Source organism: Pseudomonas fluorescens, assembly GCF_001307155.1.
GTDB classification, from domain to species: Bacteria; Pseudomonadota; Gammaproteobacteria; order Pseudomonadales; family Pseudomonadaceae; genus Aquipseudomonas; species Aquipseudomonas helvetica.
Genome location: NZ_CP012830.1, coordinates 1311860 through 1352500, shown reverse-complemented (window position 1 = coordinate 1352500; position 40641 = coordinate 1311860). Strand labels below are relative to the sequence as shown.

The 40641-nt window shown below is 58.3% G+C and carries 31 protein-coding genes and 2 rRNA genes (2 of these 33 only partly in view); 19 read left to right on the top strand and 14 right to left on the bottom strand.

All coding sequences use genetic code 11. The features are described from left to right. From AO353_RS06060 to recD, 5 genes are all read left to right on the top strand, one after another. Window positions 1–2235, top strand: a 23S ribosomal RNA gene (locus AO353_RS06060) (it extends 657 nt beyond the left edge of the window). A 160-nt stretch (window positions 2236–2395) separates the two neighbouring features. Further along, window positions 2396–2511 (top strand): 5S ribosomal RNA (gene rrf / locus AO353_RS06055). Between the two features lie 154 nt (window positions 2512–2665). Further along, window positions 2666–6118, top strand: a complete 3453-nt coding sequence (recC, locus tag AO353_RS06050) for an exodeoxyribonuclease V subunit gamma (RefSeq protein WP_054594140.1) — start codon at window positions 2666–2668, stop codon at window positions 6116–6118. Continuing rightward, window positions 6115–9804: an exodeoxyribonuclease V subunit beta gene (recB, locus tag AO353_RS06045; protein ID WP_054594139.1), complete on the top strand. Its 3690-nt coding sequence runs from the start codon at window positions 6115–6117 to the stop codon at window positions 9802–9804. The genes recC and recB overlap by 4 nt, the downstream gene beginning before the upstream one ends. Further along, a complete protein-coding gene (gene recD / locus AO353_RS06040; protein ID WP_054594138.1) occupies window positions 9801–11888 on the top strand; it encodes an exodeoxyribonuclease V subunit alpha in 2088 nt (695 codons plus the stop codon). Before recB ends, recD begins: the two co-directional genes overlap by 4 nt. A 65-nt stretch (window positions 11889–11953) precedes the next feature. On the opposite strand, the gene AO353_RS06035 is transcribed toward recD, so the two are convergent. From AO353_RS06035 to AO353_RS06020, 4 genes are all read right to left on the bottom strand, one after another. Further along, window positions 11954–13492, bottom strand: a complete 1539-nt coding sequence (locus AO353_RS06035) for an amino acid ABC transporter permease/ATP-binding protein (protein WP_054594137.1) — start codon at window positions 13490–13492, stop codon at window positions 11954–11956. Between the two features lie 99 nt (window positions 13493–13591). Continuing rightward, window positions 13592–14392, bottom strand: a complete 801-nt coding sequence (locus AO353_RS06030; RefSeq protein WP_054594136.1) for an ABC transporter substrate-binding protein — start codon at window positions 14390–14392, stop codon at window positions 13592–13594. Between the two features lie 42 nt (window positions 14393–14434). Beyond that, window positions 14435–15493, bottom strand: a complete 1059-nt coding sequence (locus AO353_RS06025; RefSeq protein ID WP_054594135.1) for an isopenicillin N synthase family dioxygenase — start codon at window positions 15491–15493, stop codon at window positions 14435–14437. Window positions 15494–15505: 12 nt separating this feature from the next. After that, window positions 15506–16357, bottom strand: coding sequence for a sugar phosphate isomerase/epimerase family protein (locus AO353_RS06020; protein ID WP_054594134.1), 852 nt, complete (start codon window positions 16355–16357; stop codon window positions 15506–15508). Window positions 16358–16707: 350 nt separating this feature from the next. Between AO353_RS06020 and AO353_RS06015 the strand changes: the two genes are divergently transcribed. The 3 genes from AO353_RS06015 (at window position 16708) to AO353_RS06005 (ending at window position 19063) form a co-directional block, all read left to right on the top strand. Further along, on the top strand, window positions 16708–17283 hold the full coding sequence (locus AO353_RS06015) for a YfiR family protein (RefSeq protein WP_054594133.1): 576 nt from the start codon (window positions 16708–16710) through the stop codon (window positions 17281–17283). Next, window positions 17280–18548, top strand: coding sequence for a diguanylate cyclase domain-containing protein (locus AO353_RS06010; protein ID WP_054594132.1), 1269 nt, complete (start codon window positions 17280–17282; stop codon window positions 18546–18548). Before AO353_RS06015 ends, AO353_RS06010 begins: the two co-directional genes overlap by 4 nt. Before the next feature lie 62 nt (window positions 18549–18610). Then, window positions 18611–19063: an OmpA family protein gene (locus AO353_RS06005; RefSeq protein ID WP_081013854.1), complete on the top strand. Its 453-nt coding sequence runs from the start codon at window positions 18611–18613 to the stop codon at window positions 19061–19063. A gap of 117 nt (window positions 19064–19180) precedes the next feature. Here the strand turns inward: AO353_RS06005 and AO353_RS06000 are convergent, their stop codons facing one another. Continuing rightward, a complete protein-coding gene (locus AO353_RS06000) occupies window positions 19181–19744 on the bottom strand; it encodes a histidine phosphatase family protein (protein WP_054594130.1) in 564 nt (187 codons plus the stop codon). A gap of 290 nt (window positions 19745–20034) precedes the next feature. After that, window positions 20035–20982 (bottom strand): LysR family transcriptional regulator, encoded by a 948-nt coding sequence (locus AO353_RS05995; protein WP_054594129.1) that lies wholly within the window; start codon window positions 20980–20982, stop codon window positions 20035–20037. Window positions 20983–21132: 150 nt separating this feature from the next. Here AO353_RS05995 and AO353_RS05990 point away from each other — a divergent pair, with 150 nt between their 5' ends. Together AO353_RS05990 and mmsB are read left to right on the top strand one after the other, a co-directional pair. After that, on the top strand, window positions 21133–22656 hold the full coding sequence (locus tag AO353_RS05990; protein ID WP_054594128.1) for a CoA-acylating methylmalonate-semialdehyde dehydrogenase: 1524 nt from the start codon (window positions 21133–21135) through the stop codon (window positions 22654–22656). 10 nt (window positions 22657–22666) lie between these two features. Further along, window positions 22667–23551 carry a 3-hydroxyisobutyrate dehydrogenase gene (gene mmsB, locus AO353_RS05985; RefSeq protein ID WP_054594127.1) on the top strand — a complete coding sequence of 295 codons (885 nt, stop codon included), beginning with the start codon at window positions 22667–22669 and terminating at the stop codon, window positions 23549–23551. Between the two features lie 249 nt (window positions 23552–23800). On the opposite strand, the gene AO353_RS05980 is transcribed toward mmsB, so the two are convergent. Next, window positions 23801–24145, bottom strand: a complete 345-nt coding sequence (locus AO353_RS05980) for a cupin domain-containing protein (RefSeq protein WP_019691702.1) — start codon at window positions 24143–24145, stop codon at window positions 23801–23803. 280 nt (window positions 24146–24425) lie between these two features. Between AO353_RS05980 and kynB the strand changes: the two genes are divergently transcribed. Both kynB and kynA read left to right on the top strand, forming a co-directional pair. After that, on the top strand, window positions 24426–25091 hold the full coding sequence (gene kynB, locus AO353_RS05975) for an arylformamidase (protein ID WP_054594126.1): 666 nt from the start codon (window positions 24426–24428) through the stop codon (window positions 25089–25091). Further along, window positions 25088–25954 carry a tryptophan 2,3-dioxygenase gene (gene kynA / locus AO353_RS05970; protein WP_054594125.1) on the top strand — a complete coding sequence of 289 codons (867 nt, stop codon included), beginning with the start codon at window positions 25088–25090 and terminating at the stop codon, window positions 25952–25954. The genes kynB and kynA overlap by 4 nt, the downstream gene beginning before the upstream one ends. A gap of 67 nt (window positions 25955–26021) precedes the next feature. Here kynA and AO353_RS05965 read toward each other — a convergent pair whose 3' ends face one another. From AO353_RS05965 to antA, 4 genes are all read right to left on the bottom strand, one after another. Beyond that, window positions 26022–27422 (bottom strand): amino acid permease, encoded by a 1401-nt coding sequence (locus AO353_RS05965; RefSeq protein ID WP_054594124.1) that lies wholly within the window; start codon window positions 27420–27422, stop codon window positions 26022–26024. A gap of 77 nt (window positions 27423–27499) precedes the next feature. After that, on the bottom strand, window positions 27500–28522 hold the full coding sequence (gene antC, locus AO353_RS05960) for an anthranilate 1,2-dioxygenase electron transfer component AntC (protein WP_054594123.1): 1023 nt from the start codon (window positions 28520–28522) through the stop codon (window positions 27500–27502). Between the two features lie 18 nt (window positions 28523–28540). Further along, window positions 28541–29032, bottom strand: a complete 492-nt coding sequence (antB, locus tag AO353_RS05955) for an anthranilate 1,2-dioxygenase small subunit (RefSeq protein WP_054594122.1) — start codon at window positions 29030–29032, stop codon at window positions 28541–28543. Between the two features lie 2 nt (window positions 29033–29034). After that, window positions 29035–30423, bottom strand: a complete 1389-nt coding sequence (gene antA, locus AO353_RS05950; RefSeq protein ID WP_054594121.1) for an anthranilate 1,2-dioxygenase large subunit — start codon at window positions 30421–30423, stop codon at window positions 29035–29037. A 562-nt stretch (window positions 30424–30985) separates the two neighbouring features. Here antA and AO353_RS05945 point away from each other — a divergent pair. Further along, a complete protein-coding gene (locus AO353_RS05945; RefSeq protein WP_054594120.1) occupies window positions 30986–31999 on the top strand; it encodes an AraC family transcriptional regulator in 1014 nt (337 codons plus the stop codon). A gap of 21 nt (window positions 32000–32020) precedes the next feature. Here AO353_RS05945 and AO353_RS05940 read toward each other — a convergent pair whose 3' ends face one another. Continuing rightward, the gene (locus AO353_RS05940; protein ID WP_054594119.1) at window positions 32021–32494 is read right to left on the bottom strand and encodes an Lrp/AsnC family transcriptional regulator; all 474 of its coding nucleotides are present in this window, start codon (window positions 32492–32494) and stop codon (window positions 32021–32023) included. Window positions 32495–32670: 176 nt separating this feature from the next. Between AO353_RS05940 and kynU the strand changes: the two genes are divergently transcribed. Further along, window positions 32671–33921 (top strand): kynureninase, encoded by a 1251-nt coding sequence (gene kynU / locus AO353_RS05935; protein WP_054594118.1) that lies wholly within the window; start codon window positions 32671–32673, stop codon window positions 33919–33921. 205 nt (window positions 33922–34126) lie between these two features. Further along, window positions 34127–35539: an amino acid permease gene (locus tag AO353_RS05930; RefSeq protein WP_054594117.1), complete on the top strand. Its 1413-nt coding sequence runs from the start codon at window positions 34127–34129 to the stop codon at window positions 35537–35539. Window positions 35540–35597: 58 nt separating this feature from the next. On the opposite strand, the gene AO353_RS05925 is transcribed toward AO353_RS05930, so the two are convergent. Further along, a complete protein-coding gene (locus AO353_RS05925) occupies window positions 35598–36497 on the bottom strand; it encodes a LysR substrate-binding domain-containing protein (RefSeq protein WP_054594116.1) in 900 nt (299 codons plus the stop codon). A gap of 87 nt (window positions 36498–36584) precedes the next feature. Between AO353_RS05925 and AO353_RS05920 the strand changes: the two genes are divergently transcribed. After that, on the top strand, window positions 36585–37349 hold the full coding sequence (locus AO353_RS05920) for a sulfite exporter TauE/SafE family protein (RefSeq protein ID WP_054594115.1): 765 nt from the start codon (window positions 36585–36587) through the stop codon (window positions 37347–37349). Here the strand turns inward: AO353_RS05920 and AO353_RS05915 are convergent. Continuing rightward, window positions 37339–37653: a putative quinol monooxygenase gene (locus AO353_RS05915; RefSeq protein WP_019691724.1), complete on the bottom strand. Its 315-nt coding sequence runs from the start codon at window positions 37651–37653 to the stop codon at window positions 37339–37341. The genes AO353_RS05920 and AO353_RS05915 overlap by 11 nt on opposite strands. A 201-nt stretch (window positions 37654–37854) precedes the next feature. On the opposite strand from AO353_RS05915, the gene AO353_RS05910 reads away from it, so the two are divergent. The 3 genes from AO353_RS05910 to AO353_RS05900 form a co-directional block, all read left to right on the top strand. Beyond that, a complete protein-coding gene (locus tag AO353_RS05910) occupies window positions 37855–38445 on the top strand; it encodes an NAD(P)H-dependent oxidoreductase (RefSeq protein WP_054594114.1) in 591 nt (196 codons plus the stop codon). Between the two features lie 257 nt (window positions 38446–38702). Continuing rightward, on the top strand, window positions 38703–39614 hold the full coding sequence (locus tag AO353_RS05905) for a LysR family transcriptional regulator (RefSeq protein WP_054594113.1): 912 nt from the start codon (window positions 38703–38705) through the stop codon (window positions 39612–39614). 209 nt (window positions 39615–39823) lie between these two features. After that, a protein-coding gene (locus tag AO353_RS05900) for a GntP family permease (RefSeq protein WP_054594112.1) crosses the window boundary here: on the top strand, window positions 39824–40641 show its 5' portion. The gene runs 532 nt beyond the window's last position; 818 of the gene's 1350 nt are visible here — the first part of the coding sequence; it begins with the start codon at window positions 39824–39826; its stop codon lies beyond the right edge, outside the window.

The following is a 40641-nucleotide window of genomic DNA, read 5'->3' as shown; positions in this document are numbered from 1 at the left end:
TAGACCCGAAACCGGGCGATCTATCCATGGGCAGGTTGAAGGTTGGGTAACACTAACTGGAGGACCGAACCGACTACCGTTGAAAAGTTAGCGGATGACCTGTGGATCGGAGTGAAAGGCTAATCAAGCTCGGAGATAGCTGGTTCTCCTCGAAAGCTATTTAGGTAGCGCCTCATGTATCACTGTAGGGGGTAGAGCACTGTTTCGGCTAGGGGGTCATCCCGACTTACCAAACCGATGCAAACTCCGAATACCTACAAGTGCCGAGCATGGGAGACACACGGCGGGTGCTAACGTCCGTCGTGAAAAGGGAAACAACCCAGACCGTCAGCTAAGGTCCCAAAGTTATGGTTAAGTGGGAAACGATGTGGGAAGGCTTAGACAGCTAGGAGGTTGGCTTAGAAGCAGCCACCCTTTAAAGAAAGCGTAATAGCTCACTAGTCGAGTCGGCCTGCGCGGAAGATGTAACGGGGCTCAAACCATACACCGAAGCTACGGGTATCACTTAGGTGATGCGGTAGAGGAGCGTTCTGTAAGCCTGTGAAGGTGAGTTGAGAAGCTTGCTGGAGGTATCAGAAGTGCGAATGCTGACATGAGTAACGACAATGGGTGTGAAAAACACCCACGCCGAAAGACCAAGGTTTCCTGCGCAACGTTAATCGACGCAGGGTTAGTCGGTCCCTAAGGCGAGGCTGAAAAGCGTAGTCGATGGAAAACAGGTTAATATTCCTGTACTTCTGGTTATTGCGATGGAGGGACGGAGAAGGCTAGGCCAGCTTGGCGTTGGTTGTCCAAGTTTAAGGTGGTAGGCTGGAATCTTAGGTAAATCCGGGATTCTAAGGCCGAGAGCTGATGACGAGTGTTCTTTTAGAACACGAAGTGGTTGATGCCATGCTTCCAAGAAAAGCTTCTAAGCTTCAGGTAACCAGGAACCGTACCCCAAACCGACACAGGTGGTTGGGTAGAGAATACCAAGGCGCTTGAGAGAACTCGGGTGAAGGAACTAGGCAAAATGGCACCGTAACTTCGGGAGAAGGTGCGCCGGTGAGGGTGAAGGACTTGCTCCGTAAGCCCATGCCGGTCGAAGATACCAGGCCGCTGCGACTGTTTATTAAAAACACAGCACTCTGCAAACACGAAAGTGGACGTATAGGGTGTGACGCCTGCCCGGTGCCGGAAGGTTAATTGATGGGGTTAGCTAACGCGAAGCTCTTGATCGAAGCCCCGGTAAACGGCGGCCGTAACTATAACGGTCCTAAGGTAGCGAAATTCCTTGTCGGGTAAGTTCCGACCTGCACGAATGGCGTAACGATGGCGGCGCTGTCTCCACCCGAGACTCAGTGAAATTGAAATCGCTGTGAAGATGCAGTGTATCCGCGGCTAGACGGAAAGACCCCGTGAACCTTTACTATAGCTTTGCACTGGACTTTGAATTTGCTTGTGTAGGATAGGTGGGAGGCTTTGAAGCGTGGACGCCAGTTCGCGTGGAGCCAACCTTGAAATACCACCCTGGCAACTTTGAGGTTCTAACTCAGGTCCGTTATCCGGATCGAGGACAGTGTATGGTGGGTAGTTTGACTGGGGCGGTCTCCTCCTAAAGAGTAACGGAGGAGTACGAAGGTGCGCTCAGACCGGTCGGAAATCGGTCGTAGAGTATAAAGGCAAAAGCGCGCTTGACTGCGAGACAGACACGTCGAGCAGGTACGAAAGTAGGTCTTAGTGATCCGGTGGTTCTGTATGGAAGGGCCATCGCTCAACGGATAAAAGGTACTCCGGGGATAACAGGCTGATACCGCCCAAGAGTTCATATCGACGGCGGTGTTTGGCACCTCGATGTCGGCTCATCACATCCTGGGGCTGAAGCCGGTCCCAAGGGTATGGCTGTTCGCCATTTAAAGTGGTACGCGAGCTGGGTTTAGAACGTCGTGAGACAGTTCGGTCCCTATCTGCCGTGGACGTTTGAGATTTGAGAGGGGCTGCTCCTAGTACGAGAGGACCGGAGTGGACGAACCTCTGGTGTTCCGGTTGTCACGCCAGTGGCATTGCCGGGTAGCTATGTTCGGAATAGATAACCGCTGAAAGCATCTAAGCGGGAAACTAGCCTCAAGATGAGATCTCACTGGGACCTTGAGTCCCCTGAAGGGCCGTCGAAGACTACGACGTTGATAGGTTGGGTGTGTAAGCGCTGTGAGGCGTTGAGCTAACCAATACTAATTGCCCGTGAGGCTTGACCATATAACACCCAAGCAATCTGCATGCTTCGAGAGAAGAGCCAGATTGCGGTGTGTGAAGACGAAACGAACCGAAAGTTCGAGCTGCTCACAAACACCGAGATCTATCACATACCCAATTTGCTGAAGCGAGACCAGCAGGTCACGACTCAGTACCCGAATTTCTTGACGACCATAGAGCATTGGAACCACCTGATCCCATCCCGAACTCAGCAGTGAAACGATGCATCGCCGATGGTAGTGTGGGGTTTCCCCATGTGAGAGTAGGTCATCGTCAAGATTAAATTCCGAAACCCCAATTGCGAAAGCAGTTGGGGTTTTGTTTTGCCTGCGAGAAAGTTCGTACAGCAACATCGGACGGCTCACGGCTGTCACAGTCACCTGACAATGCTAAGGTTCGGCCCTAGCTTTTGCATTTCTCCAAGGAAGCCCTTATGGCGGACGCCTCGTTCCTCAGTGCTGGTTTTATGGTGGTTCACGGCAACCGCCTGGACGAACTGCGTAGCCTGGTGGTCAGCTGGATGCGGCGTTATCCGCTTGCGCCCCTGGAAAATGAAATCGCTCTGGTGCAGAGCAATGGTATTGCCCAATGGCTGAAGCTGGCATTGGCCGAAGACCCTGAAGATGACGACATGGGCGGCTGTGGCATCGCTGCGGCCATTGATGTGCAGTTACCCGGCAGCTTTATGTGGCAACTTTATCGATCAGTGCTCGGGCGTGATGAAATTCCAGCGAAATCGTTGCTGGACAAGGCCCCTCTAACCTGGCGATTGATGCGCCTGTTGCCAGAGCTGATTGATCAACCACATTTCGAACCGTTGCAACGCTTCCTGACTCACGATACCGACCTGCGTAAACGCTATCAGCTCGCTGAGCGGCTTGCTGATCTGTTTGACCAGTATCAAGTGTACCGGGCGGACTGGCTGGAAGATTGGGCGGCGGGTCGCCATCAACTGCGTAACGGTAGAGGTGAGAGCAAGCCGCTCACTCCGGCCAACTGCTGGCAGGCTGAGTTATGGCGTGCGCTGTTGCTGGACGTCGGTGAGCAAGGCATGGCGCAAAGTCGCGCAGGCGTTCATCAACGCTTCATAGAGACAATCACTGGGCTGGACACCGCACCTAAGGGACTACCTTCACGGGTGATCGTTTTTGGCATTTCTTCGCTACCTGCTCAAGCCCTGGAAGCACTCGCAGGATTAGCTCGCTTCAGCCAGGTTCTGCTCTGTGTGCATAACCCATGTCGTCACCACTGGGCAGACATTGTCGCCGATAAAGACCTTTTAAGACATCAGTACAAGCGACAGGCGCGCAAGACCGGCATGCCGGTCGTACTTGACCCACAAACCCTGCATCAACATGCTCACCCGCTGCTGGCAGCCTGGGGCAAGCAAGGGCGCGACTACATCAACCTGCTCGACAGTTATGACGATCCCAACAGCTATCGATCAGCTTTTCGCGATGGACGTATCGATCTATTCAGCGAAAGCCAGCCGTTGAACATGCTCAATCAATTGCAGGACGACATCCTTGAGTTACGCCCGCTGAATGAAACCCGCCTGCTCTGGCCTGCGGTCGATCTGAAGCAGGACGAGTCGATCCGTTTTCACATTGCCCATAGCGCACAGCGTGAAGTGGAGATACTCCACGATCAGTTGCTCGCACGCTTTAGTGCAGACCCGCAGTTGCGCCCACGCGATGTGATCGTGATGGTTCCGGACATCGACAGTTACGCTCCACACATCCGCGCCGTGTTCGGTCAACTTGAGCGGGAAGATCGGCGCTTTATCCCTTTCACGCTGACCGACCAGGGCCAGCGTGGTCGTGACCCGCTACTGATTGCGGTCGAGCATTTGCTCAAACTGCCTGACAGCCGTTTCCCGGTCAGCGAGATTCTCGACTTGCTGGACGTTCCGGCATTGCGCGCCCGATTTGGCGTAGAGGAGCGTGACCTGCCGACCTTGCATCGCTGGATCGAAGGGGCGGGCGTTCGCTGGGGTATGAACGCGGAACAGCGCGCCGGTCTTGGTTTACCTGATGAGCTTGAGCAAAACAGCTGGCGTTTTGGCTTGCGTCGCATGCTTCTGGGGTATGCCGTTGGCAGTGGTCATTCCTGCGATGGCATCGAACCTTATGATGAAATCGGCGGACTGGATGCGGCACTGATCGGCCCATTGGTAGCTTTACTCGATGCTTTGCAGATCGCTCACGCGGAACTCACGCAACCGGCATCGCCCGATCAATGGGGTGTGCGTCTGCAAGCATTGATGCAGCTATTTTTCCTGGCCAGCAATGAGCATGACGACTATCTGCTGGCCCAACTCGAGTTACTCCGCGAAACCTGGCTGGAGACTTGCGAATCGGTTGGTTTGCAGGACGAATTGCCACTGACGGTGGTCCGTGAAGCCTGGTTGGCCGGTCTCGATCAGGGGCGTTTGTCTCAGCGCTTCCTGGCCGGCGCAGTAAACTTCTGTACGTTGATGCCGATGCGGGCAATCCCGTTCAAGCTCGTTTGCCTGCTGGGTATGAACGATGGTGATTATCCGCGTGCACAACCGCCACTGGATTTCGATCTGATGGGCAGCGATTACCGCCCCGGTGATCGGTCTCGGCGAGAGGATGATCGCTATCTATTGCTCGAAGCCTTGCTCTCGGCGCGGGACCAGCTTTACATCAGTTGGGTCGGGCGCAGTATTCGTGACAATAGCGAGCGCCCCGCATCGGTATTGATCGGTCAGCTGCGTGACCATCTGGCTAACGGCTGGAAAAACACCGACGGCAGTAAAGAACTCCTCGATGCGATGACCCAGGAGCATCCGTTACAACCCTTCAGTGCCCGTTATTTCCATGAAGGCGATCAACTGTTCAGCTATGCCCGGGAATGGCAGCTGTTGCATGAGCAGCATGACTGCGTTCCAGCCTTGGAGGTGCTTGATGCCTATGTTCAGGAAGAGCCGCTGAGTCTTGGTCAACTACAGGATTTTCTGCGCAACCCCGTGCGGCATTTTTTCAGTCAGCGTCTCAAGGTGTTTTTCGAAGCGGCTGAAGCGCCCTTGGCGGATGAAGAGCCCTTTGTGCTCGATGCGTTGCAACGCTACAGTCTGAGCGACAGCTTGCTTGAAGCTGCGCTGGCTAGCCCCGATCAACCTGAACAGGCTCTGCATGCACAGGCCAAAAGGTTGCAGGACAGCGGCTTGCTGCCGATGGCCGGTTTCGGTGAGTGCTTGCAACGTGAGTTGATCGAGCCGCTACCGGATCTGCTGCAACGTTATCAACAGTTGCTCGCATTGTGGCCAACACCGCAAAACAGTGCTTTGCCGGTGACGCTCCAATTGCAGGGAGTGAGCCTGGAAGGCTGGCTCAGCGGTCTCCATCAACGCAGCGATGGCGGGTTGCTGGCTGTCACTACGATCCCCAACAGCATTGGTTCGATCAAGACCCGCAAGTGGCATCGTTTGACTCGTCCTTGGGTTAATCACCTGGTGGCTTGCGCGAGCGGCTTGTCGATGACTACGGGGTTGGTGGCCAGTGACGATACCTTGCTGCTTGCCCCTATCGAGCAAGATGCCGCGCTGAAAACCCTGGGCAATCTGTTACAGGCCTGGCAATCAGGTATGCGCCAGCCATTGCCCGTAGCGGTAAAAACGGCTTTCGCCTGGCTGGGCCAGACTGATCCGCTCAAAGCCGAGGCTGCCGCTCGCAAGGCCTATGAGGGCGACGGTCAGACCACCGATGGCGAGCGCCGCGAAAGCCCTGCACTGGCTCGCCAGTTTGCCGATTACAACGCCCTGATTGCCGACGAAACCTTTGTCGATTGGTGTGACGCGCTCTACCGTCCGCTGCTCGAAGCCCCTTGGCGCTCATTGACCAGTGAGGAGTCGCACTCATGACAGCGAAGGTCCCTCTGGCATTAGCCTTCCCGCTTCGCGGTAGTCAACTGATCGAAGCCAGTGCCGGCACCGGCAAGACGTTCACCATTTCCGCGCTCTACTTGCGGTTGGTGCTTGGGCACGGTGACGAGTCTGCCGGTTTTGGTCGTGAACTCCTGCCACCGCAAATCCTCGTGGTGACCTTTACTGATGCCGCGACCAAGGAGCTGCGTGAGCGGATCCGTACACGTCTTGCCGAGGCAGCGCGGTTTTTCCGCGACGAAACACCAGCACCTGACAGCCTGATTGCCGAGTTGCGTGGGCAGTTCAGTCCCGAACAGTGGTCCGGCTGTGCGAACCGTTTGGACATCGCCGCGCAGTGGATGGATGAGGCAGCAGTTTCGACGATTCACAGTTGGTGCCAACGGATGCTGCGTGAGCATGCGTTCGACAGTGGCAGTCTGTTCACTCAAACCCTCGAAGTTGATCACAGCAATCTGCTCGGTGAAGTTCTGCGCGATTACTGGCGACTGTTTTGCTACCCGATGCAAGGTGATGCGCTGAACTGGGTTCGCAGCCATTGGGGCGGCCCGGCCGCCTTGCTGTCACGAGTGCGCGGGTTGTTCGCCAGTGAGCGTGATAGCGCTGAAGGAAAAGAACCTGCCGAGCTGATCACGGAGTGCCTGCAAGCTCGACGTGATGCGTTGCTGGAGCTCAAGGCGCCTTGGCGACAATGGGCGCAGGAGTTGCGAGAGATCTGTCTGCAAGGCGTCGCCAGCAAGTCTGTCGACGGACGCAAGATGCAAGCGCGTTACTTCGAGCCCTGGTTCGAGAAAATCTGTACTTGGGCCGAGGATGACGGCCTTGAACAACTGGATATTGGCACCGGCTTCAATCGTCTGACACCCGATGGCATGGCTGAGGCCTGGAAAGGTCAGGCACCAAGCCACCCCGGCCTGGACGCCATGTCCGGCCTGAAAGCCAGTCTCGATGCATTGCCGACTCCGGATGCCGCAGTCCTGAAACATGCCGCACAGTGGGTGGGGGCGCGTTTTGAAGAAGAGAAGCGTCGTCGTGCTGAAATGGGTTTTGACGACATGCTGCTCAGGCTCGATGCTGCATTGCGAGCCGAAGGAGGGGAGCGTCTGGCGACGTTGATCCGCGAGCAGTTTCCCGTCGCGTTGATCGACGAATTCCAGGACACCGACCCGGTCCAGTACTGGATCTTCGAAAGTATCTATCGTATTGAAGACAACAACCCCGAATGTGGGCTGTTTCTGATCGGCGACCCTAAACAGGCGATCTATGCCTTCCGTGGCGCCGATATCTATACCTACCTGCGCGCGCGTCAGGCAACGAGTGGTCGCTTGCATACCCTGGGCACCAACTTCCGCTCCAGTCACGGGATGGTCGATGCGGTGAACCATGTGTTCCAGCGTGCAGAAGCCCGTGAGCAGGGGCGTGGTGCGTTTCTGTTTCGTGAGAAAAACGGCGAAAACCCGGTTCCATTTCTGCCGGTCGAATCGCAAGGCCGCAAAGAGTCTTTGCAGATCAACGGTCAGGCCGTACCGGCGCTGAATATCTGGCAACTGTCCAGCGAGCAACCGTTGTCCGGTGTTGTGTACCGACAGCAACTGGCTGCAGCGTGCGCCAGTGAAATCACTGCATTGCTCAATGGCGGCCAGCAGGGGCGTGCGGGTTTTGTCCGGGGGGCAGAGGATCTACAGGGGTTGCTACCGGCAGATATCGCGATTCTGGTACGCGATGGTAAAGAGGCCCAGGCGGTACGCAACGAATTGTCCGTGCGAGGTGTGCGCAGTGTTTATCTATCGGACAAGGACTCGGTGTTCGCGGCCCAGGAGGCTCACGACCTGTTGAGTTGGCTAAAGGCCTGCGCCGAGCCGGATGTCGAGCGACCACTGCGTGCAGCGCTGGCCAGCATCACCTTGAACCTGTCGCTGACAGAATTGGAGCGTTTGAACCAGGATGAGCTGGCCTGGGAGAAGCGTGTCATGCAGTTTCGTGAGTATCGGGTGATCTGGCGCAGTCAGGGCATCCTGCCAATGCTGCGCCGGTTGCTGCATGATTTCGAACTGCCTCAGGCCTTGATTGCCCGAAGCGATGGCGAGCGGATACTGACCAACCTGCTGCACCTCTCGGAGCTGTTGCAGCAAGCCGCCGCCGAGCTCGATGGCGAGCAAGCCCTGATTCGTCATTTGTCCGAGCATCTGGCGTTGTCCGGGCAGGCCGGCGAAGAGCAGATTCTGCGTCTGGAAAGCGATGAGCAACTGGTCAAGGTAGTGACCATCCACAAATCCAAAGGCCTTGAGTATCCGCTGGTTTTTCTGCCGTTCATTTGTTCGGCAAAACCGGTGGACGGCAGTCGATTGCCGATGCACTACCACGACGCGAACGGGCAAGCCCAGATAACGTTGAGCCCAACCCCCGAGTTGATTGCCCTGGCGGACGATGAGCGCTTGGCTGAAGATTTGCGCCTGCTCTATGTGGCCTTGACCCGAGCCCAGCATGCTTGCTGGCTGGGAGTCACCGACCTCAAGCGCGGCAATAACAACAGCTCGGTGCTGCACCTGTCGGCATTGGGCTATCTGCTGGGTGGCGGCGAAAAGCTGGTCGAGTCGACGGCGCTGAAGCGTTGGCTGGAAGACTTGCAGCAAAACTGCAGCGCTTTGAGCTATGGCGAGATGCCTGAAGCCACAACCGAACGTTTTCTCCCGCCACGCAATGAGGCAACGTTGCTCGCACCGCTGATACCGAAGCGCAAGGCGGCCGAGAACTGGTGGATCGCCTCCTACAGTGCGTTGCGCATTGGCGATAGTCTGAGCGCTGGCAGCGACGAAGCGCCGGAAAGCCCTCAAGCGCAAAAGCTTTTCGATGACGAGCGACTTGATCCCGATGCGCCACGCGAAGTGCTTGCGAGCGGTGGTGATATCCACCGCTTCCCGCGCGGGCCGAATCCCGGGACTTTTCTCCATGGATTATTGGAGTGGGCGGGTGACGAAGGTTTCGCCGCAGACCCGAAATCCATCGAAAACGCCATTGCACGCCGCTGCAACCGCCGCGGCTGGGAAGGCTGGATCAACACCCTGAGCGACTGGCTGCAGCATTTGTTGCAAGCGCCGTTACGTATTGGTACCGAACAACCACCCGTGGTGTTCGAGCAACTGACCGAGTACCGGGTCGAAATGGAATTCTGGTTTGCCAGCCATAAAGTCGATGTGTTGAAGCTCGACGAACTGGTGCGCCAATACACCCATGCCGGCGCTTCTCGTGTCGTTGCCGAGCCCGTCCTGCTGAATGGCATGTTCAAAGGCTTTATCGACCTGACGTTCGAGCACGCCGGGCGTTACTACGTTGCGGATTACAAGTCCAACTGGCTCGGTGCTGACGATTCGGCCTATACCGAGCAGGCAATGGAACAGTCGATGCTCGATCATCGCTATGACCTGCAGTACGTGTTGTATCTACTGGCGCTGCATCGCCAGCTCAAGGCGCGACTCGCCGATTACGACTATGACCGGCACATGGGCGGCGCCTTGTACCTGTTCCTGCGCGGCACCCGGGCACCTGGCCAAGGCGTGTATTTCACTCGTCCGCCACGGGAATTGATCGAACGACTGGACCGGCTGTTCCAGGGAAAACCAGAACCCAAGCCTGAACCGGCCTGGGAGCAGGGTATATTGCTATGAGCCGTTCCTTTGCCGATTTGTTACCCACACCGTTGACGGCCGAGAGCCTTGCGCAACTGACACCGCTGAGTCGCGCCGATGACCTGTTGCTGTTACTCGAGCGCTGGGTCGAGCGTGGCTGGCTTCGGGCACTGGACAAAGCCTTTGTTGCTTTCCTCCACGAACTGGCGCCCGATGGCGATCCACTGGTGTTGCTGGCAGCAGCCTTGACCAGTCATCAACTGGGGCACGGGCATGTGTGCCTCGATCTGTTCGAAACGCTCAAGGAGCCGGACTTCGCGCTATCCCTGCCGCCGGAGGGCGATCTGCAGACCGGCACCCTGTTGTTGCCATCGCAATTGCTTGAAGCATTGGAGGGCGCTCACTGGTGCAAGGTCCTGGCATCCAGCAGTCTTGTGGCGCTGGCCGTCGATGAGCGTGATGAATCACAGCAGCGCCCATTGGTATTGTCTGGCAAGCGACTGTATTTACGCCGTTACTGGACGTACGAACGGCGCATCGACAGTGCGCTGCGCCAACGACTTATCGTCCATGAACCAACACCCGATGACCTGTCCGAACGCCTGAGTGGCCTGTTTGGCCAGGCCAGTTCCAGTGCGCAGATCGATTGGCAGAAACTCGCCTGTGCCCTGGCCACCCGTGGTGCATTCAGCATCGTTACGGGCGGGCCTGGAACCGGTAAAACCACCACGGTTGTGCGTTTGCTGGCCCTGCTCCAGGCGCCAGCCGTGGAGGCGGGCAAGCCACTGCGGATTCGACTTGCCGCCCCCACGGGCAAGGCCGCCGCGCGGCTGACAGAGTCCATCAGCCAGCAAGTTCGCACACTGCAAGTTGCCGAGAGCGTCAGGGACAAAATCCCCTCTGACGTGACCACGGTCCACCGTCTGCTTGGCAGCCGGCCGGGAACCCGGCATTTCCGCCATCACGCCGGCAATCGCCTGCCGCTGGATGTGCTGGTGGTCGACGAAGCCTCGATGATCGACCTGGAGATGATGGCCAATCTGCTTGATGCGTTGCCGACGCATGCCCGGTTGGTCTTGCTCGGTGACAAGGATCAGTTGGCGTCGGTGGAGGCCGGCGCCGTTCTCGGTGATCTGTGCCGCGATGCCGAGGCCGGTTGGTACAGCCCGCAGACCCGCGACTGGCTGGAGGCCGTCAGTGGTGAAAATCTTGGTTCCAGCGGTTTGCAGGAAGACATCGACGCCACTCACCCGCTGGCCCAGCAGGTCGTGATGCTGCGTCATTCGCGGCGCTTTGGCGAAGGCAGCGGCATTGGTCAACTGGCGCGCTGGGTCAATCAGCAGCAGGCCGATGAGGCCCGCAAGCTGCTGGCTGCCCGCAGTCATGCCGATCTTTTTTCGCTGCCCCTCAAGGGCGAGCAGGACAGGGCGCTGGAGCGTCTATTGCTCGAAGGCCATGGCGAAGGTCCGCAGGGTTATCGGCATTACCTGAGTCTCTTGCGCAACCAGCGTCCGTCCATCAACTCACTTCCCGACGATCCTTGCTGGATCGAGTGGGCACGCAATGTCTTGCAAGCCTTTGATGCGTTCCAGTTGCTGTGTGCCGTGCGCAAGGGACCGTGGGGTGTCGAGGGGCTGAATCAGCGGATTACCGGCGCGTTGCTCAAGGCGCGGCTGATCGACAGTGACCAGCAATGGTACGAAGGGCGTCCGGTACTGATGACGCGCAACGATTATGGCCTGGGCTTGATGAACGGCGACATCGGTATCGCCCTGAAATTGCCTGAGCGCGATGGCCAGGAGGGCGGACGCCAGGTGCTACGTGTCGCTTTTGCGCGTAACGATGGTCAGGGAGGTGTGAGGTTTGTTTTGCCCAGCCGACTCAATGACGTGGAAACCGTCTACGCCATGACCGTGCACAAATCCCAAGGCTCCGAATTCGCCCACACGGCGTTGATCCTGCCCGATGCGCTGAACCCGGTGCTGACCAAAGAGCTGATCTACACCGGAATCACTCGCGCCAAGAACTGGTTCAGCCTGATCGAACCACGTACCGGGATTTTTGAAGAAGCCGTACGACGCAAGGTCAAGCGCTTGAGCGGGTTGATGCTGGAATTGGGGTGAGCAGGTGCAGTGTGGTGGCGAGAGGACTTGACCTATCGCCACCAAGACCCGGCCCGCTCCGAGGTCTACTCCGCTGCCAGCAGCATTTCGGTCTGGGCGGTCAGGCCCATGAAGCGTCGAACACGTTCGCCGGTCTGCTTGTTGCGTATGGCATACGGGCTGGCATCCAGCTGAACATTCCCGTTTTCCATGAAAATCACCCGATCGGAAATCGACATCGCGAAGTCCATCTCGTGGGTCACGATCAGCATGGTCATGCCTTCTTTGGCCAAATCGCGGATCACATTCAATACATCGCCCACCAGTTCCGGATCGAGGGCCGAAGTCGGTTCGTCGAACAGCATGATCTTCGGCTCCATGGCCAATGCCCGGGCAATCGCTACCCGTTGTTGCTGACCGCCGGAAAGCTGATGCGGATACTTGTGCGCGTGAGCCAGCAGTCCGACCTTGTCCAACAACGCATAGGCGCGTTGTTCACTCAAGGGTTTTGCGCTGCCGTGAAAGCGCGGCGCCAGAGTGATGTTGTCGAGAATGCAGCGATGGGGAAACAGGTTGAAGTTCTGGAATACCATCCCGATATGCCGCACGCCACTACGAACCTTCGCGCTGTTGGGGGTGTCGTTGGAACCGATGAAGCTTTCGCCAAATAGCATGATCTCGCCTTGATCAATACTTTCCAGTCCATTGATGGTGCGAATCAACGACGTTTTACCTGAGCCTGACGGGCCGATGATTGAAATCACCTGACCACTGCCGACAGTCAGGTCGATGCCCTTGAGCACTTCGTGATTGCCATAGCGCTTGTGGATCTTCTCCAGCTGTAGGACTGGTACCGCACCGCGATTGACTGGGAGGCCGGCAGTGCTGGTCAGCGGTTGGGATTGGGCCTTGAGTCGGCTTACGGCGGTTTCGTCTAGGGTTTGCGGCTTGCGTTGGTTCAGATCCAGATGGTGTTCCAGTCGCTGCAAAAACCAGCCGAACACGCTGACGATAAACACGTAATACACCGCTACTGCGCCGAGGGTTTCCATGACCAGGAAGTTCTGCGCGTACAGGCGCTGGCCGACGGTCAGCAGTTCGGTCAGGGAAATCACCGAGATCAGCGACGTCAGTTTCACCACCGTGATGTATTCGTTGATCAAGGTCGGCAGGGAAATGCGAAAAGCCTGAGGAATCACGATCAAACGCTGCAAGCCCAGGAAGCCGATACCCAGCGCGCGCCCGGCCTCTTTCTGACCCTTGGCGACCGATATCAGGCCACCGCGATGGATCTCTGCCATATACGCCGCTTCGGTGATCACCAGCGCGAACAACCCGGAGTAGAAGGGGTTGGACAGGACCGAGCCGGTCATCGGGAATAACTGCGGCAGGTTGTAGACGAAGACCACCAGCACCAGCAGCGGAATGCTGCGGAAGAACCAGATATAAGCGGTCGCCGGAAGTCTGAGCCAGACCGAAGTCGACAGTTTGGCCGAGGCCAGTAGAAAACCAAGAAGCATGCCGATGAACCAGGCCAGGGCACTGAGTTCGATTACGGTGACGCAGGCTTGCCAGAAGGCGGAGTCAGCGAACAGGGAGAAAAAGTACGTCCAATCGAATTGCATAAGTACCTCGAACCGCATTGAAATCTTCGCGGGTAAGCCGCTCCCGCGCTGGGAGCGGTACTTTTGTAGGCGCGTGCTGGCCCGCGAAGGGGCGTCGCCTTAGTTGGACGCTTCTTCCAGGTTGTACTTCTTCAGGATAGCTGCGTAGTCACCGCTTTTTTTCGCACCATCAAACGCCTTGAGCAGCGCCTGATAGGTCTCCTCGTTGCCTTTCTTGACGAAGATGCCGAGGGTTTGCGGATAGACCAGATGCTGGGAGGTGACCACCACACGACCGTTGGTGTGTTCGGCGATCATCTTCGCTGCGCCGGCGATTTCCATTTGGGCCTGGATATTTTTCGACAGCAGGGCCTGGGTCACTTCCGGTGCCGACGGGAACTCGCTGACAGTGATGGCGCCCTTGTTGTTCGGCACGCAATAGTCGGTCGAGAGTTTCTTCAATTGAGCGACCCAGGTGGTGCCTTGTTCCAGCCCGACTTTCAGGCCGCAGAGGTCCTCCGGGGTTTGCGCATTCAGACCGCTGTCTTTCGGTGCCATGATTGCCGCGCCCGTCACCGCGTAGCCTATGGTCATCGCTTGAGTCTGACGCTCTGGCGTGATGTACATGCCGGAGATGATCGCGTCGTAGTGCCCGGAGTTCAGGCCGGAAATCAGATTGGGGAACTTGGTATCGACGAACTCCGCCTTGGCTTGCATCTGCTTGGCCAGGGCTTGAGCCAGTTCCGGATCGGAGCCGACGATATTCTTCTGGCTGTCATAGGATTCGAACGGCGGATAGGTGATTTCCATGCCGATTTTCAACTGACCCGGTGTGGCGGCGGAAGCCATGCTGGCAGTTGCACAAAACAGGCTGGCGGCGAGCAGGGACAAACGGGCAGCACGGTTGTTTTTGTAAAGCATTTTCGGTGACTCCGATTAGAAAGTAGTGGCCGACAGCAATGATCAGGACGGTTGCGTCTGATTTTTCAGGTGCCCGAAGCTCGAAGGCTTACGCGCCTTCTCCGGCAACGTTATTTCTCCGTTTTCCACCCGCTTGCGCAGGTATTGGTAAGTCTGCAGCGCCTGGCCGTACATGTGTTCACCAATGGCGATCTGCTCATACTCTTGCCCGGTCTTGGCGAAGCCCGGCAGGGGTTTGATCTGGGTATGGAAGTCGCAGGCATAGAACAGCGGGAAGGAGTAGCGCTCTTCGCTGACACTGCGGACACGGTGAGCTGTCGCAACGAATGCACCTGCGGTCATGACTTCGAGCATGTCGCCGATGTTCACCACGAACGCCCCTGGAATAGGCGGTGCGTCGATCCACTGGCCAAGATTGTTCATCACCTCCAGCCCGGGTTTGTCTGCCAGCAAAATGGTGAAGCACTCGTAGTCGGTATGTGCACCAATCCCGGGCGCATCCTGAGCCGTGCCGTCGAACGGGTAGTGGATCAGCCGCAGCTTCGAGGGCGGCCGGGTGACCATGCTGTCGAAATAGTCCTCCTCCAGGCCCAATGCCAGGGCGAAGCCCCCGAACAGCCGTCGACCGAGGGCGAAGATCGCGGCGTAGTAGGCCTGCACGGCTTCCTTGAAACCTGGCAGTGACGGCCATTCATTCGGCCCGAGCAGCGGCGTGTTAGCCAGCACCAGCGGATCGTTTTCCGGGACTTCGAAGCCGATGTCGAAGGCTTCCTTATGATCCGGTTTGCCCTTGGCATAAACCTCTTCACCTTCCGGGACAAAGCCCTTGTGAGTCTTCGAGGTGCCGATGTAGTGCTGCATCTTGGTTTCCAGGGACTGATCGAAATAGTCCTTGGCTGCCTGGCGCAAGTTGGTGATTAACTGCGGATCGATGCCATGGCTGGTGATATAGAGAAAGCCGACGTCACTGGCAGCCACCCCGAGCTGCTCTGCGACGACCAGCCGATGTTCCCGTTCGATGCTGAACAGACCGGCGATATCCACCACCGGAATGCTCTTGAAGTTCGCTTGGGGCGTAGTGTTATTGATCTGCTCGGACATGTTGCAAGCACCTCACGCGAGGGTTGAGTGATTGAAGCGATCGAAGTGTTCGCGCTCTGTGTTGGCCATCCAGATATTCAGCGACCACAGGTCGGCGACCGGCACATTGGTGAAGGGCAAGTGGTGCAAATAGCCGTCGGCACCGAACTCAGGCGTCAGGGTGCTGACCTGATAGCCGCGAGCCTGCTGGGAGTGCCAGATGGCTTCCCAGTGCTGTTGATGGAAGGCCAGTTCCCGGGCGTATTCCGGGGCGGCGGGATGGGGAACCTGCGGGCCTTGGTCATAACCGACCCGGGCCTGGATATGGTGTACGCGCTCGACGAAGGCACTCAGGTCATCCGCCGGATCATTCAACAGTCGCTCGCACGTCACGACCCAATGGCTGATATCGCTGGTGAACCGCAGGTCGGGTAGCTGCCGGATCAGTTCAAGCGTCAGCCAAGGGTTGAACAGTGACCGTGAGCGGTGGGTTTCGAAGCTGCAGAATTGCCCGTGCTTGCGTGCAAGCGCCATGGCCTGGCCGAAGAACTCCACCTGCTGCGACAGCGGCCAACGGTCATTGCCGGCCAGCACATTGACGAAGCGTGGATTGAGCTCGGCAGCCCAAGCGAGTTTTTTGTCCAGATCAAGAAGGTGTTCGGTGGGCGACGCGGATTGTTCCGGCAGCACGTCATAAGCGGTAAACACGGTGCTGATGTAAGCCAGTTCATTGGCTTTTAGAAAGGCGCCGAACTCGGTTCGTTCGCGGACGTCCAACGGCAGGCGAGCTTCCATGCCATCGAAGCCGGCTTCCAGCAACTCGTCGAGCGCCTGGGCCTTGCTCGCGCTATAGCCCCAGAGGGTACGAAATATTTCCAGTTTCATCGGTGAACCTCCACGACGCCTTCAACTACTCAAGGCTCGACGCCGGTGCATGACCGAATCGAGCTGTTATGGCAGTAGCAAAAGGTGTTCATGAGTCGGATCTCGGTGGATCCGCTCTCACTTACGTCGCTGTCAGCTTTTATTGTTATTAGGACCGCAGTGCGGTTACAGGTCACGTTGGTGCCGATGGTAGACATGGGGTGAAACAGAGAAAAATAGGAAACCCCAAATTGTTACTTCAGGATTTTATAAACAAATAGGCGCCTATCAATACTCGCTGCTTTCGTGAGCATTTCACCGGATATGCTATCGTTGCGGCATCATCCATGACGATCAACGAGAATTCCCGCATGAAGCTGGCTGTCTGGACGACAGAACGCATTGCTGGCTGGAAGCAGCTGCTGCTGGCCGGCCTTTTCTGTTTGTTGAGCCTTCCTGTATTCGCTGAGTTGCAGGCGCCACCGAGCATGGCTGATCAGCGCGCCATGTCGGTCACTCAAGTGGTGTTGGGAATCCTCAGCTACGCTCGCTGGCCGGTGGAGCCAGCGCAATTGCGTTTGTGCGTGGTCGGTCCCACCGAGTACACCGACGATTTAGTCAAAGGCACCACTCAAGCCACGGGGCGTCCGGTGGTCGTTCGGCGACTGTTGGCCAATTACCCGGCGATCGCCAGTGAGTGTGACGCAATCTACATCGGTAAACTGACCAATGAAGAGCGCAGCACGCTCTTCGCTTCTTTGACAGGCCATCCGGTGCTGAGTATCAGCGAGGGGGGCGATCAATGCACGGTAGGCAGCCTGTTCTGCCTGCGGGTCAGTGACCATCAAGTCTCGTTTGAGGTCAACCTCGACTCGGTAGCCCGCAGTGGTGTGCGCATTCACCCCAGCGTCTTGCAACTCTCTCGCCGTAAAGCGGCGGCCCCATGAACCTGTTCAGGTCCGGCAACCGCCCAACTTTGCAATCGGTCATTGGCCGTGGACACCTGATCGTTGCGCTGGTTGGCGTGGCCATGGCCAGTCTGTCCCTGACCTTGCTCGGGGTACTGGCCTTGCGGGTGTATGCCGATCACAACCTGCAGCTGATTGCCCGTTCGATCAATTACACGGTGGAAGCTGCAGTGGTGTTCAACGACAGTGCGGCGGCGACCGAAGCGCTGGCGCTGATCGCGTCCACAGAAGAAGTGGCCGATGCCCAGGTGTTCGATGAAAAGGGCCAGCTGCTCGCTCGTTGGCAGCGACCGGAAACCGGTCTGGTTTCCGAATTGGAAATGCAGATCGCTCGATCGCTTCTGGAAAAGCCGATCAACATACCGATCCTCCATCAAGGTCAGGAAATCGGCAGCATCCTGCTGACCGGGCATGGCGGCAGTCTGATGCGCTTTTTGCTCAGCGGTCTGGCCGGGATTGTCTTGTGTACGGCGGTTAGCGCCTGGGTCGCGTTGTATCTGGCACGCCGTCAGCTACGGGGGATTACCGGCCCACTGCGCAGCCTGGCCGAGGTCGCTCACGCCGCGCGCCAGGAGCGGGTCCTCGATCGTCGTGTGCCGCCAGCACGCATTGCCGAACTCGACAGTCTGGGCAACGACTTCAATGCCTTGCTTGATGAGCTGGAGTCCTGGCAAACCCACCTGCAAAGCGAAAACGAAACGCTGGCCCACCAGGCCAGTCATGACAGCCTCACCGGTTTGCCGAATCGGGCGTTTTTCGAAGGTCGACTGATTCGCGCGTTACGTAATGCCAACAAACACGATGAACGGGTTGCCGTGCTGTTTCTCGATAGCGATCGGTTCAAGGGTATCAATGACAACTTCGGCCATGCTGCTGGCGATGCCGTGCTGGTTGCCGTGGCAACCCGAGTCCGGGCGCAATTGCGTGAAGAGGATCTGGTCGCCCGCTTGGGCGGTGACGAGTTTGCTGTGCTGTTGACGCCGTTGCACAAAACCGAAGACGCCGAACGAATTGCCGAAAAGATCATCGCCAGCATGGAGCTGCCGGTTCAGTTGCCAGGCGATACCCAGGTGTTGACCTCACTCAGCGTTGGCATTGCGATTTATCCTGATCATGGCGCCACACCCGGTACCCTGCTCGATGCCGCCGATGCGGCAATGTATCAAGCCAAACGCCTCGCCCGAGGCGGGCAATACACGGCAGGGTCGGAGCACCTTGTCGCCAATGTTCAAACCAGGAGTTAACAGCCTTGTTTTCACTGACCCAGCGTTCCCTGCGATTCTTTACCTTTACCTTTACCTTGCTCATGGCCGTGCTGGCAGTGAGCGGTTGCCAGACCGCGCCGCAAAAAGGCCTCAGTCCGGCGCAGATCGTGGTGCTTAAACAGCAGGGTTTCGAATTGACCGAGGAGGGCTGGGCCTTCGGTTTGTCGGGCAAGGTGTTGTTTGGCAGCGACGTTGATCACTTGAACCCGCAAAGCACCGAAATCGTTGAGCGAATCGGTAAGGCATTGCACGGTGCCGGCATTGAGCGCGTGCGGGTCGATGGTCACACCGACGGGTCGGGTAAAGAGGCCTATAACGAGCAACTTTCCCTTCGCCGCGCCAAGAGTGTCGGCGCGGTGCTGACCAGCGTTGGCCTGCGCGAGGAGAACATTCGACTGCGCGGCCTTGGCAGCGCCGAGCCGGTGGCATCCAACACCACCACCGCCGGACGCACCGAGAATCGCCGGGTATCGATTGTGGTGATCGCGGACTAGTCGGCAAAGTGCTTCGTGCGGGTTTCCCCCATCAATAGCGCTTGATTCTGCTCAGTCACTTCACGGATGCATTTGCATGTCATAAGCCGGGTGTGTCCCGGTTTCTATCGACGTGCCTTAACTCTGATTCATTCGATAGACCATTGCGCTCCAGTAACGGTTGCCATTGCGTTTCTGGCGAGTCCATCCGGCAGCCTCCAACTGCTTGGCGATCATTCGATTCATGACTCCATGACCGAGCAACAGGACCGGGCCTGCGCTCGCAAGGGATCGAAGTTGTTGAGCGGCCTCGTTGGCCCGAATCTTGGCCTGACGGAAAGACTCGACCGTCCCTGAGAAGCCGCATAACCATGAGACTCGAAGGATAAATGCCCATGTAAACGGTGAAAGACGCGGCAGTGTCCAGCGGCCATGGGGCAGCTGCGCCTCGCAGAAAATCGCGTCTACCAGGGTGGGCTGAAGGCCCAACGCCCGAACGGATGTCAGAGCCCGAGGCGCACTGCTCGATACAATCACTTGGGCGGTAGCGGCCAGTTGCACACTCGCCTCTGGGGCGGGCTGGTTGATGATTTCGGATAGATTGTATTGCTCGATCCAGCGTTTCATATCAAGCGCTGAAACCTTGTTGGTCACGGCCAGATTCGGCTGCCCATGGCGCATCAGGATGATCTCCCTGCTCATGTGTTTACGTCCTTGTTTTACTGCCCCAGGAGTACTGAAAATGCACCCGGCGGGCATTTGAAGCATGCTGATCGTGCCAGTATAAACCGCACATTGAGGCGTGAGATTATCATCTGGACGTTAGGTGAAGGGAGCGACATTTGCAGCTTGCGTGAACGAGTCCCATACCCCCAAAGGCACCTGCCAATGCCCTTCGATGTCACAAGTTGCGTACCAATCCCTGTCACAAAACCTTGGCAAAGGCCTGCTGACCTCGTTACGACGCCGCTACCTGATTCCTTGAAGGGCTGTCAGTCGGCGAAGTGCATCGTTCGGGTTTCACCCATCAATAGTGCCTGATTCTGCTCGGTCACGGCGCGGATGTAGTCCCAGAGCAAAGTAATCCGCTTGAGCTTGCGCAGGTCCTCGCGGCAGTACATCCAGAATTGCCGGGTGATGTTGATTTCCTCCGGCAGCACCGGCAGCAGTCGTGGATCCTGGGCCGCCAGGAAGCACGGCAGAATCGCCAGCGAGCGGCCTTGCTGCGCGGCCACGAATTGCGCAATCACGCTGGTGCTGCGCAGGTTGGCGCTGGCGCCGGGCAGTACATTGGCCAGGTACAGCAGCTCCGAGCTGAATGCCAGATCGTCGACATAACTGATGAACTGATGCTTGCCCAAATCTGCCGGGCGGCGGATGGGCGGGTGTTGGTCGAGGTAATCCTGGGTCGCGTACAGCTGCAAACGGTAGTCGCAGAGTTTGCAGCAGACGTAAGGGCCGTGTTCCGGGCGTTCCAGGGCGATGACAATATCTGCCTCGCGCTTGGACAAGCTGATGAAGTGCGGCAGCGGCAGGATATCCACCGAAATCGCCGGATAGGCATCGACGAAGTGGCTGAGCTGCGGGGTGATGAAAAAACTCCCGAAACCCTCGGTGCAGCCCATCCGCACATGGCCGGATAACGCCACGCCCGAGCCGGACACCTGCTCGCACGCCATGTGCAGTGTGCTTTCTATGGATTCGGCATAACCCAGCAAACGCTGGCCTTCGGCGGTCAATACAAAGCCATTGGTCCGTGATTTTTCGAACAACAATGTCCCCAATGCACCTTCCAGCGAACTGATCCGCCGTGACACGGTGGTGTAATCCACGGCCAGGCGTTTGGCGGCGCTGCTGGCCTTGCGGGTACGGGCGACCTCGAGGAAAAACTTCAGGTCGTCCCAGTTCAACGAGCCTAACGATGTGATGTTTTTTTGCATGTTGGACCGGATTTTATGTGCGTTCTTATTAGAAGTTTGCACATCTATACTCCAAAAACAGTCCGACAACCAATTCGCGACACACGCCTCATCACAAGGCGACTTTTCTCGCCTTGGCTCCCTGCATAACAACAAGTCCAGGAGACCGTCATGAACGCATCGCTCACGCCAGAAACCACTGTGCAAAAGGTCAAGCTGTTGATCGACGGCCAATGGGTCGAGTCCCAGACCACCGAATGGCACGACATCGTCAATCCGGCAACCCAGCAAGTGCTGGCTAAAGTACCGTTCGCTACGCCTGCGGAAGTCGACGCCGCGATCAGCGCCGCTCATCGTGCCTTCCAGACCTGGAAGCTGACACCGATTGGCGCGCGGATGCGCATCATGCTCAAGCTTCAGGCATTGATTCGCGAGCACTCCAAGCGCATCGCCGTGGTCCTCAGCGCCGAGCAGGGCAAAACCATTGCCGACGCTGAAGGCGATATTTTCCGTGGCCTGGAAGTGGTCGAGCATGCGTGCTCCATCGGCAGCCTGCAAATGGGCGAATTCGCTGAAAACGTCGCGGGCGGTGTTGATACCTACACCCTGCGCCAACCGATCGGTGTCTGCGCCGGTATCACGCCGTTCAACTTCCCGGCGATGATCCCGCTGTGGATGTTCCCGATGGCTATCGCCTGCGGCAACACCTTTGTGCTCAAACCGTCCGAACAGGACCCGATGTCGACCATGCTGCTGGTGGAACTGGCCATCGAGGCGGGCATTCCAGCCGGCGTGCTCAACGTGGTTCACGGCGGCAAGGATGTGGTGGACGCGCTCTGCACCCACAAAGACATCAAGGCCGTATCGTTCGTCGGTTCGACGGCAGTCGGTACTCACGTCTACGACCTGGCCGGCAAACACGGCAAACGCGTGCAATCGATGATGGGCGCCAAGAACCACGCGGTGGTACTGCCCGATGCCAATCGTGAGCAAGCTCTCAATGCGCTGGTCGGTGCCGGTTTCGGCGCTGCCGGTCAACGTTGCATGGCCACCTCGGTGGTGGTGCTGGTGGGCGCGGCCAAGCAGTGGCTGCCAGACCTCAAGGCATTGGCGCAAAAACTCAAAGTGAATGCCGGCAGCGAGCCGGGCACTGACGTTGGTCCGGTGATTTCGAAACGGGCCAAGGCGCGGATTCTTGATCTGATCGAAAGCGGCATCAAGGAAGGCGCAAAACTGGAGCTCGATGGTCGTGATATCACCGTCCCCGGGTACGAAAAAGGCAACTTTGTCGGCCCGACCCTGTTCTCCGGGGTGACCACCGACATGCAGATCTACACTCAGGAAATCTTCGGTCCGGTGCTGGTGGTGCTGGAAGTCGACACCCTCGATCAGGCTATTGCGCTGGTCAACGCCAACCCGTTCGGTAACGGCACCGGCCTGTTCACCCAGAGCGGCGCCGCGGCGCGTAAATTTCAGAACGAAATCGACGTCGGTCAGGTTGGCATCAACATCCCGATCCCGGTGCCGGTTCCGTTCTTCAGCTTCACCGGCTCGCGCGGTTCCAAGCTTGGCGACCTCGGTCCGTATGGCAAGCAAGTGGTGCAGTTCTACACTCAAACCAAGACCGTCACCAGTCGCTGGTTCGACGATGACAGCGTCAATGACGGTGTGAACACAACCATCAATTTGCGTTAAGGAGCCGGACATGAAAATCGCTTTTATCGGTCTCGGCAACATGGGCGCGCCGATGGCGCGCAACCTGATCAAGGCTGGCCATTCGCTGAACCTGGTCGACCTGAACAAAGCCGTACTCGCAGAACTGGCGCAACTGGGCGGCACTATCAGCGCCACGGCGCGTGAGGCAGCCCAAGGCGCAGAACTGGTGATTACCATGCTGCCGGCCGCTGTCCACGTGCGTAGCGTCTGGCTGGGTGAAGATGGCGTGCTGGCCGGGATCGCCAAGGGCGTTCCCGCCGTGGATTGCAGCACCATCGACCCGCAGACCGCCCGCGATGTCGCCGCGGCGGCGGCCAAGCAAGGTGTGGCCATGGCGGATGCGCCGGTTTCCGGCGGCACCGGTGGCGCTGCGGCCGGGACGCTGACCTTCATGGTCGGCGCCACGCCGGAATTGTTCGCCACCCTGCAACCGGTACTGGCGCAGATGGGCCGCAACATTGTGCATTGCGGTGAAGTCGGCACCGGGCAAATCGCCAAGATCTGCAACAATCTGTTGTTGGCTATTTCCATGGTCGGCGTCAGCGAAGCGATGGCCCTTGGTGATGCGCTGGGCATCGACACTCAGGTGCTGGCGGGGATCATCAACAGTTCGACCGGTCGTTGCTGGAGTTCGGAGATGTACAACCCGTGGCCGGGTATCGTCGAAACAGCACCGGCGTCGCGTGGTTATACCGGTGGTTTTGGTGCCGAATTGATGCTCAAGGACCTGGGGCTGGCGACTGAAGCTGCACGTCAGGCGCATCAACCGGTGATGCTCGGCGCGGTGGCTCAGCAGCTGTATCAGGCGATGAGTCAGCGTGGCGAAGGCGGCAAGGATTTCTCGGCAATCATCAACAGCTATCGCAAACCCTGATAGGGGGGGCGGGACTGTGGCGAGGGAGCTTGTCGGAACGCCGCAACGCCCCGCTCGGCTGCGAAGCAGTCGTCAATCCTGAACACGCGGCGTATCTGACAAGTCGCATTGGCCTCATGGGTCCGCTTCGCGAACCAGCGGGAGCAAGCTCCCTCGCCACAAACGCCGCGCTCGCCATAAATATGGCGTAATCCGTCGATACTTTCCGAGAGCCCACGTCGGGTGGGCTCTCGGTTTTTTATTGCAGAATCAGGCGAAAACGAAGTACTTGCGTACGGTCTCGACCACTTCCCACGTACCTTTCATGCCCGGCTCAATGACGAAAATATCGCCCGCGCGCAGATGGATCGGTTCCATGCCGTCCGGGGTGATCACGCAGTAGCCTTCCTGGAAGTGGCAGTATTCCCACTTCACATACTCCACGTACCACTTGCCCGGTGTGCAGATCCAGGTGCCCATGATCTTGCTGCCGTCTTCGCTGGTGTAGGCGTTGAGGTTGACGGTGTGCGGGTCACCTTCGAGTTTCTCCCATTTGCAGGCATCAAGCACCGGCAGTGGATGGGTATCGCGAAGAACGGTAATGGGTTTGGACATGCTGACTCCGAGCGTTAGGCAGGACTGAAGTCGCACCCTATAGCGCCCGACACGGAGTCAGTTGTCTGTGCTCGACACTCAGCTGTCCAGAAACGCGCTATTGAGCAAACCCGCTCAAGCGGACATCCGGGAGTCCGATTCGCGCATTGAAATTTCCATCCGCTAAACTTCAAATTCTTGGCATTAAGTGCGAAACATTTGGGCGTTCCCGACGGATTTCGCAAGAATCTTCACAGGCATCACTCGTATCATTCACGCGAGAGTTGCCGAGAGCTATGCAATGAAAAAAACAATGTCGTGGTGGGATATCAGCCCGCCCTTGAGCACCGCAACACCGACGTGGCCGGGTGATACGCCGTTTCAGGAAGAGCGCGTCTGGACCTTCGGCCCCGAGTGCCCGGTGAATGTCGGTCGCATCACCCTGTCTCCCCACACTGGCGCCCATGTCGATGCGCCACTGCATTACAGCGCTGACGGCGCGGCCATCGGCGATGTATCGCTGGATGTCTACATCGGTCCGTGTCGCGTCTTGCATTGTCTGGACAGCGGTCGGTTGGTTCAGCCGGAGCAACTGGAGGGGCGCCTTGCCGATCTGCCCGAGCGCGTCTTGCTGCGCACTTATCAACAGGCGCCGTTGACGGCCTGGGATCCTGACTTCACCGCTGTGGCCAAGGAAACTGTCGACCTGCTGTCGAGCCTTGGCGTGCGGCTGATCGGTATCGATACACCGTCGCTGGACCCTCAACAGTCCAAGACCATGGATTCGCACAACGCAGTGGCCCGCCATGGCATGGCGATTCTCGAAGGCATCGTGCTCGATGACGTGCCGGAAGGCGACTATGAACTGATTGCGCTGCCGCTGCGGTTTGCCAACCTGGACGCCAGTCCGGTCAGGGCTATTTTGCGTCCACTGAACAAACCGCCACTTGAGGAGCCTGCTCAATGAGCCAATGTCCCTATTCTTCAGATCAGTCACCTTCAAACCCGCCAGAAGAATGGCATAACGCCGAGCTGAATTTTTCCGACTCCATGAGCTACGGCGATTACCTGGACCTGGGGAAGATTCTCAGTGCCCAGCACCCCTTGTCGCCGGACCATAACGAGATGCTGTTCATCATCCAGCATCAGACGTCCGAGCTGTGGATGAAGCTGATGCTGCACGAGCTCAAGGCGGCTCGTGAGCATGTCAGGCTGGGCGAGTTGCCGCCGGCGTTCAAGATGCTGGCGCGGGTCTCGCGGATCTTCGATCAACTGGTGCATGCCTGGACGGTGTTGGCGACTATGACTCCGACCGAATACCACGCGATCCGGCCGTTTCTGGGCCAGTCATCGGGCTTCCAGTCGTTCCAGTACCGCGAGATCGAATTCATCCTCGGCAACAAGAGTGCAACGCTGTTGCGTCCGCATGCCCACCGGCCGGAACTGTTGGCGGAGCTGGAAAAGGCGATTGCCACGCCGTCGCTGTATGACGAGTCGATTCGGTTGATGGTCAGTGCCGGGTTGGCGATTGATCCGCAGCGCTTCGAGCGCGATCCGGCCAGCCCGACCGCTTATGACGCCTCGGTCGAAGCCGCCTGGCGTGTGGTCTACACCGACCCTTCGCGGTATTGGGATCTGTACCAGTTGGCGGAGAAACTGATCGACCTTGAAGACTCGTTCCGTCAATGGCGCTTCCGCCATGTCACCACGGTTGAGCGGATCATCGGCTTCCAACCGGGTACCGGCGGCACTGAAGGTGTGGGTTATCTGCGCAAGATGCTCGATACCGTTCTGTTCCCGGAGTTGTGGCGCGTGCGTTCGACCCTCTGACCCGAGATACAAAAAAGCCCCGGCATTTATCGAATGCCGGGGCTTTTTGTCGACTGGCTGAAGGCTATTAAGCGACCGACAACGCGCGAGTCCGTGCAACCCGAATCCGGTAGAACACGAACAGGATCAGCACCCAGACCGGGATCGCGTAGACCGACGCACGCACCCCGGGAATCAACAACATCACATAGATGATCATGGCCATGAACGCCAGGCACAGGTAATTGGTGTACGGCGACCAGAACGCCTTGAAGCCCGGAACGATGCCGCGTTGGCCCATGGCTTTGCGAAACTTCAGGTGCGTCAGGCTGATCATCGCCCAGTTGATCATCAACGAAGCGACCACCAGCGCGAACAGCAACTCAAGCGCTTCATTCGGGGCGACGTAGTTGACTACCACGCACAACATAGTGATCAGCGCCGAGATACCCAGCGCCCGTAACGGTACGCCCTGTTTGTTCAGCTTCATCAGCGACTTCGGTGCGTCGCCTTGTTCTGCCAGGCCGTAGAGCATGCGGCTGTTGCAGTAGACGCCGCTGTTGTAGACCGAGAGCGCCGCGGTCAACACCACGAAATTGAGGATTTGCGCTGCGGTGTTGCTGCCGATCAAGGCGAAAATCTGCACAAACGGACTGCCGCTGTAGGCATCGCCGGAAGCGCCCAGTGTCTGAAGCAGTTGATCCCATGGGTACAGCGACAGCAGCACGGTGAGTGCGCCAACGTAGAAGATCAATACGCGGTAAACCACCTGGTTGATCGCCTTGGGAATGACTTTCCTCGGCTCGCTGGCTTCAGCGGCGGTAATGCCGACCAGTTCCAGGCCGCCAAAGGAGAACATGATGAACGCCATCGCCATCAGCAAACCGTTGGTGCCGTTGGGGAAGAAACCGCCGTGGCTCCACAGGTTGCTCACCGAGGCCTGCGGGCCGCCGGTGCCGCTGACCAGCATGTAACAGCCGAGGGCGATCATGCCGATGATCGCAACGACCTTGATGATGGCGAACCAGAACTCCATTTCACCGAAGACTTTGACGTTCATCGTGTTGATCAGGTTGACCAGTACGAAGAACACCGCCGCGCTGACCCAGGTGGGGACCTCGGGCCACCAGAACTGCACGTATTTGCCAACGGCGGTCAGCTCGGCCATGCCCACCAGCACATACAGCACCCAGTAGTTCCAGCCGGACAGGAAGCCGGCAAAACTACCCCAGTAGTTGTGTGCGAAATGGCTGAAGGAGCCGGCGACCGGCTCCTCGACAATCATCTCTCCCAGTTGGCGCATGATCAGAAAGGCGATGAAACCGGCAATGGCATAGCCGAGGATCATCGACGGGCCTGCCGATTTGAGCACGCCGGCGGAGCCGAGAAACAGCCCTGTACCAATCGCGCCGCCCAGCGCAATCAGCTGAATATGCCTGTTTTTCAGCCCCCGCTTCAGTACGCCCTGTTGCAGTTGTTCATCCGCCATCTGGATACCTTCTAGTTGTTATGGTCAGGCTTTGTTGCAGGTCGACAGCTTATTCAATTGGCACGCGTTTGTGAGCCTCAAACGTTACTATCAGTGAACTTTTCGTAATACAGCTGCACGTTTTCGAGGGTTTGATCCTGCAACCAGCGCTTGATCGACTCGACCATCGGCGGTGGCCCGCAGACGTACATGTCGACTGCGGCATCGCGCAGTTCGCAGGCATCGAAATGCTCGGCGATGTAGCCGCGTTTTCCCTCCCAGCCCGGTGACGGGTCGCTGACCACCGGCGTGTAGCGAAACCCTGGAATGCGGTGAGCATAGGCACTGAACCGTTCGCCTTCGCACAGATCGGCCGCGTCCCGTACACCGTAGTACAAATGCACAGGCTGCTCGCAACCGCGCGCGACGATTTCGTCGAGCATCCCCAGCAGCGCGGACAGTCCGGTGCCGCCGGCCACCAGAATCAGCGGCCGGGCGATGTGGCGAAGATAAAACGCGCCCAACGGTGCCTCCAGAGCGATTTCATCGCCGACCTGGCAGCGCTCACGAATGTAATTGCTCATCACCCCGTCGGGTAACAGGCGAATCAGAAATTGCAGCTGATTGCTGCTACTTGGGCGGTTGGCGAAGGAGTAGGAGCGCTTGCTCATGGTCCCTGGAATCAACAGGCGCGCATATTGCCCCGGCAGGAAATCCAGTGGCTGGGTGGCCGCCCCCAAATCCAGATGGAGGATCGCGGTGCTGGTCGAGACCTGACGCACATGCGTGACCGTACCGCTGAGCTGTTCAGGCCCCGCGGCATTGCACAGGCTGGAAGCAAAGTCGAAATAAAACGCGGCGTCGGACTTCACTCGGGTCTGACAAGTCAGCATTTTGCGTTGTTGCAGGTCGAGGCTGGAAAGGGCTTCCTCATCCACATAATCCTGGCTGTAGTCACCGGATTCGCAGCGGCCCTGACAGGTTCCGCAGACACCCTCGCGGCAATCCAGCGGAATATTGATGCCGTTGCGCAGGGCGGCATCGAGCAATATTTCGTTGGCCTGCACGGGAAAAAACAGTGTTTTGCCGTCGGCAAAACTGAACGCGACCTTGTGGTTCATGCCCCGGTCTCCATAGCTTCAGAGGTGGTAGAAATCGAGCACCGAGTTGATGGTGTCGTTGAGCAGCAACACGTGTTTGCGGGTAATCAGCCAGCTGTCTGCGTGAGGCTTGAGGCGATAGGTCGCGTCCCCGTAGAACTGCTCGGAGGTGGCCAGGCGATAAAACAAGGTGTGCCAGTTCAGCCGCACCTCCAGCTCACCGGCTTCGAGTTCGCTGATCCGCACGTTGTTGATCAGGTGCAGGGTGCGCGGCATCGGCGTGGCCGAGGCAGCCTTGCCGGTGTGCAGGCGGAATACACGGTCTTCCAGGCCCGAGCGATTGGCGTAGTAGATCAACGACATTTCGCGCTTGGGGTCACGGGTATAGACGTGTTCGGAGTCCCATTGCGGCAGGTGAAACTCACTCTGCTCGTCGAAGAGCTGGATGTAGGCGTCCCAGTCCTTGGCGTCGCAGAGTTCGGATTTACGGTAGAAAAACTGCTCGATCTGATACTGCAATTGCGGATTCATATTCACACCTCACGTAGCTTCAGGGATTTCGCGTCCAGGCCGTCGAGCAAGAACTTCTGCCAGTTGCTGTGCTGGTTGACGTAAAGCCCTTCGTGGGTGAATTCGGTGCCGGTCATGGCCGGTGCAATGCCGATCGCCTCGCTGTTGGGCGTGGCGCCGGTTGCCCACTGGTGGCTGCCGCGCGAGATATCGCTCCAGCGTTCCAGTCGTGCCTGGAAACCGCGCTGGGCTTCGCGAAACTCCACCAGGTCATCCGGGGTGCCGAGTCCGGACACGTTGAAGAAATCTTCGAACTGGCGAATCCGGTTTTCCCGATCCGCGTCCGACTCGTTTTTCACACCCAGGCACTGGCTGATGATCTCGGTCTTGTTCCAGGCCACCGGACGGATGATCCGTAGCTGCGAGCTGATTTGATCGAGGAAAAACAGGCTGGGGTAGATGTTCAGGTTGCGCAGCCGATGCATCATCCATTCGGCTTTTTCCTGGCCGTGTTCCTCGATCAGGCGCGGCATGATCGTCGCGTAGCCGGAACGCACCGTCGGGTTGGGCATGTCACTGAACAGCACGCTGTGACCGTTGTTGAAGGCGAACCAGCCGTCGTCGGTATTGGCATCGCCGGCCCCCAGCTTGCTGTAGTCGAGCGTGCCACTGGCGCGGGTGCCATTCTTGCTGTCGACCTGCTGGCGGTGTTGCACCGTGGCCACGTAGTTATAGTGGACCGTGCTGACGTGATAGCCGTCCAGACCGTTCTCGTTCTGAAGTTTCCAGTTGCCGTCGTAGGTGTAGGCCGACTTGCCGGGCAGCACTTCCAGCTCACCGGTGGGCGATTGGGCGACCATCATGTCGAAGAACACTTTGGCATCGCCGAGGAAGTCTTCGAGGCTGTTATCGCCGTGAACGTCCAGGCTGATGAAGACGAAGCCCTTGTAGCTCTGGATGCGGGCCTTTTTCAGCCCGCGTGTGGCTTTGTCGAAGCCTTCCGGGTATTCGCCGGGGGCCTTGACCTTGACCAGGCGTCCGTCGCTTTTGTAGCACCAGGCGTGGAACGGGCAGGTAAACGTCGATTGGTTGCCTTTGCCGACGCGGGTCAATGTGGTGCCGCGATGCTGGCAAGCGTTGATCAGCGCGTTGAGTTGGCCGTCACCGTCACGGGTGATGATCATCGGCTGGCGACCGGCGCGCATCGTGATGAAGTCGTGGTTGTTGGCCAGCTCGCTTTCGTGACAGGCGTAGATCCAGTTCTTCTCGAAGATCAGCTCCATCTCCAGATCGAACAGTTGCGGCTCGGTAAAGATATCCCGAGCGATGCGGAATACGCCTTCTGCCGGACGGAAGTCCAGGCAGCCTTCAATGAACGCTTTCCACTGCTCGACGTTTTTTTCGCCACTCATGGGTGTGCACCTTTTTTATTCAGGTCAATCGGTGCGCCCATTAGAGAGAGTGGGGCGGGCAGGGGTCTATCCGGTTTGTCGACGAAGGCAGTCCACAAAGTTCGGCGGCCGCTGGCTGCACTGCCCCTGTGGCGAGGGAGCTTGCTCCCGCTGGGTTGCGAAGCAGCCCTAAAGTCGGCAATTGCAATTTTTCAGATAGGACGCATCCGAAGGTTTTACGACTGCTGCGCCCGAGCGCGGACCGGTCGGCGGGAGCAAGTGCCTCTCACTGCGATCTTTGCGGGTAACACCCGCGTGTATCAAGGTGGGCAGCTAATACTCAAGACCCTGCACCATTCGATGAACGGCCGCCCCTGTTTGCAGCATTGAGGTACTGTCTTGGGCAGCCTTGAGCGTTGTTCGAGGGTGAGCCCCGGCTCCGGAACTGCCGCGTTATCCACTTAGTCGATGATTGCTATCCGCTGGGTTGGCGCAGGCGTTCAGTGGTCTGGAACTTGCTCGGCTCAAGTCAGAGGTGCGCCGTCAGAGCGTGCGAGAAAAATATTGCCGTGGGTGCGCCGTGATGAGTAGCAAAGCCGATCCGCAGTTTCGCGATATTCGTATCGATCACTATGACCTTGAGGGCGCGCGGACCTGGATGTCAGGGATCTGCGGGCCGCACCGTCTCGAAACCGCGACGCCCGAACGTATCCGTTTTCATCACACGGCCAATGTGTTCAAGTCGATGGCCACGACCCTGGGCACTATCGAATACGGCACTGACGTGACCGTCGATATCGAAGACGCCGAGCATTTCAGCAGCTACAGCCTCAGCCTGCCTTTGGTCGGTGAGCAGGAGCTGAGCAAGAACGGCACGCTGCTCAAATCCAATCGCGATCAGGGCGTGATCATCTCCCCGAATGAAAACCAGATGCTGGCGATCTCCGGTGACTGCCGCAAGGTCCAGGTGGTGATCACTCGGGCGGCCATGAGCGAATCCCTTGAAGAGATGTTGCAGCGCCCGCTGGATGCGCCGCTGCGCTTTGAATCAGTGATGGATGCGGTGGACGGTGCGTCGGCCTCGTGGTGGCGCATGGCGCGGTATTTCATCGGCGAACTCGAGCGCAGCAGCGCACTGTTTGAGCAGGTCGTCTTCACGCGGGACATCGAAAGCTCGTTGATCAAAGGCCTGATCCTCGCCCAGCCGAACAATTACTCCGATGAGCTGCGGGACGTGTTGGGTGTGAAGTTGCCGCATTACCTGATCAGGGCCAAACAGTACATTCACGACAACGCTCGCGAAGCCGTGCACCTGGAAGACATCGAAGCGGCGGCCGGGGTTTCGCGGTTCAAGTTGTTCGAGGCCTTCAGGAAGTACTTCGCCCTGTCGCCGATGGCTTATCTGAAAAAATACCGCTTGAATGCGGTGCGCCAGGACATTCTTGAACAGGGGCTGGCGCGCAATATCTCGGAGATTGCCATGGGCTGGGGGTTCACCCACATGGGGCGTTTTTCCGCCGAGTACCGCAAGTTGTTCGACGAAGCCCCGAGCGCCACCTTGCAGCGCAACGAGGCCCGGCGCATGCGCGGGCTTTGACGCAGAGGCAGTCAATAAGGCTTATTTGCGGGCGACCAGATCCAGTAGATCGTCGCGTTCCTTGATTTTCTGCAGGACGATTTCCGAGCGAATATCGGTGACACCCGCGGTGCGATTGAGCTTGTTGACGATGAAATCCGAGAAGTGTTTCAGGTTGCGCGCCTGAACCCGCAGCACATAGTTGCTGGCGCCGGTAATCACGTACGCGGTGGCGACTTCCGGCCACTCTTGCACCTTCTTGATAAAGGTCTCGTGCCAGTCCTCGACGTCCTGTCGCAACGACACATGGACGATGGCTTCCAGCTCGATGCCCAGCCGTTCGGCGTTCAGCACCGCGCGATAGCCGGTGATGATTCCCTCGCTTTCCAGCAGCCGCAAACGCCGCAGGCAGGCCGACGGCGACAGCGCAACTTTCTCCGCCAATTCCTGATTGCTGATACGCCCGTCCTGCTGCAAGTAATGCAGGATTCGCAGGTCTGTCGAGTCGAGGGTCATGGTTTGAATAAATCCGCGATTTTTGGAGTTGGATTCGAATTATCTTCGAGACAACTACTATATGACCATCCACTTTGCACGAAAATTCTCCAAGGCTTCGTTCATTATTTGCTCATTGTGCCGGCGCAAAAATGCTGAAAACACGGCGGCATGTCATCTAGAGAACAGGACCGACCATGATCACAAGAAACGATTGCCTGGCGCTTGATGCGCAAGACCCTTTGGCTCATTTGCGTCACCAGTTTGCGCTTCCCGAAGGCGTGATTTACCTCGACGGCAACTCCCTTGGCGCGCGTCCGGTTGCGGCGCTTGAGCGTGCTCAGGCGGTCATCGCCGAGGAGTGGGGCAATGGCTTGATCCGCAGCTGGAACAGCGCGGGATGGCGCGACCTGCCGGAACGTCTGGGCAATCGCCTGGCCGGGCTGATTGGTGCCGGTGAGGGCGAAGTGGTGGTCACCGACACCACCTCGATCAACCTGTTCAAAGTCCTCGGTGCGGCCTTGCGTGTGCAGGCGATGCGGGCACCGACGCGGCGGGTGATTGTCAGTGAGTCGAGTAACTTTCCGACCGATTTGTACATCGCCGAAGGGCTGATGGATTTGCTCCAGCAGGGCTATAGCTTGCGTCTGGTCGACAGCCCGGAAGAACTGGCGCAGGCGATTGACCAGGACACCGCAGTGGTCATGCTCACCCACGTCAACTACAAAACCGGCTACATGCACGACATGCAGGCCGTGACGGCGTTGATCCACGAATGCGGCGCGCTGGCGATCTGGGACCTGGCGCATTCCGCCGGTGCGGTTCCGGTCGATTTGCGTCAGGCGGGCGCGGACTACGCCATCGGTTGCACCTACAAGTACCTCAATGGCGGCCCCGGCTCGCAAGCGTTTGTCTGGGTTGCGCCGCAGCTGTGCGATCTGGTCACGCAGCCGTTGTCCGGCTGGTTCGGTCACTCCCGACAGTTCGACATGGCCTCAGGCTACGAGCCGAGCAGCGGTATCGCTCGCTACTTGTGCGGCACTCAACCGATCACCTCATTGGCCATGGTCGAGTGCGGCCTGGAGATTTTCGCCCAGACCGACATGCCCAGCCTGCGCCGCAAATCCCTGGCGCTGACTGACCTGTTTATCCAGCTGGTGGAGCAGCGCTGCGCCGCTCACGATTTGAAACTTATCACCCCGCGCGAACACGCCAGGCGTGGCAGCCATGTCAGCTTCGAACACCCGCAAGGCTACGCGGTGATACAGGCCTTGATCGCCCAAGGTGTGATCGGTGATTACCGCGAGCCGCGGATCATGCGCTTCGGTTTCACCCCGCTGTACACCAGCTTCACCGAGGTCTTTGATGCGGTGCAGATTCTTGGCGAGATTCTCGATCAGCAAACCTGGTCGCAAGCGCAGTTCCAGGTACGCCACAGCGTCACCTGATCCCAGCACTGTCCGTGGCGAGGGAGCTTGCTCCCGCTTGAGTGCGCAGCACTCACAAAATCGATACTCACTGCGAAGATTTTTGGGCCGCTACGCAGCCCAGCGGGAGCAAGCTCCCTCGCCACAGGGTTTAGTTCGACCGTGTGACCCGGTTTATCCAAACGATGTGCTCTCTAAAAAAACACAATATTCAGAGGACAGAGAAATGACCGACACCCTCGGTTTTGAAACCATCTCCAACCGTGAGCACGGCCTCAGGCGCCAGCTCACCTCGGGACAGATGAGCATGATCGCCATCGGCGGTGCGATAGGCACCGGCCTGTTCATGGGCAGCGCCTATGCCATCGGCTATGCCGGGCCGAGCGTGCTGCTCAGCTATGCGATTGGCGCGGTCATCACGCTGCTGTTGATGGGCTGTCTGGCGGAAATGACCGTGGCCCATTCGACCTCGGGTTCGTTCGGCGCGTATGCCGAGTTCTATATCAGCCCGCTGGCCGGGTTTCTGGTGCGCTACGCCTATTGGGCGGCGATTGTGTTGGCGGTCGGCACGGAAGTGACGGCGGTGGCGATGTACATGAAGTACTGGTTCGCCAACGTGCCTGAGTGGATCTGGATCGTCTCGTTCTCAAGCATTCTGATCGTGCTCAACGCCATCAGCGTGAAGACCTTCGGCACCTTTGAGTATTGGTTCTCGACCATCAAGATCGGCGCGATTGTCGGTTTCATCATTCTCGCGGTGTATGTGGTGTTCGGCTCGGGCAACCCGGAGTACGGCGTGCATCACTACACCAGCCACGGCGGGTTTTTCCCCAATGGTTTGCAAGGGATGTGGGTGGCGGTGATCGTGTCGATATTCAGCTACCTGAGCGTGGAAATGATCGCGGTGGCAGCCGGTGAAGCCGAGGATCCGGAGCGGGCGGTGAAGAAAGCCTTTCGCGCGACCATCGTGCGGCTGGTGGTGTTTTACCTGCTGACCCTGGCCCTGATGCTGGCGATTGTGCCGTGGGTTCAGGCGGGTCATGCGCAGAGCCCGTTCGTCACGGTCATGCAAACCATCGGCATTCCCGGCGCCACCGGGGTGATGAATTTCGTGATTCTGATTGCCGCGTTGTCGGCGATGAACAGTCAGCTCTACATCACCACGCGGATGATGTTCAGCCTGTCCCGTGGCGGTTACGCCCCCAAGGCGATGGGCGCGTTGAGCAAGAGCGGCATCCCGCTCAACGCCTTGCTGCTGTCGAGCTCGGGCATTGCGCTGGCGACGCTGTTGAACGTGATGTACCCGGAAAGCTCCTTCACCTTGATGATGGCGATTTCCATGTTCGGCGCGATCTTCACCTGGTTCATGATCTTCCTCACGCACTACTGTTTCCGTCGCTATCACCAGCGTCACGGCGAGCGGAAGCTGTCGTTCCGCATGCGCCTGTTCCCTTACACCACGCTGTTGGGGCTGGTGCTGATGGGCGCGGTGATGATCACCACCTACTTCACCGAGGCGTTCAAAATGACCTTGGTATTTGGAGTCCCGTTCCTGTTGATCCTGTCTTTGGTCTACGGGGTGTTCTTCAGAAAAACCAGGGCATTGGCCGGCACACTGGACAACGCCCCGGCCCCGTAGGAGCAAGGCTTGCCCGCGATGGCGACCGCAAAATCGCCATCGCGGGCAAGCCTTGCTCCTACAAGTTTGTGTCAGCGGTTTCGGATAACGCCTCAAGCAGGGCTTTGGCGTAACGGGGCAGGGCGTCGAACGAGCGTGCGCACAGCAGTAGTTTTCGCTGGGCCCATGGCTCGTTCAGCGCGAGATGTTTGAATGCTTGCCCACGGGCCCAGCGTTCGACCGCCGCCAGCGGCACAATCGCCAGCCCGGCGCCATGGGCGACCATGCGAATAACCCCGTCAAAACCCTCGGCGCGAATGCGGATCTGCATGCGCAGTCCGGCATGCAGCGCCTGTTCTTCCAGATAGATCGCCAACGCGCTGTTGGCACTGAGCCCGACGTAATCGTGAGACAAGGTCTGGCTGAAGTTCGGTGCTTCCCCTTCAGCCAATGGATGATCGCTCGGCATGATCAGCACCAGCGGATCATCGCGGAATGCTCGGGTGTCGAGGTCATGGGTGTCCACCGCATCGGAAACGATACCAAGGTCCGCCGCGCCCTGACGTAAGGCATGGGTGATGCGCAGGCTCGGCAGTTCTTGCAGGTCGATGTCGAGGTTGGGGTGCTCTCGCAGAAAGTCCGCCAGCAACTCGGGCAGGTATTCAGTGATCGCGGTGGTGTTGCACAACAACCGCACCTGACCTTTGACGCCTTTGGCGTATTCCGCCAGATCCTGTTGCATGCGTTCGGCCTGTCGCAGCAATACCCGGGCATGTTGCGCCAGTGCCTTGCCGGCCGGGGTAGGGCTGATGCCGCGACGCCCACGCTCGAAAAATGCTGTACCCAGCGAAGCTTCCATCGCACGGATTCGCGCACTTGCCGCCGCCAGTGACAGGTGGCTGCTGGTTGCGCCAGCGGTGATGTTGCCGGCGTCGAGGATCTTCAGGTAGAGCTTGAGGTCGATCAGGTCGAAGTGCATGGGCGTTTCCAAGGCTCTGTTAAAACAAGAGGCAGGCTCAGTATATGGCAGATTTTCAGGGCCCTTCGAAAGGCCCAGGATAACGCCATGAATACTCCTCTCGCGTTCTATCAAAACCTCGGTCTGGCCTTGTCTTTATTGGTGATTGTCACCTTTCTGATGGCCGGGATGATCAAAGGCGTGATCGGCCTTGGGCTGCCGACCGTTGCCATGGGCTTGCTTGGTCTGGCTATGGCTCCGGCACAGGCTGCGGCATTGCTGATCATTCCGGCGACGCTGACTAACGTCTGGCAACTGGCGTTCGGTGGGCATTTGCGTCCGTTGATCAAACGGCTGTGGCCCATGCTGCTGGCGATATTTGTCGGTACCGGTGCGGGTACGTTGTGGGTGGGGATTGGAAGCGGGGAGTGGGTGGTGCGAGGACTTGGGGCGGCGCTATTGCTCTATGCCTTGAGCGGATTGTTTCTGCCCACCTTGCGGGTCAGTAGTAAAACCGAAGGCTGGCTCGGCCCGCTCAGTGGTGCGCTGACTGGCATCATCACCTCGGCCACCGGCGTCTTTGTGATTCCGACGGTGCCGTATCTGCAAGCGCTGGGGTTGAACAAGGATCAACTGGTGCAGGCGTTGGGCCTGGCGTTCACCGTGTCGACCCTGGCACTCGCTGCCGGCTTGATGTGGCGCGGGGCGCTCGGCGACGGCGAATTGAGTGCTTCACTGCTCGCCCTGATCCCGGCGCTGCTCGGCATGCTGCTGGGGCAATGGTTGCGAGAGCGGATCAGCGCCGTGTTGTTCAAGCGGGTGTTCTTCGTCGGCCTTGGAATACTCGGCGGCCATCTGCTGATCAGCGGCTAGCCGATGATGGACTGAGCATGTCGATGCGGCGGATATCGAAATCGCGTTCCAGGTAATCCATGCGGTTCTCGAAAAACTGCTGCATGTGCGGCAGGTTCGAGTGCACGTCCAGATGGGCCCGGGATTGCCAGATCTCGTAGAAGATAAACAGCGTCGGGTCTTGCTGGTCGCGCAGCATGTGGTACTCGATGCAGCCAGGTTCGGCGCGACTGGGTTCGACGTAAGCGCGGAACAGGGCCTCGAAGGCGTCGGCTTTTTCGGGGCGGGTTTTGGCGTGCAGGATGAAACCGTGTTGCTCGCTCATGCAGAATTCCTCAAGTCAGGGTTGAGAAAATTCTATGGCAACAATCAGCTGGTGATTCGTGCGTTTCGGTCAAATGTATTTTGCCGGCTTCGGGCTTATTCATGGGAAGGGTCATCGATACTCTGCCGCCATCAAATTTAAAACTTTTCGATCCCGCGACTTATCCACAGCGCGGCGCATCGGACCCTGATGAGGCTTCCCATGAAAAAAGTTCTATTGCTCAACGGTGGCAAGAAATTCGCCCACTCCGATGGTCGCTACAACGCTACCCTGCACGAAGCTGCCTTGAGCGTGCTGGATCGCGGCGGTGTCGACGTGAAAGTGACCCACATCGACGAGGGCTACGACGTCGCTGAAGAAGTCGCCAAGTTCCTCTGGGCCGACGTGATCATTTACCAGATGCCGGGCTGGTGGATGGGCGCGCCATGGATCGTGAAAAAGTACATCGACGAAGTCTTCACCGAAGGCCACGGCAGCCTCTACGCCAGCGACGGCCGGACCCGCTCCGATGCTTCGCAGAAATACGGCAGTGGCGGCCTGGTGCAGGGCAAGCAGTACATGCTGTCGCTGACCTGGAACGCACCGCAGCAAGCGTTCGACGACCCGAGCGACTTCTTCGAAGCCAAGGGCGTGGATGCGGTGTACTTCCCGTTCCACAAGGCCAACACCTTCCTCGGCATGAGTGGCCTGCCGACCTTCCTGTGTGTCGACGTGATGAAGCGGCCGAACATTGAAGCCGACGTCGCGCGCTACGAACAGCACCTCAAGCAAGTGTTCAACTTGCCGGCGTAACCTGCGTTATGTCTCGCATCCGGCTACTATCGAACACCTGAGCAGTGGCACGTTTTTACTTGTGGCGAGGGGGCTTGTCGGAACGCCGCACCGCCCCGTTGGAGCGCGAAGCGGTCCTGACATCAGTCACCGTGTATTTTCAGACTAAGTGCGGGCAGTGAGTTTACGACTGCTGCGCAGCCGAACGGGGGCGAGCCCCCTCGCCACAAGGAATGCCTGACTCCCGCCACAAGGCGCATTCGATAGGAAGGACATACGTGAAAGCCAGATCCGATGAGTTGCAGATTTTCGTCTGCGTGATCGAGTGCGGTTCGATTTCTGCGGCGGCCGAACAGGTCGGGCAAACGCCTTCGGCGGTCAGCCGCACGCTGTCGCGTCTGGAGGCCAAGCTCGACACCACGTTGATCAACCGCACCACGCGGCGCATGGACCTGACCGAGGAGGGCAAGTACTTCTTCGAACAGGCCAAGCTGATTCTCGACCAGATGGACGAGCTCGAAGAGCGTCTGTCCTCGCGTCACAAGACACCTTCCGGACGGCTGCGGATCAACGCGGCGTCGCCGTTCATGCTGCATGCCATCGTGCCCTACATCGATGAGTTTCGCCGTCTGTACCCGGACATCCAGCTGGAACTCAACAGCAACGACCTGATCATCGACCTGCTGGAGCAAAGCACCGACATTGCGATCCGCATCGGAGCGTTGGCGGATTCGACCCTGCATGCGCGTTCGCTGGGGGGCAGCCCGCTGCACATCCTCGCCAGCCCCGCGTACCTGGAAAAACACGGCACGCCGACCACGGTTGCCGAATTGGCCGGCCACTCGCTGCTGGGTTTCACCCAGACCGAAAGCCTCAATCATTGGCCGCTGCGTCATGTGCACGGCGACCGCTGGCAGATTCAGCCGAGCCTCAGCGCCTCCAGCGGTGAAACCCTGCGTCAGCTGGCGCTGGAGGGGCAGGGCATTGTGTGCCTGTCGCATTTCATGACCATCAATGACATCAAGGCCGGACGGCTGAAATTGCTGCTGGCGCAGGCCAACAGTGGCTATCGCCAGCCGATCAATGCGGTGTACTACCGCAACTCGCAACTGGCGTTGCGGATTCAATGCTTCCTGGACTTCATCCAGGGCAAGCTGGCGAGTTACGCGAACGAGGTGTTTGAAGGCTGATCCTTGCCATCACCAGCAGCCGTCGGTGTTCTCGTTCTGCCCCATGAAAATACTCACCGCGCATTTTCATTAATCACGACATGGCATGTCTGTGAGCGACATTTCTTGTCTCTTCACGAAAATTACTTTCATCAGGTTTGAAAGCGGCTCCTCGAAATGATTTATGGGTTTCACAACACATCGACGTGACCCTTTTCGAGGAGTACCGCATGGCACCGTCCTTCGGCTATTGGCTGCTGGTTTATGCCGCTATCGCCATCATTGCGCTGATCGTTCTGATCGCCCGTTACCGACTCAATCCGTTCATTGTCATTACCCTGGTTTCCATTGGTCTGGCGCTGCTCGCCGGAATGCCGCCGTCAGGGGTGGTGGGCGCGTATGAAGCGGGCGTCGGCAAAACCCTGGGGCACATTGCGCTGGTGGTGGCGCTGGGCACGATGCTCGGCAAGATGATGGCCGAGTCCGGTGGTGCCGAGCAGATGGCGCGTACGCTGATCGAGCGTTTCGGCGAGAAAAACGCGCATTGGGCGATGGTCTGCATCGCCTTTCTGGTGGGCCTGCCGCTGTTCTTCGAAGTCGGTTTTGTGTTGCTGGTGCCGATTGCCTTTACCGTGGCGCGGCGGGTAGGCGTGTCGATTCTGATGGTCGGTTTGCCGATGGTTGCCGGGCTCTCGGTGGTGCACGCGCTGGTGCCGCCGCATCCGGCGGCGATGCTCGCGGTGCAGGCCTATCAGGCCTCGGTGGGGCAGACGTTGCTCTACGCGATTCTGATCGGCATCCCGACGGCGATCATTGCCGGTCCTCTGTACGCCAAATTCATCGTGCCGCGCATCCAGTTGCCTGCGGAAAACCCGTTGGAACGACAGTTCATCGAGCGCGAACCACGGGACCGCTTGCCGGGTTTCGGCATCACCATGGCGACAATTCTGCTGCCGGTGGTGCTGATGCTGATTGGCGGTTGGGCCAATCTGATCTCCACGCCGGGCAGCGGTTTCAACCAATTCCTGTTGTTCATCGGTAACTCGGT

Bases quoted from the DNA above. Each gene is read 5' to 3' on its own strand.
- recC (WP_054594140.1), top strand. From the start codon at position 2,666: ATGGCGGACGCCTCGTTCCTCAGTGCTGGTTTTATGGTGGTTCACGGC.
- recB (WP_054594139.1), top strand. From the start codon at position 6,115: ATGACAGCGAAGGTCCCTCTGGCATTAGCCTTCCCGCTTCGCGGTAGT.
- recD (WP_054594138.1), top strand. From the start codon at position 9,801: ATGAGCCGTTCCTTTGCCGATTTGTTACCCACACCGTTGACGGCCGAG.
- AO353_RS06035 (WP_054594137.1), bottom strand. From the start codon at position 13,492: ATGCAATTCGATTGGACGTACTTTTTCTCCCTGTTCGCTGACTCCGCC.
- AO353_RS06030 (WP_054594136.1), bottom strand. From the start codon at position 14,392: ATGCTTTACAAAAACAACCGTGCTGCCCGTTTGTCCCTGCTCGCCGCC.
- AO353_RS06025 (WP_054594135.1), bottom strand. From the start codon at position 15,493: ATGTCCGAGCAGATCAATAACACTACGCCCCAAGCGAACTTCAAGAGC.
- AO353_RS06020 (WP_054594134.1), bottom strand. From the start codon at position 16,357: ATGAAACTGGAAATATTTCGTACCCTCTGGGGCTATAGCGCGAGCAAG.
- AO353_RS06015 (WP_054594133.1), top strand. From the start codon at position 16,708: ATGAAGCTGGCTGTCTGGACGACAGAACGCATTGCTGGCTGGAAGCAG.
- AO353_RS06010 (WP_054594132.1), top strand. From the start codon at position 17,280: ATGAACCTGTTCAGGTCCGGCAACCGCCCAACTTTGCAATCGGTCATT.
- AO353_RS06005 (WP_081013854.1), top strand. From the start codon at position 18,611: ATGGCCGTGCTGGCAGTGAGCGGTTGCCAGACCGCGCCGCAAAAAGGC.
- AO353_RS06000 (WP_054594130.1), bottom strand. From the start codon at position 19,744: ATGAGCAGGGAGATCATCCTGATGCGCCATGGGCAGCCGAATCTGGCC.
- AO353_RS05995 (WP_054594129.1), bottom strand. From the start codon at position 20,982: ATGCAAAAAAACATCACATCGTTAGGCTCGTTGAACTGGGACGACCTG.
- AO353_RS05990 (WP_054594128.1), top strand. From the start codon at position 21,133: ATGAACGCATCGCTCACGCCAGAAACCACTGTGCAAAAGGTCAAGCTG.
- mmsB (WP_054594127.1), top strand. From the start codon at position 22,667: ATGAAAATCGCTTTTATCGGTCTCGGCAACATGGGCGCGCCGATGGCG.
- AO353_RS05980 (WP_019691702.1), bottom strand. From the start codon at position 24,145: ATGTCCAAACCCATTACCGTTCTTCGCGATACCCATCCACTGCCGGTG.
- kynB (WP_054594126.1), top strand. From the start codon at position 24,426: ATGAAAAAAACAATGTCGTGGTGGGATATCAGCCCGCCCTTGAGCACC.
- kynA (WP_054594125.1), top strand. From the start codon at position 25,088: ATGAGCCAATGTCCCTATTCTTCAGATCAGTCACCTTCAAACCCGCCA.
- AO353_RS05965 (WP_054594124.1), bottom strand. From the start codon at position 27,422: ATGGCGGATGAACAACTGCAACAGGGCGTACTGAAGCGGGGGCTGAAA.
- antC (WP_054594123.1), bottom strand. From the start codon at position 28,522: ATGAACCACAAGGTCGCGTTCAGTTTTGCCGACGGCAAAACACTGTTT.
- antB (WP_054594122.1), bottom strand. From the start codon at position 29,032: ATGAATCCGCAATTGCAGTATCAGATCGAGCAGTTTTTCTACCGTAAA.
- antA (WP_054594121.1), bottom strand. From the start codon at position 30,423: ATGAGTGGCGAAAAAAACGTCGAGCAGTGGAAAGCGTTCATTGAAGGC.
- AO353_RS05945 (WP_054594120.1), top strand. From the start codon at position 30,986: ATGAGTAGCAAAGCCGATCCGCAGTTTCGCGATATTCGTATCGATCAC.
- AO353_RS05940 (WP_054594119.1), bottom strand. From the start codon at position 32,494: ATGACCCTCGACTCGACAGACCTGCGAATCCTGCATTACTTGCAGCAG.
- kynU (WP_054594118.1), top strand. From the start codon at position 32,671: ATGATCACAAGAAACGATTGCCTGGCGCTTGATGCGCAAGACCCTTTG.
- AO353_RS05930 (WP_054594117.1), top strand. From the start codon at position 34,127: ATGACCGACACCCTCGGTTTTGAAACCATCTCCAACCGTGAGCACGGC.
- AO353_RS05925 (WP_054594116.1), bottom strand. From the start codon at position 36,497: ATGCACTTCGACCTGATCGACCTCAAGCTCTACCTGAAGATCCTCGAC.
- AO353_RS05920 (WP_054594115.1), top strand. From the start codon at position 36,585: ATGAATACTCCTCTCGCGTTCTATCAAAACCTCGGTCTGGCCTTGTCT.
- AO353_RS05915 (WP_019691724.1), bottom strand. From the start codon at position 37,653: ATGAGCGAGCAACACGGTTTCATCCTGCACGCCAAAACCCGCCCCGAA.
- AO353_RS05910 (WP_054594114.1), top strand. From the start codon at position 37,855: ATGAAAAAAGTTCTATTGCTCAACGGTGGCAAGAAATTCGCCCACTCC.